Source organism: Microcoleus sp. Pol10D4 (genome assembly GCF_036701555.1).
GTDB lineage: Bacteria > Cyanobacteriota > Cyanobacteriia > Cyanobacteriales > Microcoleaceae > Microcoleus.
Genome location: NZ_JAUBRA010000053.1, coordinates 1 through 48,546, shown reverse-complemented (window position 1 = coordinate 48,546; position 48,546 = coordinate 1). Strand labels below are relative to the sequence as shown.

General features: G+C 45.0%; 43 protein-coding genes. 31 read left to right on the top strand and 12 right to left on the bottom strand.

What is annotated here, in order from left to right; genetic code table 11:
• Both QUA36_RS22800 and QUA36_RS22795 read right to left on the bottom strand, forming a co-directional pair.
• On the bottom strand, window positions 1-491 hold a 491-nt coding region (locus tag QUA36_RS22800; RefSeq protein WP_333459196.1), incomplete at its 3' end, for an IS66 family transposase.
• Between the two features lie 49 nt (window positions 492-540).
• Window positions 541-966, bottom strand: coding sequence for a DUF6444 domain-containing protein (locus tag QUA36_RS22795; protein ID WP_333459195.1), 426 nt, complete (start codon window positions 964-966; stop codon window positions 541-543).
• An 879-nt stretch (window positions 967-1,845) separates the two neighbouring features.
• Between QUA36_RS22795 and QUA36_RS22785 the strand changes: the two genes are divergently transcribed.
• The 6 genes from QUA36_RS22785 to QUA36_RS22760 all read left to right on the top strand — a co-directional run bounded on the left by QUA36_RS22785 (window position 1,846) and on the right by QUA36_RS22760 (window position 5,844).
• Window positions 1,846-1,938 carry an HNH endonuclease gene (locus QUA36_RS22785; protein ID WP_333168740.1) on the top strand — a complete coding sequence of 31 codons (93 nt, stop codon included), beginning with the start codon at window positions 1,846-1,848 and terminating at the stop codon, window positions 1,936-1,938.
• 782 nt (window positions 1,939-2,720) lie between these two features.
• Complete coding sequence (locus QUA36_RS22780) at window positions 2,721-2,927, top strand: hypothetical protein (protein WP_333163180.1); 207 nt, start codon at window positions 2,721-2,723, stop codon at window positions 2,925-2,927.
• A 377-nt stretch (window positions 2,928-3,304) separates the two neighbouring features.
• On the top strand, window positions 3,305-3,487 hold the full coding sequence (locus QUA36_RS22775) for a CsbD family protein (RefSeq protein ID WP_333163178.1): 183 nt from the start codon (window positions 3,305-3,307) through the stop codon (window positions 3,485-3,487).
• Window positions 3,488-3,564: 77 nt separating this feature from the next.
• Window positions 3,565-4,008 (top strand): hypothetical protein, encoded by a 444-nt coding sequence (locus tag QUA36_RS22770; RefSeq protein ID WP_333085501.1) that lies wholly within the window; start codon window positions 3,565-3,567, stop codon window positions 4,006-4,008.
• A 116-nt stretch (window positions 4,009-4,124) separates the two neighbouring features.
• Window positions 4,125-4,637 carry a hypothetical protein gene (locus tag QUA36_RS22765; RefSeq protein WP_333163176.1) on the top strand — a complete coding sequence of 171 codons (513 nt, stop codon included), beginning with the start codon at window positions 4,125-4,127 and terminating at the stop codon, window positions 4,635-4,637.
• A 424-nt stretch (window positions 4,638-5,061) separates the two neighbouring features.
• Window positions 5,062-5,844 carry a DsbA family protein gene (locus QUA36_RS22760; RefSeq protein ID WP_333459194.1) on the top strand — a complete coding sequence of 261 codons (783 nt, stop codon included), beginning with the start codon at window positions 5,062-5,064 and terminating at the stop codon, window positions 5,842-5,844.
• 96 nt (window positions 5,845-5,940) lie between these two features.
• Here QUA36_RS22760 and rpe read toward each other — a convergent pair whose 3' ends face one another.
• Complete coding sequence (rpe, locus tag QUA36_RS22755) at window positions 5,941-6,642, bottom strand: ribulose-phosphate 3-epimerase (RefSeq protein ID WP_333163172.1); 702 nt, start codon at window positions 6,640-6,642, stop codon at window positions 5,941-5,943.
• Between rpe and QUA36_RS22750 the strand changes: the two genes are divergently transcribed.
• From QUA36_RS22750 to QUA36_RS22735, 4 genes are all read left to right on the top strand, one after another.
• On the top strand, window positions 6,641-6,814 hold the full coding sequence (locus QUA36_RS22750; protein ID WP_333459193.1) for a hypothetical protein: 174 nt from the start codon (window positions 6,641-6,643) through the stop codon (window positions 6,812-6,814). The two genes, rpe and QUA36_RS22750, sit on opposite strands and share 2 nt — an antisense overlap.
• Before the next feature lie 76 nt (window positions 6,815-6,890).
• Window positions 6,891-7,265, top strand: coding sequence for a hypothetical protein (locus QUA36_RS22745; RefSeq protein ID WP_333063371.1), 375 nt, complete (start codon window positions 6,891-6,893; stop codon window positions 7,263-7,265).
• 104 nt (window positions 7,266-7,369) lie between these two features.
• Window positions 7,370-8,785: an LCP family protein gene (locus tag QUA36_RS22740; RefSeq protein ID WP_333459192.1), complete on the top strand. Its 1,416-nt coding sequence runs from the start codon at window positions 7,370-7,372 to the stop codon at window positions 8,783-8,785.
• Window positions 8,786-9,005: 220 nt separating this feature from the next.
• Window positions 9,006-9,434, top strand: coding sequence for a YidH family protein (locus QUA36_RS22735; protein ID WP_242723039.1), 429 nt, complete (start codon window positions 9,006-9,008; stop codon window positions 9,432-9,434).
• A gap of 42 nt (window positions 9,435-9,476) precedes the next feature.
• Here the strand turns inward: QUA36_RS22735 and QUA36_RS22730 are convergent, their stop codons facing one another.
• Window positions 9,477-10,400: an alpha/beta fold hydrolase gene (locus tag QUA36_RS22730; protein ID WP_333459191.1), complete on the bottom strand. Its 924-nt coding sequence runs from the start codon at window positions 10,398-10,400 to the stop codon at window positions 9,477-9,479.
• A 162-nt stretch (window positions 10,401-10,562) separates the two neighbouring features.
• Here QUA36_RS22730 and speB point away from each other — a divergent pair, with 162 nt between their 5' ends.
• The 7 genes from speB to frr all read left to right on the top strand — a co-directional run bounded on the left by speB (window position 10,563) and on the right by frr (window position 16,941).
• Window positions 10,563-11,492, top strand: coding sequence for an agmatinase (gene speB, locus QUA36_RS22725; RefSeq protein WP_333370788.1), 930 nt, complete (start codon window positions 10,563-10,565; stop codon window positions 11,490-11,492).
• A gap of 133 nt (window positions 11,493-11,625) precedes the next feature.
• Complete coding sequence (locus QUA36_RS22720; RefSeq protein WP_333459190.1) at window positions 11,626-12,183, top strand: thioredoxin family protein; 558 nt, start codon at window positions 11,626-11,628, stop codon at window positions 12,181-12,183.
• A gap of 179 nt (window positions 12,184-12,362) precedes the next feature.
• Complete coding sequence (modA, locus tag QUA36_RS22715) at window positions 12,363-13,169, top strand: molybdate ABC transporter substrate-binding protein (RefSeq protein ID WP_333459189.1); 807 nt, start codon at window positions 12,363-12,365, stop codon at window positions 13,167-13,169.
• A 70-nt stretch (window positions 13,170-13,239) separates the two neighbouring features.
• Entirely contained in the window at window positions 13,240-15,057 is a 1,818-nt protein-coding gene (gene modB, locus QUA36_RS22710; RefSeq protein ID WP_333459188.1) for a molybdate ABC transporter permease subunit, read from the top strand.
• Window positions 15,058-15,147: 90 nt separating this feature from the next.
• Window positions 15,148-15,546 carry a peptide-methionine (R)-S-oxide reductase MsrB gene (gene msrB / locus QUA36_RS22705; RefSeq protein ID WP_333459187.1) on the top strand — a complete coding sequence of 133 codons (399 nt, stop codon included), beginning with the start codon at window positions 15,148-15,150 and terminating at the stop codon, window positions 15,544-15,546.
• Between the two features lie 131 nt (window positions 15,547-15,677).
• The gene (gene pyrH / locus QUA36_RS22700; protein ID WP_333076369.1) at window positions 15,678-16,406 is read left to right on the top strand and encodes a UMP kinase; all 729 of its coding nucleotides are present in this window, start codon (window positions 15,678-15,680) and stop codon (window positions 16,404-16,406) included.
• The gene (frr, locus tag QUA36_RS22695) at window positions 16,393-16,941 is read left to right on the top strand and encodes a ribosome recycling factor (protein ID WP_333056539.1); all 549 of its coding nucleotides are present in this window, start codon (window positions 16,393-16,395) and stop codon (window positions 16,939-16,941) included. Before pyrH ends, frr begins: the two co-directional genes overlap by 14 nt.
• Before the next feature lie 164 nt (window positions 16,942-17,105).
• Here frr and QUA36_RS22690 read toward each other — a convergent pair whose 3' ends face one another.
• Window positions 17,106-17,396, bottom strand: coding sequence for a hypothetical protein (locus QUA36_RS22690; protein ID WP_333370795.1), 291 nt, complete (start codon window positions 17,394-17,396; stop codon window positions 17,106-17,108).
• A gap of 490 nt (window positions 17,397-17,886) precedes the next feature.
• Between QUA36_RS22690 and QUA36_RS22685 the strand changes: the two genes are divergently transcribed.
• Both QUA36_RS22685 and QUA36_RS22680 read left to right on the top strand, forming a co-directional pair.
• Complete coding sequence (locus QUA36_RS22685) at window positions 17,887-18,339, top strand: NADAR domain-containing protein (protein ID WP_333459186.1); 453 nt, start codon at window positions 17,887-17,889, stop codon at window positions 18,337-18,339.
• Between the two features lie 367 nt (window positions 18,340-18,706).
• Window positions 18,707-21,712 carry a GAF domain-containing protein gene (locus QUA36_RS22680; protein ID WP_333459185.1) on the top strand — a complete coding sequence of 1,002 codons (3,006 nt, stop codon included), beginning with the start codon at window positions 18,707-18,709 and terminating at the stop codon, window positions 21,710-21,712.
• Between the two features lie 7 nt (window positions 21,713-21,719).
• Here QUA36_RS22680 and QUA36_RS22675 read toward each other — a convergent pair whose 3' ends face one another.
• From QUA36_RS22675 to QUA36_RS22665, 3 genes are all read right to left on the bottom strand, one after another.
• On the bottom strand, window positions 21,720-22,496 hold the full coding sequence (locus tag QUA36_RS22675) for a pentapeptide repeat-containing protein (RefSeq protein WP_333459184.1): 777 nt from the start codon (window positions 22,494-22,496) through the stop codon (window positions 21,720-21,722).
• Between the two features lie 259 nt (window positions 22,497-22,755).
• Window positions 22,756-23,400: a pentapeptide repeat-containing protein gene (locus QUA36_RS22670; protein ID WP_333163144.1), complete on the bottom strand. Its 645-nt coding sequence runs from the start codon at window positions 23,398-23,400 to the stop codon at window positions 22,756-22,758.
• A 528-nt stretch (window positions 23,401-23,928) separates the two neighbouring features.
• The gene (locus QUA36_RS22665) at window positions 23,929-24,051 is read right to left on the bottom strand and encodes a hypothetical protein (RefSeq protein WP_333163142.1); all 123 of its coding nucleotides are present in this window, start codon (window positions 24,049-24,051) and stop codon (window positions 23,929-23,931) included.
• A gap of 434 nt (window positions 24,052-24,485) precedes the next feature.
• On the opposite strand from QUA36_RS22665, the gene QUA36_RS22660 reads away from it, so the two are divergent.
• Complete coding sequence (locus QUA36_RS22660; protein ID WP_333163140.1) at window positions 24,486-24,923, top strand: helix-turn-helix domain-containing protein; 438 nt, start codon at window positions 24,486-24,488, stop codon at window positions 24,921-24,923.
• A 296-nt stretch (window positions 24,924-25,219) separates the two neighbouring features.
• Here the strand turns inward: QUA36_RS22660 and QUA36_RS22655 are convergent, their stop codons facing one another.
• Window positions 25,220-25,573: a metal-sensitive transcriptional regulator gene (locus QUA36_RS22655; RefSeq protein ID WP_333163138.1), complete on the bottom strand. Its 354-nt coding sequence runs from the start codon at window positions 25,571-25,573 to the stop codon at window positions 25,220-25,222.
• A 177-nt stretch (window positions 25,574-25,750) separates the two neighbouring features.
• Between QUA36_RS22655 and QUA36_RS22650 the strand changes: the two genes are divergently transcribed.
• From QUA36_RS22650 to QUA36_RS22635, 4 genes are all read left to right on the top strand, one after another.
• Window positions 25,751-26,995, top strand: coding sequence for an HhoA/HhoB/HtrA family serine endopeptidase (locus QUA36_RS22650; protein ID WP_333459183.1), 1,245 nt, complete (start codon window positions 25,751-25,753; stop codon window positions 26,993-26,995).
• Between the two features lie 150 nt (window positions 26,996-27,145).
• Window positions 27,146-28,825: an AIPR family protein gene (locus QUA36_RS22645; protein ID WP_333459182.1), complete on the top strand. Its 1,680-nt coding sequence runs from the start codon at window positions 27,146-27,148 to the stop codon at window positions 28,823-28,825.
• A 45-nt stretch (window positions 28,826-28,870) separates the two neighbouring features.
• Window positions 28,871-30,556, top strand: coding sequence for a site-specific DNA-methyltransferase (locus tag QUA36_RS22640; protein WP_333163132.1), 1,686 nt, complete (start codon window positions 28,871-28,873; stop codon window positions 30,554-30,556).
• On the top strand, window positions 30,534-33,245 hold the full coding sequence (locus QUA36_RS22635) for a DEAD/DEAH box helicase family protein (RefSeq protein ID WP_333459181.1): 2,712 nt from the start codon (window positions 30,534-30,536) through the stop codon (window positions 33,243-33,245). Before QUA36_RS22640 ends, QUA36_RS22635 begins: the two co-directional genes overlap by 23 nt.
• A 125-nt stretch (window positions 33,246-33,370) precedes the next feature.
• Here the strand turns inward: QUA36_RS22635 and QUA36_RS22630 are convergent, their stop codons facing one another.
• The 3 genes from QUA36_RS22630 to QUA36_RS22620 all read right to left on the bottom strand — a co-directional run bounded on the left by QUA36_RS22630 (window position 33,371) and on the right by QUA36_RS22620 (window position 39,400).
• Window positions 33,371-34,564, bottom strand: coding sequence for a glutathione S-transferase family protein (locus QUA36_RS22630; RefSeq protein ID WP_333459180.1), 1,194 nt, complete (start codon window positions 34,562-34,564; stop codon window positions 33,371-33,373).
• A 235-nt stretch (window positions 34,565-34,799) separates the two neighbouring features.
• Complete coding sequence (locus tag QUA36_RS22625) at window positions 34,800-35,681, bottom strand: tetratricopeptide repeat protein (RefSeq protein WP_445301450.1); 882 nt, start codon at window positions 35,679-35,681, stop codon at window positions 34,800-34,802.
• A gap of 455 nt (window positions 35,682-36,136) precedes the next feature.
• Window positions 36,137-39,400, bottom strand: a complete 3,264-nt coding sequence (locus tag QUA36_RS22620) for an ATP-binding protein (RefSeq protein WP_333459178.1) — start codon at window positions 39,398-39,400, stop codon at window positions 36,137-36,139.
• 396 nt (window positions 39,401-39,796) lie between these two features.
• Between QUA36_RS22620 and QUA36_RS22615 the strand changes: the two genes are divergently transcribed.
• From QUA36_RS22615 to QUA36_RS22585, 7 genes are all read left to right on the top strand, one after another.
• Window positions 39,797-40,738 carry a circadian clock protein KaiA gene (locus tag QUA36_RS22615; protein ID WP_333452766.1) on the top strand — a complete coding sequence of 314 codons (942 nt, stop codon included), beginning with the start codon at window positions 39,797-39,799 and terminating at the stop codon, window positions 40,736-40,738.
• A gap of 188 nt (window positions 40,739-40,926) precedes the next feature.
• On the top strand, window positions 40,927-41,241 hold the full coding sequence (gene kaiB / locus QUA36_RS22610) for a circadian clock protein KaiB (protein ID WP_006632119.1): 315 nt from the start codon (window positions 40,927-40,929) through the stop codon (window positions 41,239-41,241).
• A gap of 346 nt (window positions 41,242-41,587) precedes the next feature.
• A complete protein-coding gene (gene kaiC, locus QUA36_RS22605) occupies window positions 41,588-43,150 on the top strand; it encodes a circadian clock protein KaiC (protein ID WP_333163120.1) in 1,563 nt (520 codons plus the stop codon).
• A 585-nt stretch (window positions 43,151-43,735) separates the two neighbouring features.
• Window positions 43,736-44,026 carry an EAL domain-containing protein gene (locus QUA36_RS22600; protein WP_333459197.1) on the top strand — a complete coding sequence of 97 codons (291 nt, stop codon included), beginning with the start codon at window positions 43,736-43,738 and terminating at the stop codon, window positions 44,024-44,026.
• Between the two features lie 182 nt (window positions 44,027-44,208).
• Complete coding sequence (locus QUA36_RS22595; protein ID WP_333459177.1) at window positions 44,209-45,024, top strand: alpha/beta hydrolase; 816 nt, start codon at window positions 44,209-44,211, stop codon at window positions 45,022-45,024.
• 5 nt (window positions 45,025-45,029) lie between these two features.
• Window positions 45,030-46,646, top strand: a complete 1,617-nt coding sequence (locus tag QUA36_RS22590; protein WP_333459176.1) for a diguanylate cyclase domain-containing protein — start codon at window positions 45,030-45,032, stop codon at window positions 46,644-46,646.
• 248 nt (window positions 46,647-46,894) lie between these two features.
• Window positions 46,895-48,328: a hypothetical protein gene (locus QUA36_RS22585; RefSeq protein ID WP_333459175.1), complete on the top strand. Its 1,434-nt coding sequence runs from the start codon at window positions 46,895-46,897 to the stop codon at window positions 48,326-48,328.
• Window positions 48,329-48,546: the final 218 nt, after the last annotated feature.

The window sequence follows — 48,546 nt, the reverse complement described above, 5'->3', positions numbered from 1 at the left end:
AGAACTTTCTTAAAATGTCGCCGTAGATGGGCTAAACATTTCTGCTGCGCTCCCACCTCAACACCGTTGTAGACACTGAAATCGTCAGAGCTCAACACCCCAGCAAATTCCGAACCCAGCATTGTCTCTAATTCAGCTCTGCTGCGAGTGTCTGCCGCATGGAACAGGCAAAAATTTTGACCCGTGGCTGTCCACAACCATTCTTTGATGCCCTTAACACACCACGGGGTTTCATCGACATGGACGTTGGCTTGTAACGGTGCCCATTTCCATAAGTCTTCAACGGCGGGCTTTACAGCATCAGCTACCCGCGCGTTGGTTGCTTGTAATGTTCCTATCCCTATTTCGATGCCACCTAGTTCCCGCAGGAACTCTTGTTGCTTGGAGTAAGATATGTGCCCATAATTACCTAGCCATACCAATAATGCTTGTAGGTCGATACTCAAATCTTGTCCTGGCACGATACCCGGTGAGACGGGTCCGAGCGCCATTGCTCCACATTCTAGGCATTGACATTTGACTCGTTGATATTCCACCACTTCAATTGGTAAGGCTGGCTTTACACGCTACTTGCTGCTTGCTATAACCAATCGCATCACTTAATTCTCTGCTGCCACAATGCTCGCAAGAGTCAGGAGTGCTGATTTCATATCTATCTACTCGCCCAAACCCTTTTCGGGTTTTGCCGATATGTCCAGGCTGTCCTCCTGGTTTAGGCTTGGGTTCTGTTTCTGATTCTTTTGAGCGATCGAGAGCGACTGTCTCTGATTTCTGTATGAGATCGCTTGATGGGGGTTTCGATGATGTTTTGCTATTGGTGGGCTGTTTGTCTTTAAGTTTTTCGAGTTCTTGTTGTAATTTTTCAATCAGCTTTTGTTGGGTCAGCACAATTTTGACCAGTTCCTCACGGCTCAACTGGTCAACTATTTCCATTTTTAGTGCTAATAACTCTGATTTTTCGCTCATCTGACTACATTATCATATTTCTCGGCGATCGCTCTCACTATTTTTTACCTGAATCCTTACCCCTTGTTTTTGATTGGGCGACCCCATTTAATTATTAATTTTCCTTGATTTAAGAGGTGATGCCATAAATATTCTAGCTCTGAAATTAATATAAAAAATCGATTTACAATAATATATATTTATCGAGTGCCATACTAATTTAATTAAGTTATAGTCGGGTTGTTTTCGGGAAAATTCTAAATGAAGATTAGGCATTTATGTCTCAATTCTTTTTAGGCACTATTTTTTAGATATCTCCCAAATATTCCCCTTATGTGGGAAAATAACATAACAGACATTTTTTTAAACATAAACATGAGCGAGATACTGAATTATATTGAAGAGAATCATCAAGAAACACAGCGATTACTTGGTCTACCCTATGAACAGTTACAACAATTACTCCCAAATGCCGAACGATTTTAACTTTAGCATACTTTGGACTCTCGTTAAAATGGGCTTACCCTAAATGAAAAACCCGGGTTCGATTTCTGAGGATTAAACATCAGACAATTCCCTGTTGGGCAAAACACATCAGGCAAAGTTAATGGCAAAATCCTGGAACTTCACACTATTATCACCCCCAGCAATGAAAGTCACAAAAGACACTACAGAAAAGTTGCACAAGTAATAAATAAGTCGCGTGGGTTGGGAGCATCTCATATTTGTAAAAACACTTATTCTGGCTCTTTCCTTATTCCTCTTTCCTCCTGGCTCCTGACTCCCCACTCCAATTTCTAGCTTGGCTGCTTTCATTGAGATGCTCCAGTTCAAGAATGGGAGTACGCCTCGAAATACCCGTAAAAGTGTCTAAACTACTCAAGGGACAAAAATGGAAATGTGATCACTGCGATAACTACTTCAAAGATAGAGGTTGATCACGTCATCCCCAAATCGCAAAGTGGAAGGGAATCGTATGATAATTGGCAATGACTCCATCGACATTGCCACGACACAAAAACTGCTAATGATGGCAATCTCGGTAACAAATCTAGCTGCAAAAGTGCTAAACCTAAGCCAACAGTGGAACCAAGGCTTTGGGCGTGGGAAAACGATATGTTGGTAACGACTTACTGATGACAACAGCCGTTTTATTGAGGAGCGGAATGATGGGAAACTATCACGTTCAGTTTTGGCAGTGGAGGAGGCGACTACTTCACTGACTTTAATTATCCTGAAAAAGGGAATGAAGATGCTAGGGATGGAGCGGCAAAACGATACCTCTGGGCCAGAGGTATCCGCCTCGAAAGAAGGAAAGTGTGGGGAGAAGACCCCCTCTACTATTGACGATGCACCCTGAGATAGCAAGTGGACTTCGATGAACCATGAATTAGAATCTCCGTCCGCGACGGTGTGGGAGTATGTCAAGGATGTCGAAACAGCCTCATCAAAGAACCGAGAAAAGGTACTTATGCCGATCGCGCCGCAAAAAAATTCTCCTCCCTCCTCCCCTTTCCCCAACTCATTCACTGCCCGCGCCTTGCCACTCACCAAGCAATCTCACGCACTATTCCCCTTCCCCTCTCTCCTTTCGGGATCATGGAAGTTTCCGTAATTTATCTTAACTATAAAACTCCAAACTCAAAACTATTCACCAGCCCCTATCTCCCTTCAGACAGAGGGAAGTTTTGGTGATGTCCCTTATGATAGATATAAGGTTAACTTTTAAGTACCCTTGTTAAAAATAAATTTTGCAAACAATAGGGTAAAAACTAATGAATACTGAGGAAAAAGCGACCCACGCTGGTAGCGAAAATCAAGTCACGCTACCAAAATCCCGGGAAATCTTGCTCGGCGAGGAAACAGAAAAAGCCCTCGGTCAGCAAAAAAAAGAAGATGCTCAAACTATGCACGCTGTCGAACAGTTGAAAGAAGAACTTCAGCAAAAAATAGATAAAGAGTGTCATCACAAGGTAGATTAAAACTAATAGGTTGTTTTTTGGGTGTGGGTAAGATCTGGTCTTGCCCACACCCGCCTTTTTAAGGCACAATTAAATAAAATTTAAAGATTATAAATTCTTTTGGGTTTAAAAAAATAGTCTTGGATCCACGGGCGACCCTCCAGCAGTTTTTTACAAAAATACTTGATTGCAGCCAGCAGAAACGGTAAAAAAAGCCGGTCAGTATGAAAGTGGCAGTTTGTCTAAAATTAAAAAATTATTTTTCCATCTTCCATGTTCCCTATTCATTTTTTCTTCATTCTTTCTTCCTAGAGGTAGAGTGCAACGCAGCTCCTAGTTACCTATGATGAGTTTATAAAGTAAAAAACGTCAAATTAGATACAGATAGGGAGAAACCCATGAGCACTCAAGATAGAGCAAAGGCAACTGGCGACAACATCGCAGGCAAAGCTCAAGAAGCCCTAGGTAATGTTACTGGCGACCCGAAGGATAAAGCAGAAGGCAAAGCCAAGCAGGCAAAAGCTGAAGCTGGTCACGCCATCGAAGATGTAAAAGATGAGCTCAAAAAGAAACTAGACTAAGCCTAATACTAATTGAGAGGGTCGAGCAACCTGACCCTTTCAATTATGCCAAATCTTTTCTGAACGGAGGAAAAAAGGTGAGTTTATTGCAGCAGAGTCGCAAAATAATTGCGGGCGTACTTTTGGTTTTAATGCTGGCAGTTACTACTGCGTGCGCGCCCAGCGTTTCAGCCCAAAAACCGACTGATGTACCTGTAGCAATTGGTGGCAGTCAAGGTTATTACGCGCAGCTAGAACGTGGCAATACCGCCGCAGGTCAAGATTTTGGTCAATGGGTAACAAAGACGGCTAAGGGCCTGGTTCAGGATGCTTACGTCCGTGACAATAACAAGTTGGGAGTTGTAATTACCCCACAAGTCCGCCCGACTGAAGTGAAAGATTTGGCGAAATCTTTAGCACAAGGTTTTCACCGCAATTTCCCAAATCAGGATGTAAGTGTTTTGGTTTACGCTCCTGACAAAAAACTGATTTTGACTGCTAAGTACGACCAGCAATCAAATCAGATTGAATACAAATCTTGACCGAGTTAGGAAACTTAAATGATAGCCGCGTGGCGGTTTAATATTCCGCAGTTTTTTGAAGGCGAAACCATCTTAATTTAAGACTGAAATGTTGTGTAGATTGGAAGAGAGTTACCATGAGTAGCAGCGATAATTACAAGCGTCAAATCATGAACGATTTAGCCCAGGGCGATCGAGAAATGATGCCGGAGACAACTGGTGAAGATTACGAAAACTTTGACGATTTTGCTCAGAGAACTTCGCCTGCTCAGCGCAAACAATTATTCGGGCGTTCCCTGAATCACGACTCGCTCCCGCCGGCTCAGTTGGAACCGGAATTGCAAAAGGCGATCGCCCAAATTAAGCCCAATGAACGCGACGATGTAGCGCGGGAATTCTTCAAGCATTTGGGCAAGAGAGGATTGAACGATCGCCAATTGGAAAAGCAGCTAGGACTTTCTACTCACCACGCGAGTCGCATGAATGCTGACGATGTTACCAAGCTGGCCTCGTTTACCTATCACAATCACCCGGATATTTTCCAAGAAGTGCTAGCAGAACAGCCGAGCTTGATGAAGTTTTTGGGAAATCCAGTTGTTGTGGGTATCTTGGGAATAGTTGCGGCTAAATGGCTCAACAACCGTAAATAATCTTGAATTCAGACACGCTTCAAAGCTGATAATACGTGCCACAAATAAAAGGACGATCGCCCGGGCGCTCGTCCTTTTATATTTTATATCTAGTCCTGTAAAATTAACCGTGAGCGCGTTTGTAGTTAAGACTTGAGTCTTCAGAATCTGCTCAGGAATAAAGTCCTCACTACAAAGCTTTTTTATTGGAGTCGTTGGAGGCGAAATTATATTATAATAAATTCCAATGATTTAAATCTTAATTATTAGGTTAGTCGGTGTTCTGGTGATTCACAACCCTTGCCAATTACCGACGAATTACCGATCGCCAGGAAATAAATATTGGTCATAGATAAAAATAACAGCACAGCAGTAAACTGCGGTATACCTGACACTTCGCAAAATTAAATGTAGGATTAAGTGTTGCCGTGAATCATAAAAAAAGATGAACGTATCCACTATTTGGCGAAAACTCCGCAGCCAGCAAGCCTTGTGCTTTGCTGCACTCCTGGTAGGTTGCCTGGTATTTATCGGTTGTTCCCCTGCACAGTCAGCGGCTGGCAATTCAGTCGATCCCAAGTTTAAAGAGCAAGTCTTGCAGGTTATCCGCGAAAACCCGCAAGCGATTTTAGAGTCGGTACAAGCGTACCAGCAACAGCAGCAGCAGTCTCTAAAAGCAGCGCAGCAGTCATTTTTGCAGGAGATGGAAACTAATCCCAAATCGGCGATCGGCGATTCTCCCAGCACGGGTTCAGCTTCGCAGCAGATTGTACTTTTAGAATTCTCTGACTTTCAATGTCCGTTTTGCGCGCGCGCTCACGATACTGTCAAGCAGTTTATGGCAAAACACCAGGACAAAGTTACTTTAGCTTACAAGCATTTACCCTTGACTTCTATTCACCCTCAAGCACTGCCAGCAGCTAAAGCAGCTTGGGCTGCTCAACAGCAGGGCAAATTCTGGGAATATTACAGCGCTTTGTTTGAAGGACAGAAAGAGTTAGGCGAGCCATTGTACACATCGATCGCCCAAAAGCTCAATCTAAAATTAGATAAATTTAACACCGATCGCAACAGCCCCGCTGCAGAAGCCGCCATTCAGAAAGACGTGCAACTCGCTCAACAACTGGGCATTCAAGGAACTCCCTTCTTTATTATGAACGGCACAACTTTCTCCGGGGCGATCGAGCTTTCTGAGATGGAAAGCATTCTCGCCTCTGTCTCGAAATAAGTAATTCATGACTCTTGGAAACCGAGTCTAAAAATGCGTTCCCAGCCTACTTGGGCTGGGAACGAGAAAAACCCGAAAAACTCGAAAAATCTTTGATTAAACGGCAGCCAACTCAGGAGTCGGGCGCTTGCTGTGGCGGATACCCTCGATCGCCGCTGCGTAATCATTCGCCTTAAACACAGCAGAACCAGCGACGATCGCATTTGCGCCCGCTTCCAGAACCTGCCAAGTATTGTTCCCCTTCAAACCGCCATCTACCTCAATCCAAGGATCGAGGCCCTTGTCGTCGCACATTTTACGCAACTGGCGAATTTTCGGCAAAACAGCCGGGATAAAACTTTGACCACCAAAGCCCGGATTGACGCTCATAATCAGCACCAAATCGCAAAGTTCCAGCACGTACTCGATCAACTCCAAGGGCGTCGAAGGATTCAGAACCACACCAGCCTGCTTGCCCAATTCCCGAATTTGGCCGAGGGTGCGGTGCAAGTGAGGCGAAGCATTATGTTCCGCGTGAACCGAAATAATGTCAGCACCGGCCTTAGCGAAGTCCTCGACGTACTTCTCCGGCTCCACAATCATCAAGTGGACATCGATCACCTTGGTAGTAACGGGGCGAATTGCCTCAACAATCAGCGGCCCGATAGTAATATTAGGAACAAAGCGACCGTCCATCACATCTACGTGAATCCAGTCAGCCCCAGCTCGATCGACAGCCTGAATCTCTTCTCCAAGACGGCTAAAATCGGCTGATAATATGGATGGAGCAATAACGATCGGTTTTTGGGATTGGGTCATGGCTAAGTCTGTTCTCCTGACTGCTGTGCTGTATCCAGTTTATCAAAATACGGGTCTCCGGGTCGAAAAGTTGCCAACGATCGGTCGCGAGATTGGGGGGCAGAAAAATTTGGTCTCTGACAGACAAGTTTGGCGATCGCGCACCAGCCCAGCTCTCGGAATTTTGGTTTAGGATATAAATTTTCCCTCTAACTAACAAATAACGTGTGTGCAAAATCTCACCTTCTGCAAATTTGGAGTAGCGAATTATGAAAAAAACAGATCCCTTAGAAAATCCTGAACTCGATCGTGCCAGTCTGTTTGTATTAATGATCCCAGTCATCGGCTTTTTCCCCGCCCTGTGGACTCTTTACCGCCGTCAGGGTAGTCCCGAACGCAAAGCCATCAGCCGCTTGGCAATTGCCCTTGCTTTTAGTTGGCTCTTAGGACATATTCTTTTAGAAGCTGGAGCGATTTCTGCGGAATCTCCGACACTTCCCATGTTATTAATGAGTAGCCTGCTAACAACCAGCTATTTCATCGTTGCTCTGGGACTGATGGTTCGCCTCTGGAAGCGTCAACCGCTATGGTTGCCTGGAATTAGTCGCGTAGCCGAGCAAGTAGTAGGCAAACATTTATCATAATTTAGGGTTCTTTTAAGCCCCTACCCTATTGATTGAGTGCGTCTTCAGCTTGATACTACATATTGCCATTATCTTTTTTATTTTTGTTGTGTGTGAGGAAGCCAGTGCCAGCTCAAAAAATTCCTAATCAAGACCCTATCCAACAATCAACTGCTCAACCTGCAACCAAAAAAGCTTCCCAGCCCCATCGAGGCCGTTGGCTGGGTTTTGGTTTTGGTTTGGCTGGAGTTGCCATGCTCTCAGCCACAGCCGGAGCGTTGCTAGCCGTCTCCCTTTCCACAACGCCGCTTCAGCAACAAAAGTTGAGCCCTGAAGAAGCAGCAGTATTTTCTCAAGGCGACATGGCAAAGCTCAACATGAAGATGCCGGAGCTGACTCGGCCAGTTAATATTTTAGTTTTAGGACTTAAAGTTCTGACCTCTGACATCGAAGGAAGTGTCAACAAAGATGTCGGATACGAGCTTTGGGAAAACTCCTTTAAGGGCTTAACCGATACCATGCTGTTGGTTAGGTTTGACCCTCAAAATAAAAAGTTAAGCCTGCTTTCCATTCCGCGAGACACCCGCACCTATGTTGAAGGCAGGGGCGAGGTGAAAATCAACGAAGCTAATTACTACGGGGGCCCAGCTTCGTCAGCGAAGGCAGTCAGCGGACTCTTGGGCGGCGTGGGAATTGACCGCTATGTCACAGTCAATATTCATGGCATAAAAAGTTTGGTCGATGCCCTGGGTGGCATTACTATTAATGTCCCTAAAGACATGAAGTATACCGATAACAGCCAGCATTTATATATAGATTTAAAGGCTGGTAAGCAGAAACTCAACGGCGAACAAATCGTGCAATATTTGCTTTATCGGCACGACGATTTGGGCGACATCGGGCGGGTGCAGCGCCAACAATTGTTGATGCGGGCTTTTGTGGAACAGGAAGTAAATGTAGGTTTGCTGTCTCGACTACCGAAGATTTTATCGGTGATTCAGTCTCACCTTGACACGAATTTGAGTATAGAAGAATTGGTGGCTTTGGCTGGTTTTGCTACTCAAACCGATCGCGCTGGCGTGCAGATGTTGATGGTTCCCGGTAAATTTAGCGATTCTAAGGACTACAAGTCAAGTTTTTGGTTGCCAGACCAATATGCCATCGAAACTATGGTGGCGGAACATTTTGACTTCGGCCAAAATACTTGGCAAATTGAGAATGCTGATTCGACTTTTCTGAAGGTGGCGATTCAAGATAGTACCGGAGATCCATCGGCTGTTGAAGATTTTGTCAATAATTTGACTCAAGCCGGTTATCGGAATGTTCAGGTTTATAAAGCTTGGCCCGAACCGCTGGAGGTAACTACTCTAGTAGCTCAACAGGGCGATCTTAAAGGTGCTCAAGCGATTCGCCAGTTTTTGGGTTTTGGAGATGTGTTGGTTGAGAGTACCGGTTCTTTGAATTCGGACGTGACAATCAGATTGGGTCAGGATTGGTTGGCGAAAAAGGCTCAGTCCGGTGGTGGGGCTAAGTCTTTTTAAACTGGATTTTAACTGCGGTATTTGTAGGGACACAGCATTGCTGTGTCCTCTTCTTTTCTGTTGATAGAGATGGAGGCGATCGCTTTTTTGTAGATTTACTGATAGTATATTTTTTGGTGATGATGAATCACGATCGCAATACCGATACTTCCCTCCGCAATCACAAGTAAAACAATAATCAACGAGGGAAAGCTTAAGATATTTTATCAAGGTAAGGTTGATGAACAAAGGTGATAAAATAGACCGACAGCGGGAACATCAGGCAAATGAACGCACCTTTCTGGCATGGTTACGAACTTCACTGGCTTTAGTTGGTTTTGGGTTTGCGATCAGTCGGTTCAGTTTATTTCTCCGTCAATTTCAAGCTACAGTGACTCAGCAAGAAGTTTCCTCCCCTCCCTTCTTCAACTCCGAAACTTTAGGGCTGAGTCTGGTCGTTTTTGGGATTGCGGTGATTGCCTTAGCAGCATGGCGTTATAATCGAGTATTTTGGCAAATTGAGCGAGGTGATTATCGCCCAAATCGTGTGCTAGTTTGGATTCTAACTGGAGTTGTAATGATTTTAGGAACGTTAAGCATTCCGTTGGTGCTATGGCGCGATCGCGGAAATATAGCTCCCACTTCAACTCCTAAAAACTCTCAATTTTAAGTTAACCCGATCGCTTAGCTAAAGTGCCTATTCCTTTGTTGATTAAAGGGGCGGATTTTCGGCAAATCTCGATCGCTCTTTAATCCAATCGAGTAAAATAGGATTGACCAATTCCGGCGCTTCATCTTGCGGGCAGTGTCCCACTCCCTCCAGAGGAATAAACTTTTCAACAGCCGGAAACTTTGCCAATTCTCGTCCCAATGCGATCGGCTCCCAAGGGTCGTCCGTACCCCACAAAATCAAAGCAGGACAGCTCAAACGCGGCAACAAATCCTCCGGTAGCGGCCCTTGAGAATAACTGATAAATGCCACAAATACTTCCACTGCGCCGCTGTCTTTAGCAGGTTCCAGCAGCATATTTACCAGTTCGTCGGTGACAGATTCAGGACGGTGATAAGCTTGCAAAAGCACTTTTTTTACTGTTTTTGGCGTTGCTAATTGTTTAAAAAATAGTTGACTTATCCACTTGACATTTAAAACTTTTTGTGCAATTGGCGCTCCAAAACTGCGATACCAAGGCAATTCGGCGCGTTTGCGATCGTGCAGCAAGCGTAGGGAACAATTGAGTAAAATTACGCCCTCAGCAATATCGGGAAAATCCACTGCAGCTTGCATAATTGCCACACAGCCGATCGAATTTCCCACCAAAAAAGCCGGCCCGCCCGCAACTTCCCGACAAAAATCAGCAATTAGCTGTCCCCAAGTTTCAAAAGTATAGTCAATCTCAAGCTTGGGCGCGGGTTTAGCAGAAGCGCCAAAACCGATGAGGTCGATCGCATAACAGCGGCAATCAGCAGCCAGCGCCGGCAAATTCTTGCGCCAGTGGCCCCAAGACGCACCAAAACCGTGGACAAACACCACCGCAGGCCCCTGGGAACCCGCAGCCTGGTAGCAAATGGGAAAGCCTTTCCACAGCCAAGTTTGAGGCGAAATAAGTGTTGACGAAGCGGGAGTAGAAGATGTCATGCGATTTTAGAGTTTAGATTTTAGATTGGGCATGGGGCATAGGGCATGGGGCATGGGGCATTGTTAGCTGCTGACTGCTGACTAATGACTACTTTGCAGTTAGAGCCGATAGTATGTCACGATTAAAGATGCTGACTTCTTTGCCTTATTGAAATTTCCCTTATGCCAACGATCGTTTCTACTGCCGTCGTACCGTTTCTGGGGTCGGAAATTGTACCAGACTACGACACCGCCAAAGTAGTTATCTTACCAATTCCCTACGAAGCTACCACTACTTACCGCCGGGGGTGCGAAAACGGGCCGGCAAAACTTCTAGAAGCTTCTCATCAACTCGAGTGCTACGACGAAGAATTGGATTCCGAAGTTTGCTACGATGTCGGAATTTATACAAAAGAGCCGATCGCCGATACCCGGAACAGGCAACCAGTTTCATCCTCAGAAATGCTGCAAGTCACCCAAGCAGCAGTCTACCAGCTAGTTACCGAAAATAAATTTGTCATCTCCCTCGGAGGCGAACACAGCATCACTGCCGGCGTTGTCGAAGGTTATCGCCAAGCATACCCGGATGAACCTTTCACAGTCGTGCAAATCGATGCCCACGGCGACTTGCGGCACGAGTACGAAGGCTCGATTCACAACCACGCCTGCGTGATGCGGCGTGTTGTCGATATGGGCTTACCGACACTGCAAATCGGGATTCGCGCTATCTGCAAGGAAGAAGCCGACTTGATTAAAGCAAAACAGCTAAACGTGATTCGAGCTCGCGAAATCGCTACTCAACCGGATTGGGCCGATCGGGCAATTGCCAGCATAACAACTAAGCGAGTATTTTTGACGATCGACTTAGACGGCATCGATCCGACTTTAATTCCAGGAGTGGGAACACCTGAACCGGGCGGGTTAAATTGGTATTCCCTCACCGGATTTTTGCGCCGCATCTTCGAGTCATACGAAGTAATCGGGTGTGACATTATGGAATTAGCACCTATTGTAGATTCTGTAGTCTCAGAATTTACCGCAGCCAAATTAGCCTACAAACTTATTGGATATCAAGCTCTGGCTCAAGGTTGGCTAAAGCCAGACGAGGAATAAATCGCGAAGTACGAATCACAATAGGCTGTTGGCAAGGCTAGAATTAAGGTAAAGCCAAACAACAGCCAATTTTATTCGTGCTGATTGTTTCATCTTTCATGCTGGCAAAAACTGCTCTTCACCTCCTGAAAACATGAGTTTACTAATGGATACAACGGGTACTCCCATTAACGGCTACGCTCCCGATTTTGAACTGCCGGGAGTTGACGACGAAGTTCACCATTTAGCTCGATATTTAGAAAAATTTCGGGCGATCGCGGTGATATTTATGTGCAATCATTGCCCTTACGTGCAGTTGTATCTCAATCGTATGAAAGAACTTCAAGCAGATTTTCAAGATCGAGATGTTACTTTAATCGGGATTAATGCTAATGATGCAAACCAGTATCCCGACGACAGTTTTGAAAACATGAAAATTTTTGCGGCCAACAATCAACTCAACTTCCCCTACATCCGAGATGTTGCTCAAGATGTAGCTGAAAGTTTTGGGGCTTCTAAAACGCCGGAGGTTTTTTTGTTAGACCAAGACGGCAAACTGCGCTATAAAGGTTTAATTGACGACAACGCTGACGATCCGGCGGCGGTGCAGGTTTCTTATCTGCGGAGTGCGATCGACCAATTGCTCAACAGTCAACCCGTTGAGCCTTCAACTACAGAGGCAATAGGCTGTTCCGTCAAATGGCGAGCATAGGCAGATTTAAAATTAACGTTCCGGCACTAATTATTAACTGGTTCCCTGGCTGTGCCTGGGAACCTATCTCCAGAGGCTCTGCCTCGTCAAAGACTGGATGAAAATTGGAGGTACAGCCTCCGAATCTGCTTTACTAGGCAGAGCCTGGTAAGGAGTAAAAAGATTCAAAACAATTGTCTGTGAACTTAAAAAGTAGACGTATTCCCAACTTAATTTTCGCAGTCGCCTTCCTGCTAGCACTGCTGATTAGTTGGAACTTATTTAAGAACTTTTCCTCAGTCGATACGTTGCAGCGCACCTCCTTAAATGTATCCGCTGCTATCAGTCTCTCGAAAGCTTTAGGGGAAATCAAAACTGTTTATCAAAGCAGTAATCCAAATTTTACTATTACTTATAATTTTGGTGCTTCCGGTGCTCTAGAACAGCAAATTCAGCAAGGCGCCCCGGTTGATGTATTTTTGAGTGCCGCCACCAAGCCAATGGATGCTTTGCAGCAATCTAACCTGCTAATTAACGACACGCGCCGCAATTTGCTGACAAATCGCCTGGTTTTGATTACTCCCAAAAACGGTGTTGCTTTGAGCGATTTCAAACAGTTGACAGATGCCCGAATCAAGAAAATTGCGATCGGCGAACCCAAGAGCGTACCTGTGGGCCAATACGCTCAGGAAATGCTAAATAAACTTGGATTGTGGCGGCAAATACAGCCAAAATTAGTGCTAGGAAATAACGTTCGCCAAGTGCTGACATTCGTCGAAAGCGGTAACGTTGATGCTGGTATAGTTTATGCGACTGACGCCACAGCCTCCGACAAAGTAACTGTGCGGCTAACGGCTGCTGAAAATTTGCATTCGCCCATTGTTTATCCGCTGGCAGTTATCAGAAACAGCCGCAATCCGGCTGCTGCGAAAACGTTTGTTGACTTTTTGGGGGGCGATCGGGCTAAAATAGTATTTCAGAAATATGGATTTGGCATAGTTCGATAACTAACTAATTAGGGATTTTTTACCGCTGATGGAAGCAGATAAGCGCTGATTAACGCGGATGTATTTATAGATGGAATTTGATATTTCTCCGCTCTGGATATCTCTAAAATCCTCGGCTATTGCAACATTTATCACCTTTTTCCTGGGAATAGCCGCCGCCCGGTGGATGCTTTCAACTCGCATCAGAGGTAAAGCTTTAATTGAAGGGATTTTCATTTCTCCCTTAGTTTTGCCGCCGACAGTAGTGGGATTTTTGCTGCTGCTGCTGTTTGGTAGAAATGGGGCGATCGGGCAATTTTTGCTACAATTCGACTTAACTATAATTTTCACTTGGCAAGCCGCCGCCATTACTGCCACAGTTGTATCATTTCCCCTCATGTACAAAACTGCTTTGGGAGCTTTTGAGCAAATTGATGCCAATCTTCTCAATGCAGCCCGCACTTTGGGAGCCTCAGAGTGGCAAGTTTTTTGGCGCATTATGTTGCCGCTAGCATGGCCGGGAATTTTAGCAGGAACTATTCTCGCATTTGCCCGCGCTTTGGGTGAATTCGGCGCGACGTTGATGTTAGCGGGGAATATTCCCGGACAAACTCAAACTATCCCGATGGCAATTTATTTTGCTGTGGAAGCTGGGGATATGAGGCAAGCTGCTATTTGGGTTTTGATTATTCTGAGTATTTCTTTGAGCGTGCTAACTCCTGTTAATTTTTGGACTGATTTACAAAGGAGATCGCCCAAACCAAATTCGAGGCAAAGACTGCAATCAAATCTTCCTAAAGTCGCGTCTACTTTTACCACAAAATCCCAACAACAACCGAAAAACGGACTTTGTTTAAGCATTTTTAAACCTCTCTCCAGCTTTGCCTTGGATGTCAGCTTCGATATCGGCCCGGAAGTGCTGGGAATTTTGGGCGCGTCGGGTTCCGGCAAAAGCATGACTCTGCGCTGCATCGCTGGTTTGGAAACTCCAATGAGCGGTAAAATTGCAGTCAATGGCAGGGTTTTATTTGACTCAGCACAGGGCATTAATGTACCTTCTAAAGACCGCCGCATCGGTTTTTTGTTTCAAAACTATGCTTTATTTCCTCACCTGAGTGTTGCTCAAAATATTGCGTTTGGCTTGCAGCATTTATCTGAAAGCGAGCAAAAACTTCGGGTAAAAGAACAACTAATTTCGGTGCAAATGTCTGGATTGGAAAACCGCTACCCGCACGAACTTTCGGGGGGCCAACAGCAGCGGGTGGCTTTGGCGAGGGCGATCGCCCCTTCTCCCGAATTGCTGCTGTTAGACGAACCGTTTTCTGCTTTGGATACTCACTTACGCAGTCAACTGGAACGCGAGTTAATGCAGACTCTGGCTAATTATCGGGGCATTACTTTGTTTGTCAGCCACAATTTAGAGGAAGTTTACCGGGTGTGCAAAAATCTGTTGGTGTTGGCCGAGGGAAGGGCGATCGCCTTTGATACCAAACAGAACATTTTCGATCGCCCTGGCAATTTCACCGTCGCCCAGTTGACTGGCTGTAAGAACTTCTCTGCCGCTAAACCGATCGCAGAAACTCTCGTGGAGGCGATCGACTGGGGCTGTACTCTGACTGTAGTCGAACCAATTCCCAAATCTCTAGTTTCTGTGGGAATTCGGGCTCATCAACTGAGTTTTGTTAGCGGGTGCGATCGTGAAAATACTTTTGCTTGTTGGATCGCCTCGACTGTGGAAACTCCGCACCGGGTGACATTATATCTCAAATTGCACTCGCCTCCCAATGATGCCCAAGATTATCACTTGCAAGCCGAAGTTTTCAAGGAAAAGTGGAGGGCTATTAAAGACAATCCTTTTCCCTGGTATGTTCATATCGAGCCAATTAGGTTAATATTAATGGAGGCATGAGTTAACTAGCAATATACCGTTAACCGTCAACACTCAACAGTTAACCGTCAATATTCAACAGCTAAATACATCTTAACCAAACATCAAATCATGAGTCAAAAAGTTCAAAAAACCGACGCAGAATGGCAACAACAACTCACGCCAGAACAGTTTAAAGTCACCCGTAAAAAAGGAACGGAAAGAGCTTTTAGTGGCGAATATCACGACAACAAAAAAACCGGAAGTTATAAGTGTATTTGCTGCGGCACTGAGCTATTTAAATCAGAAACAAAGTTCGATTCCGGTACTGGTTGGCCGAGTTTCTACGCTCCCGTTAGCGAAGAAAATGTCAAGTGTGAGTCCGATAACACCTTGTTCATGCGCCGAACAGAGGTACTGTGCGCTGTTTGCGACGCTCATCTCGGTCACGTATTTAACGACGGGCCGAAACCTACCGGTCAGCGTTACTGCATGAATTCTGCTGCTCTTAATTTCGTCCCCAAGGATTAAATTTAGTCAGCCGTTCTCAGTCAAGTGTTCTGGAACAGACTTTTGGGTCTGTTCCGGGCAATTGATGTTCAAAATGCACCCATACTGCTATCTTATGGTGGAGGCAAAAAGAGTAAAAAAATAGTGGCGGCATGGGGATGGTATATCAGCGAGTTTTGCTGAAGCTCAGCGGTGAAGCGCTGATGGGCAGCTTGGGCTACGGCATCGATCCGATAGTGGTTCAGTCGATCGCCCAGGAAGTGGCCAAAGTCGTGTCCCAAGGCATTCAAATCGCGATTGTTGTCGGTGGCGGCAACATTTTTCGCGGGGTGAAAGCTGCTTCGGCAGGGATGGATCGGGCAACGGCTGATTATGTGGGCATGATTGCTACGGTGATGAATGCTATCACTTTGCAGGATGCCCTGGAACAAGCAGGAGTGCCAACGCGGGTGCAATCGGCGATCGCCATGCAAGAAGTAGCTGAACCCTACATCCGGCGGCGGGCGATTCGCCACCTAGAAAAAAAACGAGTAGTGATTTTTGGTGCCGGTTCTGGCAACCCTTTTTTTACTACTGATACTACAGCCGCTTTGCGGGCGGCTGAAATTGATGCAGAGGTGATTTTTAAAGCTACTAAGGTAGATGGGGTGTACGATTCCGACCCCCACCTCAACCCCAACGCGCGCAGGTATCAAACCCTCACCTATGCCCACGTCTTGAATCAAGATTTGCGGGTGATGGACAGTACGGCGATCGCCCTTTGCAAAGAAAATAATATTCCTATTATGGTATTTGACCTCTCGGTGTCGGGCAACATCTACCGAGCTGTAATGGGAGAATCTATTGGAACTCTTGTCGGAGGTTTTTGTGAAGTTAGCTGAAGCAGAAGATCATATGCAAAAGGCAGTTGAGGCTACTCAACGGTCTTTTAATACTATTCGGACGGGACGGGCCAACGCCTCCCTCCTCGATCGAGTCATGGTAGACTACTACGGCTCTCCAACTCCGATCAAATCCCTTGCCAACATCGGCACCCCGGATGCGACTACGATCACCATTCAACCGTTCGATCGCACAGCGCTTACCTCGATCGAAAAAGCAATTTCCCTGTCCGATGTAGGACTCGTTCCCAACAACGACGGTTCAGTTATTCGCTTGAACATTCCGCCGCTGACGAGCGACAGACGCCAAGAATTTGTCAAAATGGCCAGTAAGTTTGCTGAAGAAGGTAAAGTTGCAATTCGCAATATCCGCCGCGATGCCGTTGACTCGATTCGCAAGCAGGAAAAAAGCAGCGATATCTCTAAAGATGAATCCCGCGACTTGCAAGATAAAATTCAAAAGCTGACGGACAAGTACGTTGCCAAAATAGAAGAAGTTTTGGCAGCGAAAGAGAAAGATATCACGACTGTTTAGGGAATGGGAAATTGGGCAGGGGGAATAGGAAGAGTTTTGAGATTGCCGAGATACGGCCGCCAACAACGAGCAGACGCTTAATCTTTTGTGAGTTGTGAGTTAAAAACTCAAGATTTAACACTCATTAACTTACCAATTCCTCCTGCCCCATGACCAATCACCCATTACCAGTTGTCCGCTGAAGGAATTCGTCCTGCCATTGTTAGCGGATTTAAGGCTGCTGAGGCGATCGATCTCTTGGATGTGCCGACGACGCTAAGGAGCAGTACACTCAATCGATCGCCCAAGAATGCAACGCTGATATGGTTTGGGCCCGTCGCTTGGCCAGAGCCTTCTATCAGTTTACAGGAGCTGCTTATAGAGCGGGCGTCAAATTCCCGATGCCTACTCAGTTGATGAGCAAAATTTTGTGTGGCTAACTGCTTTATGCCGATATCGCTAACCGCGCTTTTCATTCTTCTGATGCCGTTTTGGAATGAAGAAACAGGGAATGATAAATATTCTTACATTTCCATTGCTTATTCTTGATTTCCCATTCTTAATCCTTAACTTAAAAATAGGAATTACGCACTATTCCTCAGAAAGCCAGTTAATTCCTAGATTTTTCGTTCCTTAACCCGATTTTTTCCAAGAAACTCGGTTCAAAAGCGTAAATGCTATTTTAAATAAAGTCGATGCGAGGATTTTTTAATACAAGCCTCGCGCTGCTCATAGAATAAATCTCAAATACTCTTGGAGGCAAAAAGTGGTTGAAAACGTTACTAAGAGCGCGGTAAGGCGCTTCATGGACACCCTGAATAATTATATTCTACCTAAATCCTGTAAAATATAGCCATCCTAAATCATTTGTAAATTTCTTACTCCCTCCCCTTGATAAGGGGATGGTTGGGGTGGGGTCAAAAATTTACGACTCATTTAGGATTGCTATATATAATCTCAAATCTAATGATAATTTATTTTTATAAAGTAGAGGAGCCTTACGGCTGCTTTTCTAATTTTTCACTACATGACATTTCTCTGCACGGTCAATATTGGTTGACTGTGGAACATTACTATCAAGCCCAAAAATTTGTCAGCACTGATAAAAGATTAGTGGCGGCAATTCAAGCCGTAGCAACTCCTCAAGAAGCCGCTAAATTAGGTCGCGATCCCAACCACCGGATTCGTGCTGATTGGGAAGCCGTGAAAATTCCCATTATGCGCGAAGCAGTTTTAACTAAGTTTCTCACTCATACAGACATTCAAGCTATTCTTCTTGCCACAGGGGAGCGAGTGATTGTCGAGGATTCGCCAACGGATTACTACTGGGGGTGTGGCTGCGACAGAACCGGTCAAAATCATTTGGGTAAAATTCTGATGAGCGTGCGCCAAGAAATTAGTCAGCGCCTTGCACCCTGATAGAAACTCAAATTCTTTCGTTAATTATCATTATATGAAGTTATACAACAAATGTCAAGTTATCCTAACAATGAATAATTCTCATAGTGAGAGTTTAAGATTGCGAGAAATTTATAAGAGCATTAAAATAATAATTATTATGTGCTTAAGTCGCTCTGCCTGTTGAAGGCAAAGATTAAACTGGCGCGATCGCAAATTTTACTTACCCCAGCCCACCCGATGCGATACACCGTCGTCTCTCACAAGTGCGCGACGGATTAATTGTACAGATCGGTTGAGTCAAAAACTCAGGGTGAGGCATTTGAGTTTGAACGATCCAACAGCACATCAAAACTTCTTATTATTGTATAAGTACAAAAGGAGATTTATGCAACTCAGAGAAAATACGCAAGAATTACATTATAAACTAGACAGAGAAGTTTTGATGCGGCGGATAACAGAACGCATTCGCCAATCTCTAGAATTAGAAGATATTTTAACCAGTACAGTAGCAGAAGTGCGGTCTTTTTTGAAAACAGATCGCATTATGATTTACAGGTTTAGTGCCGACGGAAGTGGAGAAGTTGTTGCTGAGTCAATTAATAACAACTGTCTCCCTTCCTTGAAAGGACTGCACTTTCCAGCAGACGACATTCCCGCGAGCGCCAGGGAAATGTATGTCACTTTGCGCCAGCGGACAATAATAGATGTTAACTCAGGGACGATCGTCCTGAGTCCCCTCGATGCTGCAGACACCGGTCAACCTTTAGTAAATGAAGAGATCCACTACAGATCGCTCGATCCTTGCCACACAGCTTACCTGATGGCAATGGGAGTGCAATCTTCCTTAGTCGTGCCGATTTTGCACCGCAGGATTGCGTCGGAAAACAGCAAAACAGATATCTGCGAGGCGGCCACGTGTCTGACTCGATACGAGCCAGGAAATAATCAAAAAATTCACATCGAACTGTGGGGACTTTTAGTGTCTCACCACTCTGCGCCCCTCAATATTTCACCAGCAGATTTAGAAGTAGTTCAGCTCGTATCAGATCAATTGTCTAGCGCTATCGCCCATGCGCTCCTCCTCCAGCAAACCCGCTCTCAAGCTGCCCGCGAAGCTACCGTGAGCCGCATAGCAGCCCTGTTGTATGGTCACGTAAACATTCAACTGCAACAGGGTTTAGAAGCCACCGTCACCGCTTTGGGCGGTAGCGGCGGCAGACTCTATCTCAACCAGCCGAAAATCAACGGTGAAAAGTTATCCGCTCCCAAGATTGAAGGAGGATTGCCAATTGCCCCAGCCCACAGTGATGCTACCTTTGAACTGTTCACCACAGGAGAACAACCGACACTTCCAAACTGGGAAAAAGTTAAGGCGATCGAAGCTCATCCCCTCTGGCAGGAATGGCTAACCAAAGGATTCAAAAATACCGAAGAACTTCCCAAGTTTTCAATTTTTACTAATTCTCAATTTCCAGTTTGGATAATTACAGACTTATACAAAGAACCTCTATTTAGAGTTTTAGTTCCCGCTTTCCAATCTACCCTAATTCGGGGTTTGTTGGTAATCCCCCTCCACTACAAACAACAAGTAGTTGGCTGTTTGACCATTTTTCGCAATGCAATTGATACCGAAAAAATGTGGGCGGGGCGCTTTGACACCAGCGCTGAACAAACCCTTCCCAGACAATCCTTTGAAGTCTGGCGAGAAATAAAAAAAGGTCAGTCGCCCGAGTGGAAGTGCGAGGAAATTGAGCAAGCTTTAGCTATAGGCAGCCAATTTTGTTCGGCAATTGGGCAGTACGTTCTTTATAAAGAAGTGCAAACTCTGAATGCCAACTTGGAGCGCCAAGTTCAAGAACGCACCGCCCAATTGCAAAAATCCTTGGACTTTGCCAAAGTATTGACGCGAGTTAGAGACCAGATTCGCAGCACCTTAGATTTAAAAATCATACTGCAAACTATTGTGCGAGAAGTCAGAGTTTTGTTGGATACCGATCGCACGGTAATCTACAAATTTGCAGCAGACAAACAGGGCGAGGTAGTTGTCGAAGCTGTTTGTGGCGAGTGGCGGTCCATTTTAGGTATCACATCTCCACAAGGATGCTTTTCCGAAGGCTCAGACTGCTTTTATCGAGCCGGACGGGTGCGAGCAATTAATGATATTTATACTGATGATTTAACACCCTGTCACCGCGAATTTTTGGAAGATTTGCAGGTGAGAGCAAGTTTAATTGTACCCATGATCGGCAAAGATTCGCAATTGTGGGGGTTGCTGATTGCCCATGGGTGTTCGGGACCGAGAGTTTGGCAAACAGCAGAACAGGAATTGGTGCAACATTTAGCGGCTCAAGCTGCGATCGCCATTCACCAAGCAGAACTTTATCAAGAAAGTCTCAATGCAGCAACTGCCGATCGATTAAAAGCCGAACAGCTAGCTAAAACAGTCACAGAACTGCACAATACCCAAGCCCAACTGATTCAAACCGAAAAAATGTCCAGTCTTGGACAACTCCTGGCCGGAGTCGCCCACGAAATCAATAACCCCGTTAACTTTATCTACGGCAATCTGTCGCACGCCAGCGAATACACCAAAGATTTGCTCTGCTTGGTGGAACTCTACCGCCAGCACTACCCCAATCCCAACCCAGAAATTAGCGAGTGTTCCGAAGCAATCGACATCGAATTTCTTGCCGAAGATTTGCCCAAAATTTTGGGTTCCATGACAGTCGGAGTTGAGCGCATCCGCCAGTTAGTTGTCTCTTTGCGTAATTTTTCCAGAAGCGATCAAGCCGAGAAAAAAGCCGTTGACATTCACGAGGGCATAGACAGTACCCTGTTGATTTTGCAGCACCGGATCAAAGCCAATTCTGATCACAACACCGTAGAAATCATTAAAGAATACGCCCATTTGCCCTTAGTAGAATGCTATGCCAGCTCGCTCAATCAGGTATTTATGAATCTGATAGGTAATGCCCTTGACGCCCTAGAAATGGGAAAAAAAGAGCAAGTTATGAATCTTCCCTTTAAAGCGGCAAGTGCAGCGGCGACGCATTTAAGCTCCCAAATACTGCCTATCGAGTCAGGAGATATAAATGCCACCACCGAGTGTTTGATTCCTGATTTCCCATCTCCTTGCATTCGGATTCGCACCCAATTAATCGATGAAAAAACGGTAGGAATTTGCATTGCCGACAATGGTCACGGCATCCCCAAAGAGTTAATCTCTCACATATTTAATCCGTTTTTTACTACTAAACCCGTAGGTCGGGGCACTGGTTTAGGACTGTCTATCAGTTACCAAATTGTAGTTGAGAAACACCAAGGCGTACTTAAATGTGTTTCTGTATCCGGTCATGGTACAGAGTTCTGGATCGAGATTCCGCTGAATTAGGCAACCCTCAAGGCAAGATTAGCTTCACCAGCACAGAACCGATCGAACCGAGAAGACTCATAAAGTCGCCGCGGCTGGAAGTGCGGGGTTCCGTAGGCTTTTGGCGCGCAACAATGGCTTCGCCTAACTGCTTTGACAACTCCTGACCTTGGGGATTTCCTTGAGCTGCAAACAGTTGGTTTGCTATTGCAGCGTCTTGAGTCGCGCCGGCGAACTCTCCCAAGTCAGCGCGAGACATACTGCGCGCAAAATAAACGGCTGCTAAATCCGATTTCAGATTCAGGGCTTGATTGTAATAATCAATGGCGTTTCTGTAGTTTCCTGCTTGAGCTTCCAGCACTCCCAACCGGTAGAAGTCTTCAGCGGTGCCGATATTGGTTGGCATTCCTCTAACTCCGAGCAGTTGCGCGTTAGTTAAATTAGCGCCTTGCAAATTGGCGTCGCTGAGATAGGCACTTCTCAAGTCAGCACCGCTGAGGTTCGCACCGCTGAGGTTGGCCCCCGTCAGGTTGACGCCAAACAAGCTGGTGCCGCTGAGGTTGGCACCGCTGAGGTCAGCCCCGGTGAGGTTGGCTCGGCTGAGGTTAGCCAATCTCAAGTCAGCACCTTTGAGATTGGCTCCGGTTAAATTGGCTAAAACCAAGCCCGCACTGCTGAGGTCGCAGTTGGGGCACTGTCGGGTGGCTAGTAATTGTTGCGTGTGTTGGATGTTCTCGGCTGCAGCAGGAGCGATCGGGGCGATCGCGCTTAGCAGCGTTGCAGCAGCGAGGATTCTGAGTTTCATTTTAACCGTCCCAAATCCAAAATATTAAATCTAAAATAGCTTTTCTCGAAGCAATTGAAAATCACCATAACACAAGTTCACCCAACAAATCTTTGACTTGGCGTATGTAGGAGTTCTGTGCGCCATCAGCACCCTACATTGAAGTTCTCGGCCTTACCTTAGTGTCAAATAAAGATTTCGCTGCCAATAAATTAGGGTAATGAAAAGCTCATTACCCTTTAGCCGCTGTTCTCGGCAACCATAAAAATTAACAAATAAATTAGTCGTGAATCGTGCCGTCGGGCATCGTTGTACCCTTAAGATATACTCCGCTCAGGTTAACTTTTGTAAGGTTTGCTCCCAACAGGTTTGCTCCGCTTAAGTCTGACGCACTTAAAATCGCTTCAGTCAAGTCTGCCCTAATTAGACTCGCCCCCATTAAGTCGGCTCCGCTAAGGTCTACTTTACTCAAGTTTGCCCCAATTAAATCGCATTCTGTGAGCACCGCCCTACGCAAGTTTACTCCGTAAAGATTTACTCCATGCAAGTCTGCATGGCTGAGTGTTGCTCGAGATATGTTGGCACCAATTAAACTTGCTTGGATCAGAGAAGCTCCGCTCAAGTCTGCTTTGCTGAGATTTGCTCCCATCAACTCAGCTCGATGCAGGTTAGCTTCAACTAAAAGTGCTTCCGTGAGGTCGGCTCCACCTAAGTCTGCTTTGCTCAAATTAATCTTGCACAAATTGGCTTTGCCAAAGTTGGCTCTGTTAAGTTTGGCTTTGCTGAGATTGGCTCCAATCAGGTCGGCTTCATACAGATTGACTCCAATCAATTCTGCTTCGTAGAGGTAGACCTCGTGCAGGTAGACCCCACTAAAATTTCTTTCTCCTATTGCATATAGCTTGAGCAGTTCGTCAACGTTCATTGTGGCTTCTCTACACCTTTTAAATGAAGAATACTGTCAGCAAGCTGGTTGCACCGGATGTTCTGCAATTTTTGATTCTGAAATATTCACACCCAGCCTGAAACTTCCCTCAATCTGCAAGGTTTGAGTATAAATTAGATGGTTTGGTGAGGGTGAAGGAAAAAGCTGCATTCTTTTTCCCTCTGGTTAAAAATTAACATTAAAAAATTTTAACAACAAGTTCGATCGCACTTCCTAACTAAATCCCAAAGATTCTACGTGGAAACTCCGATCGAACCCATAACTTTTTGTGGGTAGTTGAGCTTACTGAGTGCTAGCGTGACGAAGATCACAAAAAAATGCTAGTAGAATCACATAGAAACTCCGCTTTCGATCACAGCAGGCGGGCAAAAATAGCCGATACTTATACTGTAATGCTAAAAAATTGACAATGCCACCCTCGTCGTGTTTTACTCAATTGGCGATAAAGCCAGTAGTTTCACGGATACTTGCCCGCGGCAAGAAAGTCGGTTGCAACGTCACTCGGCGCTACCGGCTCTGACCGATGAGAGTGCTGATATCTAAGGATTTTTCGCACAGCGAAAGCCAAAAATGCACTTCTGGAACTAGGGGAATGTCTGTATAAAAATGCGATCGCTGGTGTAGAGACATTCGCTTGTTTGCTAACACCTAATGACTAAAAATCGCCCATACGTTCGCAAAAAATACCAATAAATACCAGGAAAACCATGATAGATGTTTAACAATAAAAGAATAAATGGTATTCCTTAAGAGTCACCTATTGCCACTAATGTTAAAGTCGATCGGTTAACGGCTATCAGTATTAGCAATGACGCTTGTCCATCAAATACAAAACTGACCCAGAAACCTGGTTTTTTACAAAAAAAATCGTTGCAACCTTGCTCCAGGTTAAAATAACCCGGTTTCTGAGCGCCTGAGTGCCTCCAGGAAGGAAAAAGTTTAATGAGAAGGATCGCTTTTGTCTTGCTTCAGGGCAAACAAAAGGTCAGCATTTAGGAGAGGAGCAGCTTTTGCTCCATTGTCAAACAAAGGTATTGTAGAACGCGAATCGTGAGGTAATTGATATGGCTGGAGTATGTAAACTTAGCATCACAGAGACAATTGACGAACTAAAAAACCTGTTAACGGAACAAAAAACAGCAAGCGGCTTTCAAAAAATTCAAGCACTTTACCTGTTCAAAATTTCTCACGTTAAGACAGTTAAAGAATTGGCAATGACCATCGGGGTAAACCGAATTACAGTGCAGCGGTGGCTGAGAAAGTACCGATCTTACGGACTCGAAGGACTCCTCGAAACAAAGCACAGCGGCGGCCGTAAGCCGGCAATCCCTCCTGTGGCCCGCGCTAGTTTGGCAATGCGCCTCAGCGACCCCCAGGAAGGCTTTAAAAGCTATGGAGAAATTCAAGAGTGGTTGCAGCAGGAATACAGCATTGAAGCTTCCTATAAAGCGGTTTACGCAACAGTCAGATACCAGCTCAAAGCCAAGCTGACGAAAGTCTAGACAGTTCATACCCCGTCGGATTAATCACCGATTATCTAATGGTTTGCAGTCAGCTTTTGGAGCTTTTGAGGAGTTCCTTCGTCACGAAACACCTGACTAATTCTTTTTTAACAAAACTCGCTCCCATAAACTGCGAAGCATATAAATTATATGTTGTGGCAATGGGGTGAGGGGAAGAATAGGTGATGCTTTTCCCCTGTTTGTGAAAGATGCTTAAAAAATTGGTCATCAATCATAACTTGCAAGTTTTGTCTAATTTGCAGGTTTTGTTATATGGAGGTAAAAATTGGCAGTGGCTAAGGCAAAAACCGATCCAAAGCCGCTTTCAACTCTTCGATTTCCGTATCGATATTACCTTCTTTAGCGGCTCGGGCAATGCACTCAGTTAAGTGTTCGTCAAGAATGATTCTCGCTACGCGATCGAGCGCGCCTCGAACCGCAGCAACTTGCACGAGAACTTCGGGACAAGGACGGTTTTCTTGCACCATTGTTTTAATGCCGCGGACGTGTCCCTCAATCCGAGACAAGCGATTTACCAGTCGCCGCATCGATTCTTCATCGTGATGGTGAGGATGGACTGATTCAGCGTCGTGATGGTGGTGGGAATTTGAGGGCAAGGATTTGTCAGTAGAAGTATCAGATAGAATCATCGGGGTTACGAGGGAAATTTAAAAGTTAGAATTCAGAATATGTGGAGTTGGTGCGGGCTCGTGACTCATGTATTGTAACTGTCAAAATATATTTAGGATCTTCATAGTGGCCGATTATTGAGTCCGCACGATCGCACACCCTTACCAGACTAACCCAGACTAACAAAGATTGACGCTATGCGACTATTTAAGTTTTTTCGCCCCGCCCCTCGAACCGGTGATCGTTGGTTCGCCCTAATTTTAGGAATGACGATCGCCCTGAGTGCGTTAGCAATCAATGCTGCACCCGCTGCCGCCGCTGATGGCAGCAATCCGCCCAACTTACACTTCCAGAGTTCCCCGGCCACCCCCCCGAATCCGCAACTGTTAGCGCTGCGGAGTCCTGAACTCCCAGGGGATACCGGCAGTTTTGTGACAGCGGCAGTCGATCGAGTCGGGCCAGCAGTTGTTCGTATTGATACCGAGCGCACTGTCAGTCGCAACCTCGACCCCTTAATGGAAGACCCATTCTTCCGCAGATTTTTGGGAGAAGATTTACGCAGCATGACCCCCAGACAAGAACGCTTACGCGGCCAAGGTTCCGGCTTCATCATTGACAAAAGCGGGATTGTTTTAACCAACGCTCACGTAGTTGACAAAGCCGATCGAGTGACTGTCACCTTAAACGACGGCAGGACATTTCCAGGAGAAGTGCAAGGTACTGACGAAGTAACAGATTTGGCAGTTGTCAAAATTAATACTAAGCAATTAGACTTGCCGACTGCCACCTTGGGAGATTCCGACGCGGTGAAAGTGGGAGATTGGGCGATCGCCGTGGGCAACCCCCTCGGATTTGACAACACCGTCACCTTGGGAATTATCAGCACCCTCAAACGCTCCAGTGCAGCCGTCGGCATTCCCGACAAGCGGCTCGATTTCATTCAAACCGACGCCGCCATCAATCCCGGCAATTCCGGCGGCCCGCTGTTAAACAGCAGAGGAGAAGTGATTGGCATCAACACGGCGATTCGAGCCGATGCAATGGGTATTGGGTTTGCGATTCCGATCGACAAAGCCAAGGCCATCTACGCGCAGTTAGCCAAGGGAGAACAAGTCAGCCATCCGTTTTTGGGGATTCAGATGATTGCTTTGACTCCTGAAATGGCCAAAGAGAATAACGCTGACCCCAATGCTCCTTTGATTGTCCCGGAAGTTAACGGAGTGTTAGTGATGCGAGTTGTGCCCAACACCCCTGCTGAGAAAGCAGGGATTCGCAAAGGGGATGTGATAGTTCAAATTGATGGTGAGGGAGTGACTGAGGCCGAACAGTTGCAAAGTTTGGTGGACAACAGCAAAATCGGTCAAATTTTAAAACTGAAGGTGCGCCGCGGTGCCCAGATTAAAGAAGTCGCCGTTCAAACTGCTCAATTGCAAGATTTTTAGATATGAAGAGGAAGGGGGGAAACTGTTAAAAACCCTCCTCTTTGTTTCTTTTTTCTCTGAATTGATTCAGTAGTGCGATAGTTTTAATAGTCGCATTTTTTAATCACAAAAACTGATAGTATTTTTTAAAAGAGTATCAATCTCCCAACAATGAAAAAAAATCAAATTTTACATTACCAAAAAAGTCAAGTTCTTGAGGTACTAAAGCAGGATTATTTTCAAATGACCGCGCAGCTTCAGAGGAACTGGACACCAGAGCAACATGAAAAAAATCGATTGAGTCGTTCTTTGGCTGCATTTGCGATCGCCAATCTTGCCGATCTTACCCCTGCTCAAGCGGCTAACTCAATTGTCAATGGGGAAAATGATAATGGGATTGATGCCATTTATTTCGATCGGATGAAAAAATTGCTTTTGTTGGTACAGGCTAAGGCGGGGAATGCTCCGAATATGGGTGATAATAAAAAATTTTGTGATGGGATTAGAGATTTAGTCCATCAACGTTTTCAGAAATTTAATGATGGCTTTGCGCGGTTGCAGCAAGATGTTGAAGATGCTTTAAATACTAACGGGGTAAAAATAGTTGGCTGTAATATATATCTTGATGAAAGCCTGAGTTCTCATGTGATTACGGATCTTAATCAGTTAAAAAGTGAACTGAATCAGTTCGATCAACGTTTTGAATGGCAAGATTTAAATATTACCATAACACATGGTTGGTTGACCGCAAAACAAGCGATCGCCCCTTTTGATGTAGTCTTGACATTGGAAAACTGGCATTGTTTAGATCGGCCGCGTAGGGCTTTTTATGGATTGGTTAAGGCTTCAGAACTTGCCTCTTTATATCAACAGCATAATAAGTCGCTTTTTGAGAAAAATATCCGTTATTATCTAGGTGCAGAGGATGTTAACTTAGCGATTGCGGAAACTGTCAAAAATCAACCATCTGAACTATTTTATCTCAACAATGGTTTGACTATTACTTGTTCGGTAATTAGTCTGCCATCGGGACATAACCAGGAATCAACTCAATTTACTTTAAAAGATTTTTCCGTCGTAAATGGAGCGCAAACGGTAGGAGCGATCGCTTCTGTTTATCAGGTTAGTGGCTCAATATCTGCTGATGCAAAGTTATTAGTTACAATTATTGAAGTGGGGACGGAGACTGATAATATTGGCGAAAAAATTACTGGGGCAAGAAATACGCAAAATGCTGTGCGCGATGTTTATTTTGCCGCGTTAGATTCCAATCAAGAACGTTTGCGACAGGAATGTATGGTATCGAATATTGTTTATGAATATCGACCATCGGGGGAGCGGCTTCAGGATGCAATTACGATTGAACAGGCGGCCGTTGCCCTTGCTTGTTTTAGCGGTGATACGGAAATAGTGGTTGCTGCAAAGAGAGAAATTAGTCAGCTTTATAAGCGTTATTATGATATATTGTTTAGTGATGGGCTTTCAGGAGTTACGCTTTGTCGTTATGTGCGAATCTTTCAATATCTGGATGAAATTTTTTCGGCTTCAGAACAGGCTGCAACAGGTCAACAAAAAAAGTTTTATAAGCACGGTAGATTTTTTATTCTGGATATTCTTGCAAGACGCTATAAACGTTTGCTGAATAAGCAGGAAGTTTATTTGTCTGATGACGATAAAATGCAACTTTCACGAATTGGGTTAGAGCTTGCTGAGGTTGTTTACACGGTTGCTGAATCGAACTTTGCTAGTGACAACAAGGGATATCTTGCTATTTTTAGGAATATCACAGATGTTATGCCTTTAACGAGTGAAGTGATGCAGGAGTTAGATCGCAGGGATGCTCAGGCTTAAAATCCGAATATACCTACAGTTTAACTGGTAAGATAGATATTAATTATGAATAAGAAGCAGAGACTAGAATTAACATGGATTGGTAAGGATATTCGCCCCAAGCTGGAGCCGCGAATTTTGCTGGAAGATCCAGAAATATCTTATCATGCTGCTCATCAGGTGAGTGAAAATGATATTTTTGATAATCGCTTAATTTTTGGGGATAATTTGTTGGCTCTCAAGGCTTTAGAGTCTGAGTTTGCAGGAAAAGTTAAGTGTATTTTTATTGATCCGCCATATAATACAGGCTCAGCTTTTGAACATTATGATGATGGAATTGAACATTCTCTCTGGCTTGGTTTAATGCGCGATCGTTTAGAGATTTTGCGTAATTTATTATCGAATGATGGTTCTTTATGGATCACGATTGATGACAATGAAGCACATTATTTAAAAGTTATGTGTGATGAGATATTTGGTCGTAATTGTTTCATTGCAGACATCTGCTGGAAAAAGCGTGATGGAGCACCTAATGATCGGAAAATTGGAGGAGTTCACGATCATATTTTAGTTTGGGGGAAGTCTCGGCATCTTAGTAGTAAAAAAACCTTAGCCGAGGAATCATTTCAACTAATGCCTAGAACAGAGAAAGCTGATTCGCAATATCGAGTTTTTGAAGAACCTAATGGTCCAGATCCACGAGGTTCATTCAGAAAAATTGACACAACTGCAAATGGTAAGGGAGGAAGATTTGTAGAAAGTTTATATTACCCAATAACCAATCCTTTTACAGGCGAACAAGTATGGCCTCGCCAAGGTACCTGTTGGCGACATAATAAAGAAGAAATGTCGCGCCTTCAAGCAGACAATCGGCTCTTTTGGGGAAAAAATGGTACTTCAAAAACTCCAATGCGTAAACTTTTTGCCTTTGAAGCTAAACAAGGAATGACAGCACCTACGATTTGGGATGACGTTGGCTTTAATCAACATGCAGCTAGAGAACTTGAACTATTATTTGGTGAAAAAGCTTCTTTTGAAACACCTAAGCCAGAGAACTTAATGTTTCGGATTATTAGTATTGCTACTAATCCAGGTGATCTTATTCTTGACTCTTTTGCAGGTTCAGGAACAACAGGCGCAGTCGCGCAGAAAATGGGAAGACGATGGATTATGATTGAACTTGGCGAACATTGTCATACCCATATTATTCCCCGACTTAAAAAAGTAATTGATGGCGAAGATCAAGGTGGAATTAGCAAAGCAGTTAACTGGAAAGGTGGCGGTGGATTCCGTTACTATCGTCTTGCACCATCGCTACTAGAAAAAGACAAATGGGATAACTGGGTTATCAACAAAACCTATAACGCCGCGATGCTTGCCGAAGCACTCTGCAAAATCGAAGGTTTCACTTACGCACCATCAGATACCTTCTATTGGCAACATGGCTACTCCACCGAAAGTGACTTTATCTATGTCACCACCCAAAATCTTAGTCACGAACAACTATCCAAACTTGCAGACGAAGTAGGACAAGAGCGCACCCTACTTGTTTTATGTACCGCTTTTCGAGGTCAAACCGACATATTCCCAAACCTCACCGTTAAAAAAATTCCTAAACAAATCCTTTCACGGTGTGAATGGGGACATGACGATTACAGCCTCAAAATTGAAAACTTGCCAAAAGCACCCCCAAAGGTCGGACAACTAACACTATTTGACGTAGATACCTATGAGAAATCCACAACTTGTTAATAATATTTCTAATCGTCTCAGTCTGCGCCATCCCCAGCGCGAATCCTTAGAAATTCTCGATGGCATTTGTGAACTTTTATTTCTCCCAGACATCACAGATACAGAAACACTTTTAATCGCCTTCAAAAAAGAATTTGCAACGTTTACTGACTTCGAGCGCGACTTTCCATCCCTATGTTTTGCCCTAGCCACAGGTGTTGGCAAAACTCGACTCATGGGCGCATTTATCAGTTACTTATACCTAGAATATAACATTAAAAACTTCTTGATCCTTGCCCCAAACCTAACCATTTATAATAAACTAATTACCGACTTTACGCCCAATACCTCAAAGTATGTATTTACGGGTATCTCTGAATTTGTGACCAGTGTGCCAGAAATCATTACGGGAGATAATTACGACACGTCATCCATTATCCCTGATTTTTCCCGTTGCAGAATCAACATCTTCAATATCTCAAAAATCAACTCGGAAGTACGCGGCGGTAAAAGCCCTAAAATTAAACGACTATCCGAATATATTGGCGAAAGCTATTTTGATTACCTGTCTCTATTAAAAGACCTCGTAATTCTAATGGATGAATCGCACCGATATCGCGCATCAGCAGGAGTTCGCGCTATTAACGAATTAAAACCATTAATGGGGCTAGAACTTACCGCCACACCCTTTATCGAAACCAATAAAGGTTCAGTAGCCTTCAAAAATGTCATCTATGACTATCCCCTCGGACTTGCCATAACCGATGGATTTGTTAAAGATCCTGCCGTCGTCACCCGCAAAGATTTTAACCCTAGGGCCATGTCACCAGACGCGATCGAGCGTCTTAAACTAGAAGACGGCATCTATCTCCATGAAAATATTAAAGCTGAATTAGAAACCTATGCTATTCAAACTGGAAAACAAATTGTTAAACCCTTTCTGTTAGTGATTGCCCGTGACACTACCCACGCCTCAAAACTCATGGAACTCATTCAATCTGATGAGTTTTCTGAAGGAAATTATAAACATAAAGTTATTCAAGTTGATTCTAGTAAAACGGGCGCTCAAGAAGATGAAATGGTAGAGAGATTGCTCAAAGTAGAACATACCGATGAACCTACTGAAATAGTTATCCATGTAAATATGCTCAAAGAAGGTTGGGATGTCACCAACCTCTATACAATTGTCCCTCTGAGAGCCGCAAATTCTAAAATCCTGATTGAGCAATCTATCGGACGGGGCTTGCGTTTGCCCTATGGAATGCGTACAGGTGTAGAAATTGTCGATCGCCTAAATATCGTCGCCCATGACAAATTTCAAGAAATTGTCGATGAAGCAAAGCGCCCAGAATCCCAAATCCGCCTGAAACAAATTATCCTCACAGATGAAGACTTACAGCAAAAGACACAAACAGTAATTTCGCGATCGCAACTAGCCCAAAATCTAGGACTTCACCCCGAACAACCCATTAATTTACCTGATAATTTACCTGCAACAGAACCCCAAAATATTCAACAATCCCTATTTCAATCACCTATAGAACAAAAGATTGCACAGCTTACATACCAAGAAATCCTAAAGCTTGAAAGCCGCCCCGAAGAAGTCCCAACCACCGCCCATCTTGCATCCCCAAAAGTTCAGGGAAGGGTGCGCGAAGCCGTAGCTAGAGAATATCAACCCGCACAAATGGAACTTGAAGGTATAATAGCACCTCCAGATATTGAAGCGATCGTTGCGAAAACAACGAATTTAGTTATCCAGCAAACCATCAATATTCCTAAGATTATTGTTATTCCTAAAGGGCAAGTGCGATCGGGTTTCAGGTCTTTTGCCCTAGATATCACAGGCTTAAATTATCCCGTTCCCTCCCAAGAAGAATTACACATTCAATCGCTAACAACGAATAAAGTTGAATTTATGGGAATTATCAAAGAAAACTTTGAAGAATCACGGCTAGAAAACTATATTGTCAAAAATTTAGTCAACTTCGATGATATTGCCTATGACGAACACGCTGATTTACTCTATGACCTTGCGGGTCAAGTTCTTAGCCATCTTATGACCTACTTATCCGAAGAAGATACACACAAAGTTTTACGCTTTTACCAAAGGGAAATTGCCAATTTTGTCCATAGTGAAATGCAGCCCAATTTCTGGGAAGAAACAACAGGTTATGAAGTCGAAATCAGTAAAGGTTTTACAGCCCTAAAAGAGAGCGCCTACACTACAAATGCTAAGAATTGCCTTGATTATCAATCTTCGCCACGAGACAAAAGCAATATGTCCAAATATCTGTTTACAGGCTTCTCCAAATGCCTCTATCGAGAACAGAAATTTGAATCGGAAGCAGAAAGAATACTAGCAATGATTTTAGAACGGGATGCAATCAAATGGTTTAAACCCGCAAAAGGACAATTTCAGCTTTATTACAAATGGCAGGGAAAATATTCAGAATATCAACCAGATTTTGTGGCTGAAACAGAAGAAGTTATCTATATGCTTGAACCTAAAGCTCGAAATGAAATTGACAATCCTCAAGTGCTTGCTAAGAAAGATGTCGCAGTTCAATGGTGTCAATATGCTTCGGACTATATGCTAAAGCACGGTGGCAAACCTTGGAAATATGTCTTAATTCCCCATGATGAGATCAAAGAAAATATGAGACTCCAAAAACTAAGCGATCGCTATACCGCCACTACTAAGGGTTAATTTCAGGGGCGATCGCCTCGATTTTGACATGGGAGAGAGTGGAGCGCGATCGTCGGTTATCTTCTCCAAAGCAAGGACAGATAAACAATTCAACTATTCCGTCTGATTCCGATATGCCCAGAATCCTACACAAAATTAGCCGGATCTTGATCTCGCCGATGCTTCAGCAGAATCGGAGAACCTTGGCCATCACCCACCAAAGCCGCCGTTTCCTCCAACGCTTCCCTCAATCGCTTGGCTGCGTAGATGGACATATCGCGGGGCACATTCACCCGATCGCGCAAATACCGCAAAGCCGCATCAGAACCACTCGGCGGCGTACAAACTTCGCCAGTCATCATCAAAGTTAAAGCACAACGCAAAGCCTCATCGAATAACTTGTCATCAGCAGGATTGACTCGAACGATGTTGCGCTGGTGCTTAATGACGCGATGAAGTGCTTCAGCGCGAGAGGTTTCCGGTTCTGGATACATCACATCCGGCAATCCAGCCCAAGGCCCATTATCCACGCGGGCTTTATTGAGTAGCATCTGAGGTTCGCCGTTTTCATAACACCCGCCCATCTGAGGTGGTAAATCGTGGACGTGGGTGTGAAAATCGCTCTGAGTGCCGCGATAGGTAGGGCGGGTTTCCATCGCCGCAAACCAGTCAGCAAAGCGCGGGTTTTCTTCGCGCATCGAGTAGCCTTTGTAGTAGTAAAGACTGGCATTCATGCGTTCGACGTAGGGCGTAAATATCACATCCGCCGTGCCAAATTCATCGAGGAAATAAGGCCCCGGAGTGCTAGCCAGGGCTTTTTCTACTTGGGCGACGACGCTGATAAATTGGTTGCGGTTGTGTAGTTCTACTTTGGCTGAACTTGCTGGATAGCACAGCCAAGAGCACCAGGCTCTAAATAGCAGTCGCTCTAACCGCCGCATGGGTATTACTGCGGGGTTTTCCATGCCCAAACCCAAGGGGCCATAGACTCGTTCCAGCGCGATTAAGATATCATCGCTTTCGGTGATGATGCGGCCGTCTAGTTCGATCGCCGGTAGCATTCCCGATGGCACTTTGCGCTTGTACCAACTTTCTTTTTCCCCATAGCAGAACATAGTAACTTTCTCAATGCGGTAGGGGATTTCTTTTTCTTCCAGCCACAACCAGATTTTTTGGCAGTAGGGACACCAAGCATGGTTATCGCGGTACAGGATAACTCGCACATCGGATTCGGTTTTACCAAACAGGCGCAACCGGGCTTGGGCGTTCGTTGGGCCGTTGGTGCGATCGACTTCAAAGTCTGTGAGGGCTTCTAATTCTGTCCAGCTTAGAGGGGTCATGCGATTTTAGATTTTAGATTTTAGATTTTAGATTGGAGAATTGAAGACAGCGACTGCTTCGTGGCAATAATAGAACTTACGCACCAACTCAATCGGTAGGGTGCGCTGTGCGCGCACCTTACCCCTACCGATAGCGCATTCAACTATTTTTTGGTCTTAGTCGTGAATAAGATAGTTGGTTCTCAGTTAAAAAAGGCTTTGAGGACTGAAGTCCTCACTACAAACTTAACTACAATTAAGGCGACATTTGGGGAGGGGGTGGGGCGTCTTGAATTTTAGCCAGTGCTGCTTTCATTTCGGGAGTGGCTAGCAACTTTTGGGTATCTGCTATCAAACGATCGCCCCAGAGGTTTTCTTTGAGATATTCTACCGTAGCATAGCGTTTGTCCAGTTTTAGAGCTGCTTCTCCCATCGCTAAGCCTTTTTCTTTATCACCTTTGGTGTAGAATGCTACTGCTAGAGCTAGCATTGCTTCGGCTGCTTTGTCGTCGATCACGATCGCTTCTTGCCAGCGTTTGATGGCGCTATCAACATCTCCCATTTCGTATTTTACTAATCCGATATTGTTAATAGCCGGCCACAGGTTTTTTTCTAAAGCAAAGGCTTTTTCGTATTGGGCGATCGCCTGATCAAACCGCTTCAGCTTATAAAAAGCATTGCCTAAATCAAATAATGCACCTGGAGTGTCGGGTTTTAGTTTCAACCCTGCTTGCAAATATTCGGCTGCTTTCTCGTAGTTCGCTTTCCGAAAGTGAGCTTCTCCCAAGACAAATTTAATTGATGGATTTTCTGGCGACAGAGATTGAGCTTGCCCCAAAGCTTCAATGCCTTTGTCAAACTGCTCGACTTGAAGGTACAAGCTACCTAACAAAGTCCAAGTTTGAGCATTTTTGGGGGCTAACTGTGTGGCGAGTTCGGCTCTAGGTACGGCGAGTTGGTACTGCTGGAGTCTGGCTAGCTGGACGGCTTCTTCTGCAAGGCTCAAGGCCGTTTGTTCGAGTTGGGCCGAGTCGATTTGCAGGGTGTAAGGCAGGAGTGCCTGTGCGACAGCAGGCTCGGGCATTGCCCCCAAACCGAGTGCGAGTAGCAGAGATATTAAAGGAATGCGATTAGGCACTGTACAGCCCCAGAAAAAAATATAAGGGTTTCTCGATCGCCTATAATAACTCATATTTTTGAGTTTTGATATTGCTTCTTGACTCGCAACACTTCTGGGTTTTCATTTAAATACTTCTCAAATTATGTTTACATTCAGGATGGCCATTTTTCTTCACTGTTTTACAGACGATTAAGAACCTCACTACAAATAGGCAAAATCATGAGTTATTAGCAAGGTCACTGAGTTAATATAGCAGAAGGAAGAAGGAAGAAGGAAGAAGGAAGAAGGAAGAAGCAATAAAATCAATCATTTCAGCCATTAACAACTTCCTAACCGTCTTGTCGGTTGCTATAAATAACGCTTCGCGGTTTTCCGTTAAAGAATTCCAAAACTCTGTTTGCACTCAGAAATAAGAGTTTGTATTTACTGGTTTAGAGAGGACTGAAGTCCTCACTAAAAACCTGGTAAATCCTTCATTTTCTAGAACTTGAGTGAGTTAATAAAGCCTGTTGAATTTTGTCTAACAATTGTGCTGCTGATAAGGAAGAAGGCAAAATTTTGGCAGATACTTCTTGCAGTAGAAAGTCGATCGCCTCGGATTCCGAATTTACAGCAGACCGATAATCCCAGACTAAAATTGGCAGTTTTACTGCCATTTGCCGCAGGTTTGATAGGGCCTGCAGCATAGCGGTTGATTCTGAGGGGGCATCTCGCAAGCACAGCAAAACTAAGTCAACGCTTTGATATTGCAACTGCTGCAAAACTTCTGTCCAGCACGGGGCGATCGACCCTCGAAATCCTGCGGTTTGGATGTACTGAATCAAAGCTTGAAAGTTGGGAGTAGAAAAGCGGGAATTGGGGAGGGGAATGTCGGCATTTGTCGATCGAGCGCAATGTTCCAATTCTTCCGTCGGGTTCCCCCCAGAAGAGGAGTGCAAATCGGGTAAAGTCGAAATGTCAGCAAATAAAATGCTGGGCTTCCAACTCATGCCCGCAGCAACTTGAATCACTTGCCACAAAGCACTTGGCATTAACCCGGTAGGTGAAGTTTCACTGTCGTCGGGACTGCTAGTGGCTAAACAGGGAAATACCGACAATCCTTTGACTTTATTTGCCAGTTGTGTAGTTCGGGAGTCTAAAGTCACCAAGGGGAGAGAACCCAAATTTCGAGACCGACTTAACTGTTCGATAAAAGCTAAGGGGTTTTGCAGTTGACTTGTACCATCCAAGACGATCGCGTCGGGCCGCCAAATTCTGGCCACGAGTTCTGCTTGGCCGAGGTCGTCTGCTTCTAAAACCCGGCAGTAGTTGGGGTTGAGCAGTAAAGCGGAACCTTGAGACGAACTGTTTTGCGGGCTGAGCCACAACACGGTTAAAGGACTCCTTACTTTGGGGCTACTAGCATTACTGTGACCGATTAAGTCTGCCAGCAGCCGCCGCAAAGCGGGTTCTTCCACCGGCAAGCTCAAAAAGCCTTCGGCCCTGTTGACACTGGCCCGTTCTTTTTCGCCTCTGGTGGCCGTGACGATCGCCGGAATCGATCGGGTATCCGGGTCACTCTTGAGCAGCGTTAGCACGTCCCAACCCGACAGCAGTGGCAGCAGCGGGTTGAGGAAAATCGCTTCGGGACTGAACCTGCGAGCTTTTTCCAGCGCTTCGGTGCCGGAACGGGCGACTATTACTTGGTAGCCCAAACCTGAGATGACGTTGGTTAAATCTTCGATATATTTGGGGACGGCTTCGACTATTAATACTAAACGAGAACGAGAATTGGCGGTCAGAGTCGGATATTGGGGTTTTAATAATTCTTCCTCAGCGGCTCCCGGTGCGGAGACTTCTTCGCTGCTGTTTCCCGGAGGATTTGGTGGCAGCAGCAGGGTAAATTGAGAGCCTTGGTTTTCTGAGGAAATAAACGAAACGTCTCCGCCGTGGAGCCGAGCTAGGCGTTGAGTCAGTACCAGTCCCAGTCCGGTTCCTTGAAAGCGCCTGGTGAGGGGGCTTTCTAGCTGTTGGAATTTCTGAAATATCAGGTGCTGTTTGTCGGCGGGGATGCCGATGCCAGTGTCCCAAACTGTGAATGCGAGCCAGCCTTCCCAAACATTTACTTTCAATCCGATTTTGCCGCCGAGTTCGGTGAATTTTAGGGCATTGGAAAGGAGGTTAACCAGCATTTGCCGCAACCGCAGTTCGTCGGCAATTAAGTGGCTCAGTCCCGGTTCTATTTCGAGTGTAAATTCTATTTGGGCGGAGGGTTCTGCGTTTGCTGTACCGTCCGTTTTGCTCGCGCCTGGAGGATTTTTTTCTTCTTGCTGTTGCAGTTGTTTTGCTTGTTCAAAGGCTCTTTGGCAGGTTGATGCTATTTCGACTGGTTCGGGAATTAGTTCTAGCTGACCGGTTTCCATCCTGGTCAAGTCTAAAATATCGTTAACTATTGTCATCAAATGCCGCCCGCTTTTATGGATTAGTTTGGCGTAGCGTGTTTGGCGATCGTTGAGTTCTCCGATCAATTTATCTTTGAGGAGGCTGGACAAACCGAGGACGGCGGTGAGCGGGGTTTTTAGTTCGTGGCTGATGCAGGATAAAAATTCGTCTTTTAGTCGGTTGAGGTGGATTAAATCTGCGTTTTTCGCTGCTAATTCTTTGGCGACTAAATGTTCTTCGGTGACATCTTGTCCCATTACTAAAATTAGCTTGTCTGAGAGCGGCTGTTTGACAAATTGCCAGATCCGTTCTTGATCTTTTTGTACGGGGCAGTCGCAAATATAGGTATCTGGTTTGCCGGCGGTGGGGCACCAAGCTGGAGCGGTTAAGGTTGAGGGGGAGGCGGCGGCGTACAAGGGCAGCGGGCAACTGGTGGCTGCGGTTGAATCACGCGCGGCGAAGCTATCCCGCAGGGAATCGCCCGATCTACTTGCTCCTACTAGGCTCCTGCATTCTTTGGTGATGGTCTCTAACTGCACGCTCTTGTATTCGCTTGTTAAATGGCTTGGTTTGCGGGGCGAGTTTTTACCCAAATTTGCTGCTGGTTCTGGAACGGGTTCTGGGCCTGCTCCCAGCAAAATCCGCCACGCTGCGTTTTGGCTGACTATTTGTGCGGTAGGGGTTTGCAATCTCAGAGGCAGGGGGAGTTTTTCTAGGAGTTGGACTAGGGATTTCAGGTTTTCCGAAGGTTTCAATCCTGCTTCTAGAAAGCGCACTTGAGCGTCTATGGCCGTGGCGATGGCTTCGGAAACTGGTCTTAATTCGATTTCTTTGACGGCTGTTGCCTGCTCTGTGAGGCTACAGAGCGAGCTGCTGTTAAGTGCGGCGAATTGCAGCAGGCTCAGGCTGTCTAGCATTCCTAAAAATTGACCACTGGCATCTGTGAGGGCGATCGGGCTGTTTGATGAAATGCCTGCGGTTTGGCGGTTTGACCGGGCTGGGGTTTTCTGTTCCTCTGTTTGCAGGTACTGCCAGAATTCGCTGACGCTCATAGCGGCGGGTAATGCCCTGACTGGTTCGATCGCGATCGAGCTTTCTGACAAAGGTTGCTGCCCGTCGTTTGTGCGATCGGCTCCCCAAGCCCAAAGGCTGCGGAGGTATACTAATCCCAGCGGCTGTAGCTGTTCGTTGACTACTGCGACTCGATCGCAGTTGCAGGAGCTGAAAATTGACTGCAGCGATGCTAGCGCACCCGTTTGGAGGCACAGGGGCACTGGCTCGATAAAATTTTTGAGACTGGGGGTGGTGAGTGGCATAACAAACCTGAGAGTCTGCTCGCGAGAGCAGTAATATTTTTGATGCTCAATGTAGCTGCGAATTTCTGTATCTTATTTGTTTTATATCAGTTCGCTATCAGGCTCGGTATCCGCACCGAGACCGGGGAGTTCGATGCCTACGCCTGATTTGAGGCGACTAGCAATTATTTTAAGGCTTAAGCTTAATTGCAGAAATCACGCTCAGGGTGCTTGACACAAAAACCACGGAGTACACTTTGATTATTCCTCTGGTAGAAGCGCATCACTTATTTTGCGGTTAAGATTGGTTAAAATAAATATTGAGATGATTGTTAAAATGTTAAGTTTTTTGTAAAGGAGATATCAACTCTGAGCGATCCAGCACTTTCAGGCAACTTAGGTGGTGCACCTACAGCTTTGCTTCCTCAACTGTCTATCGGTATTTTTGTCCACTCTAAGGAAATCGCAGCCTCTGCGATCGAGCTTTTGAGAGGCGAACGCTATACTTTAACGCACCTTAAGTCGGCAGTGGAGCTTTTCGGGTTCATTAAGCACAATTATCACCTTGATTGTTTGGTTTTGGAGGTGGATGGGGATCTGCGATCGCTTCTGGGCAAGCTCCAAGAACGATCGCTATTTTTGCCGGCTGTGATTTTTTCGCCTCACGCGCAGGTAGATGGCAAGCCCGAAGCACCATATTCAGATGGTTTTGAGGCTGCTGCCAGTACCGCCGCCAACAAGAGTCAAGACGAAAGCTGTGCTTTTTTTTATCACCCTGCTGAGGTGCAACTGGCAATCGCTCGATCGAACGAAATAGCTGCAGGTATCGATCAGGCGATCGCACAATTTCTCAAACTTTCAACTCCGGTTCCTGTCAATTACCAATCATCCGTAACGGTCGATGCGACAGCCCAATTGACTGCTCAAAGTTTGCTCAGCCGACAGCAGCGGCGGCTGGCGGAAAAATTACGGGAGCGATTAGGATACTTAGGTGTGTATTATAAAAGAAATTCCCAGATTTTTTTGAGAAATCTGTCGGGACCTGAGAAGCAAAAGTTTTTGGAGCAACTCAAGTTAAGTTATCGCGACATCGTTTTGAATTATTTTTCTCAAGATGCTGCGGTCAACAATCAAATAGATGAATTTGTGAATTTGGCTTTTTTTGCTGACGTTCCCGTGACTCAAATTGTAGAAATTCACATGGAATTGATGGACGAGTTTGCTAAACAGCTAAAATTAGAAGGGCGCAGCGAGGAAATATTGCTTGATTACCGTTTGACCCTGATTGACGCGATCGCTCATATGTGCGAGATGTATCGGCGATCGATTCCGAAAGAGACATATCAAAGTAGAATGTAGAACGGATTCGGCCTAATTTAAGAAAGAAAAGGTAGAAGGTAGAATCTAACAAAAAAGAAAGGAGCCGAGAAACGACCGCGCGAGCGCGAGGCGGAAAATATTATAAAATAACAAAGAACAGCGGATTTAAGACAAATAACAACTACAACTAACATCTGACAACTAATACTCAACATTTAAAAAAGTTCATGAGTCCTCTGAAGAAAACCTACGTTCTGAAGCTGTACGTTGCGGGGAATACTCCCAACTCAGTGCGAGCTTTGAAAACCCTAAAGGACATCCTAGAACAAGAATTTCAAGGAGTCTACGCGCTGAAAGTCATAGATGTTCTCAAAAATCCTCAGCTAGCAGAAGAGGACAAAATATTGGCAACCCCGACGCTGGCCAAAATCCTGCCGCCGCCGGTGCGAAAAATTATTGGCGATTTGTCCGATCGTGAGAAAGTTCTGATAGGATTAGATTTGCTCTATGAAGAACTTCGCGAAGAAGACCTGAATTCATAAGATAATCAGGTGAGAGTCAGTCAATTTTTGATTTGAGACTTCGGTTTGGCGTGAAACGTTCGGCGAGCGCGAGCGTCGAAGCGTCGAGTCGCGCTCAGTCGAACGATTTTAGATTTTAGATTTACTCAACAGATGAATCTGGGAGGTTGAAAAAAAGTCTAAAATTTTTATCTTTCCACGACAAGAGTACGTGGCACGGTATCGGTTTTTGGGCGGGGTCATTAGTCAGCAGTTAGCAGTCATTAGTTATTGAGCATGAGCCAAAACTAAAAGCTGGGTACAAAGACTCATGATAGGCGGTTAATGAGTGACAACTAAAGAATACTGAGAGTTGACAAAAATCGACATGAATGAAATTAGTCAAACGGTTCAACGAAAAGGATTGGTAACGCCAGGAGTTGAAAAAATTCGCACGATGATTGAGGGTTTCGATGACATCAGTCACGGCGGAATGCCACTCGGCAGAACCACCCTAGTCAGCGGCACGTCAGGAACGGGAAAAACTTTATTTGCCGTACAGTTTCTTTATAACGGAATTACCCATTTTGACGAAGCTGGAGTGTTCGTAACTTTTGAAGAATCTCCCACAGATATTATTAAAAATGCTTGCAGTTTCGGTTGGGATCTGGCACAGTTAATCGAGGAAGGCAAGCTATTTATTTTGGACGCTTCTCCCGATCCGGAAGGTCAAGATATCGTAGGAAATTTTGATTTATCAGCCTTAATCGAGCGAATTCAGTACGCCATTCGTAAGTACAAAGCCAAGCGGGTTTCAATAGATTCGGTGACAGCCGTATTTCAGCAGTACGATGCTGCATCGGTGGTACGCCGAGAAATTTTTCGCTTAGTTGCGCGCCTCAAACAAGTAGGAGCAACTACAGTTATGACTACGGAACGGGTGGAAGAATACGGCCCGGTGGCGCGGTTTGGGGTGGAAGAGTTTGTGTCTGATAATGTAGTGATTGTTCGCAACGTTTTGGAAGGGGAACGCCGCCGCCGCACCATGGAAATTTTGAAGTTGCGCGGTACAACTCACATGAAGGGCGAATATCCTTTTACTATGACTAATGACGGAATTAATATTTTCCCATTGGGGGCGATGCGATTAACTCAAAAATCTTCAAACGTGCGGGTTTCTTCCGGCGATAAAACTCTCGACGAGATGTGCGGTGGCGGTTTTTTCAAAGACTCGATTATTTTGGCTACAGGTGCAACGGGAACAGGCAAAACGCTATTGGTGAGCAAGTTCTTGCAGAATGCTTGTATGAACGGCAATCGGGCGCTGCTTTTTGCCTATGAAGAGTCGCGGGCCCAGTTGTTCCGCAATGCTTATTCTTGGGGCATTGATTTTGAGGAAATGGAAGAGAAAGGACTGCTGAAGCTGCTGTGCACTTACCCGGAATCGGCGGGTTTGGAAGACCACTTGCAGAGTATTAAATCAGAAATTGCTGAGTTCAAACCTTCTCGAATTGCTATAGACTCGCTGTCAGCGTTAGCTAGGGGTGTCAGCAATAATGCTTTCAGGCAATTTGTGATTGGAGTGACAGGTTTTGCGAAGCAGGAAGAAATAACCGGGTTTTTCACGAATACAAGCGACCAGTTTATGGGTTCTCATTCGATTACGGACTCTCATATTTCTACGATTACTGACACGATTATCATGCTGCAGTATGTAGAGATTCGAGGAGAAATGTCGCGGGCAATTAATGTATTTAAGATGCGCGGTTCGTGGCACGACAAAGGAATTCGAGAATACACGATTACTGAAAGAGGGCCACAAATTAAAGATTCGTTTAGTGGTTACGAACGGATTATCAGCGGTTCTCCTAGTCGGATTACGATTAATGAGAAGAGTGAGCTATCACGGATTCTCCAAGGTGTGCAAGGTCAAGACGATGAGGATATTTGAGAGTTAGCAGTGATTGGTCGTTAAAAGTAGGTTGGGTTGATCTAGGAAACCCAACTTTTTTAATTTGAGGAGTTTGTGAAAATTTATAGCAACCGCGAAATGTTTGGGAGGTTCTTAATTGCTGAAATATGAGCTTTTATGGCCTTCTTCATCAGCGCCTTTTGCTATAGCAATCCCACTCAATAGGTTGTGGTAAAAATGTAGGGTAAGCTGTTGTTCCTCTAAATTGTATATTTCAATGACATCTCAAAAAGCATAAAATCCTCTCTCTACTCGATTTGTAAACAGGTAGCCTTGCTGGTGTTAAAGTTATAGTAGGAGGTCATTCTCCTGAACTAGGTGGGGTTACTCCCGATCATCGATGTATTCCCATCGCCGAAAAAACTGGATTGATTTTGCCCGAAGAGCACATGGGTTTTAGAGTAAGCTTGCTGGCAATATCAGCAGTGGCTAGCAGCAGGACTAATTCTGCCTAATATCGGGTTGAATCTCTCGGCACGTCAACTCAGCCAACCGACTTTAATCGCTAAGAGCGATCGCATTATTGAGTGTAATGATATGAAGCCAAAATATCTATAGCTAGAGATTACGGGAACGGAAATGATTCTTAATTTTGACATTGCCTACAATCTTTTGAGCCAATTATCGAAGCGTGGCACTGGGATTTTTGTCTATGATTTGGGGACTGGCTATGCTGCTTTTAACAACCTGAAAAATTTTCCGGTTAATTCGCTCAAAATTGATCGCTCATTTGTCCGCGATTTAGCCAGCGATCCGAGCGATAGCTCAATTGCCAAAGCCATAGTTGCAATCCCAGATGGCTTAAATCTGAGCATAATTGCCGAAGGAATGGAAACCCCAGCGAAATGGGAATAGTTACAAGCGATCGCCGAGGAAATCGGGCAGCGTTATATGTTGAGGAATCCGGTCATTGCTGAGTTTGCTATTCATTTAATCCGACATCCTGAATTGTTGTCTACCACTATGTGGGATCAGCAATCCTCCCTCATGAAAGGGCGCAAAAGTCTTATAATTAATTTAATTCTCGTGTCGCTCAAATGACTAAAAAAATTTTCTTACGGAATAATATCAAAGTGTTTGGACAAGGCACCCAGACAATGATGTTTGCTCATGGATTTGGGTGCGATCAAAATATGTGGCGTTTCGTAACGCGGGCCTTCGAGAAGGACTACAAAATCATCCTATTTGATTACGTAGGTTCTGGAAAGTCTGATATTAGTGCCTACAGTTATGAACGTTACAGCGACCTCAATGGCTATGTTCAGGATGTCCTTGATATCTGTGAAGAATTGGCATTAACTGATGTGATTTTTGTTGGTCATTCTGTAAGCAGTATGATCGGCCTTCTGTCCTCAATTCAAGCTCCTAATTACTTTGATCGCCTGATTTTCGTAGGGCCTTCACCCTGCTACATCAATGATTTACCAAATTATTACGGAGGGTTTGAGCGCAAAGATATTGAGGATCTCCTCGATATCATGGAGAAAAATTACATTGGTTGGGCAAGCTTTCTGGCGCCAATGGTGATGCAGAATCAGGAGCGTCCTGAGTTAAGTGAGGAACTTGAGACAAGTTTTTGCTCCACAGATCCGGTGATTGCAAGTCGCTTTGCCGAGGTAACTTTTTACTCTGACAATCGCAGTGATTTAGCCAAGGTATCAGTACCTTCACTGATATTGCAATGCGCTGATGACGTGATTGCTCCCACCGAGGTAGGGGATTACCTTCAGCACCACCTACCTAAAAGTACGCTACGGCTGATGAAAGCTACGGGACATTGCCCGCACCTAAGTCATCCACAAGAGACGATCGAGATGATTAAGGAGTATTTGAGTGTACCTCATACTACCTGATTTGTATGGCAAACATGACCTACCAGATAGACGAGCTACTCAACACGTCACCCTGTGGATTCCTCTCGTTTGCTGACGATGGTACGATCGTAATGGTCAACGCCACATTACTGCAATTACTCGGATACGAAACCGATGAACTGCGGGAACGGAAAATGGACTCCATTCTGCCAATGGCCAGCCGGATTTTTTTTCAAACCCATTTCTTCCCCCTGTTGAAGCTCGACGGTAAAGTAGAGGAAATTTACTTCTCATTAAGGTCAAAGCAGGGCAGTGATGTACCCATGCTGATCAACGCTGTGCGTCGGAATCAGGGAGGAAACTTCGTCAACAACTGTATCTTGCTCTGTATCCGCCAGCGTATCCTATACGAAGGTGAAATTATTAAAGCAAAAAAAGCAGCAGAGGCAGCTATTCTCGCCCAAAAACAAGCAGAAATCGCTCTGCGGAAACAGTACAACAAGGCGATATTACTTCAAGAAATTACTCAACACATCCGTCAATCTCTTGATTTGTCTACAATTTTTGAGATTGCTTCGCAGGAGATTCGCCTGTTTCTTGATGCCGAGCGCGTCGGCATATTTAAGTTCGATCCTGACAGTAATTTTGGATATGGTGAGTTTGTTTCAGAATCCGTAGGCGAAGGATGTAAATTGGTAAGCAGAAATCTCTTGAACGACCAGTGTGGTGGTGAACAAGATCCTGATTCATATAAAGAATGGAGAATGCAGGTAGTTGAAGATATCCATAATATTGACCTTCAACACTGTTACCGCGCTCTTTGGAAACAATTTCCGGTTCGGGCTAATTTAGTTGCGCCACTGCTCAATGCAAAAGATTTGTGGGGCTTGTTATGTATTCATCAATGTTCTGCTCCTCGGCAATGGGAAGAATTTGAAGTAGACCTTGTTAAACAGATTGCTAATCATTTAGCGATTGCCATTCAACAAGCGGATATTTTTCAGAAGTTGCAGAAGGAATTGGCAGAAAGGCAGCAGGCCCAAGCGCGCATGAGAGAAATTAATCAACAACTGGCACTCTCTAACGAAGAACTAGCCCGCGCGACTCACCTCTTAGAACAAGTGGTAAATATTGATGGGTTGACTCAAATTGCTAATCGCCGCTGTTTTAATGACCGGTTAGAGCATGAATGGCAGCGGCTACACCGGGAACAAAAACCTATTTCTCTTTTGTTATTTGATGTGGATTATTTCAAACGTTATAATGATTGCTACGGTCATCAAATGGGGGATGATTGCCTGTTCAAACTTGCTCAGACTGTGCAAGAAGTGGTCTACCGTCCGGCGGATTTAGTGGCGCGTTACGGCGGGGAAGAATTTGCCATCATTTTGCCGAATACTGATATTGAAGGAGCGAGTTCTGTTGCCCAACGGATTCACGCTGCTATTCAAGCTTTACATATTCCTCACAAAACCTCTGATGTGAGCGATGTAGTTACTATTAGTATGGGGATCGCCAACTTGATTCCGATTTCGGAACTATCATCGGCTGACTTGATTGCGATCGCCGATCGTTCACTGTACCGTGCCAAGCACCAGGGGCGCAATCAGTCGGCGACCTGCGACTACAGCGGCGATTCGATTTTTGACACTGACGCTTAAATCACAATAATTGACACCGAGGACAAAAATTTGTCCCCAGTGTCTCAAAGTAAGTCATTGAATAAATTTAAGTGAGCACGGAGGGATTTGAATCAAAGCCTCGCTCTTGAATTACGAATTTCCGTCGTTCTAGCCATTTTTTGCACCCGCTCTGAAAGTCCTGTTTTTGATTTGAGCGAACACTGAGCGACTTGCTGTAGGCTGAGTGCATCAGTCAAACTCAGCGCTATCAGAGTAGGGAGCGAAAGATGAGCGAAAAGTCTAATCCTGTCACTGCAAGTACCACCGCAGACTACCTTGTTGGTTACGAGCGGATTCTAGACTACTTCCAGCAAGCACAGAAAGAATGCCCCAAGGGCGTAGGGCTGAAAAGAGACAGGAAAGCCAGCGGTGGTTACATAACGCTGCAATTCAAGTTGGGTGACAAGCGTGTCAACAAAACTTGTGGGTGCTACCTGACGATGCAAGGTATCACTGATGCTCTGAGGAAAGCTCATTTAGTTGCTACCGCTTTACAATCCTTCTCTAGCGAGAGTCGATTTTTAGCCTGGTATGATGACGTTATCTTGGATAAAAACGTTATCAAAAATGATTTGATGACGTTTGGTGAGGCGATAGCAAAAGTAGAGCAAGAATACTGGGAGGGACGTACTAAACGCCGTCAGCAACGTGACAGGAATAATGCTAGCCATCAAAGCTCCTGGGGATGTGTTTACGGACAATATTTTAAACTGCTACCAAGAGAAGCGATTATCAACTCAGCGGATATTTTGGCTGTCATTCACATCAAGAAGCAAGGAACTAAATGCTTTAAGAACTGCTTGTGTGCCATGAAAAAACTAGCTGAGACTATTGGCGATACTGAGTTGTTGTGTAGACTTAAAGAAATTGACGGTACACAAACGGAATTTCGGGAAGACCTTCAAACTTTATCGGTAGATGATTTTCTCAAGCTTCGCATTCAGGTTCTCAGTGTCTCAGATGACAAGCGATACCATCTGGAATCACGTAAACGGTGGCTGTGGGTATTCTCAATGCAGATGGTGTATGGCTTTCGGGTTCACGAAGTGTTTGCTATTCAGAACATTGACAAACCTTTTAAAACAAAGGACGGCGTTATTATCCCGGCACTTATCGAGCCAAGCAACATAAAGATGATTGCTGTAGTTGGTGACAGGACATTACTCGATACGACGACTAAAACTGGCTACCGACTGTGTGTGCCGATGCTCCCTCCTACTCATCTCGACTTGATAGAATGCTTAGAAATTAAGTCAGGTAAATTGCCTGAGATTGGTACGCTATCAAGTAATCCAAAAACCATTGCTGGACTATATAGTGACCGCGCCCAAAATATTTTAAGAAGATGGAATAAAGGTTTTACCCAAACCCACGCTTTACGCCATCTCGCTAATCTCAGTGGTCAAATGGCTGGGATGTCTCAGGAGACAAGAGCTAAAAGTTTGGGGCATTCACCACAGATGAATGAAACTGTTTACAAGCGTCGCGCTAACACTGAGACAACAATTGATTTATTAACTCAGTCTACGAAGGAAGCTATTCCTTTAGGGAGTGCGATCGGGGTGCTTAAGCAGTTGGGAAGTGACGAGAAAAGTATCAAGCTGCTAGCTGCTATTTATGGCATTACACCCCACGAAGTGATGGAGTTACTCGCCGAATAATTTGAAACAAAACTTTACACTCCCTGTGTTGACAAGGAAGTGTAAGTCTGCAATCGTGAGTAACTAAGGAAGATTGATGCGCGGTTGACGAGCACTGGAAATGCTAGCCAAACCACGACTTCCCCAAACCGTAGAGTTAGTACGTTTGGAGCCTATAAATTATGCCACTTTCAGCCGATTGTCCTAACGGACGATCGCAACTCTTAATGATTGAGTTG

Excerpts from the sequence above, each read along its gene's own strand:
- QUA36_RS22795 (WP_333459195.1), bottom strand. The coding sequence starts at position 966 with ATGAGCGAAAAATCAGAGTTATTAGCACTAAAAATGGAAATAGTTGAC.
- QUA36_RS22780 (WP_333163180.1), top strand. The coding sequence starts at position 2,721 with ATGAATACTGAGGAAAAAGCGACCCACGCTGGTAGCGAAAATCAAGTC.
- QUA36_RS22775 (WP_333163178.1), top strand. The coding sequence starts at position 3,305 with ATGAGCACTCAAGATAGAGCAAAGGCAACTGGCGACAACATCGCAGGC.
- QUA36_RS22765 (WP_333163176.1), top strand. The coding sequence starts at position 4,125 with ATGAGTAGCAGCGATAATTACAAGCGTCAAATCATGAACGATTTAGCC.
- QUA36_RS22760 (WP_333459194.1), top strand. The coding sequence starts at position 5,062 with ATGAACGTATCCACTATTTGGCGAAAACTCCGCAGCCAGCAAGCCTTG.
- QUA36_RS22750 (WP_333459193.1), top strand. The coding sequence starts at position 6,641 with ATGGCTAAGTCTGTTCTCCTGACTGCTGTGCTGTATCCAGTTTATCAA.
- rpe (WP_333163172.1), bottom strand. The coding sequence starts at position 6,642 with ATGACCCAATCCCAAAAACCGATCGTTATTGCTCCATCCATATTATCA.
- QUA36_RS22745 (WP_333063371.1), top strand. The coding sequence starts at position 6,891 with ATGAAAAAAACAGATCCCTTAGAAAATCCTGAACTCGATCGTGCCAGT.
- QUA36_RS22735 (WP_242723039.1), top strand. The coding sequence starts at position 9,006 with ATGAACAAAGGTGATAAAATAGACCGACAGCGGGAACATCAGGCAAAT.
- QUA36_RS22730 (WP_333459191.1), bottom strand. The coding sequence starts at position 10,400 with ATGACATCTTCTACTCCCGCTTCGTCAACACTTATTTCGCCTCAAACT.
- speB (WP_333370788.1), top strand. The coding sequence starts at position 10,563 with ATGCCAACGATCGTTTCTACTGCCGTCGTACCGTTTCTGGGGTCGGAA.
- QUA36_RS22720 (WP_333459190.1), top strand. The coding sequence starts at position 11,626 with ATGAGTTTACTAATGGATACAACGGGTACTCCCATTAACGGCTACGCT.
- modB (WP_333459188.1), top strand. The coding sequence starts at position 13,240 with ATGGAATTTGATATTTCTCCGCTCTGGATATCTCTAAAATCCTCGGCT.
- msrB (WP_333459187.1), top strand. The coding sequence starts at position 15,148 with ATGAGTCAAAAAGTTCAAAAAACCGACGCAGAATGGCAACAACAACTC.
- pyrH (WP_333076369.1), top strand. The coding sequence starts at position 15,678 with ATGGGGATGGTATATCAGCGAGTTTTGCTGAAGCTCAGCGGTGAAGCG.
- QUA36_RS22690 (WP_333370795.1), bottom strand. The coding sequence starts at position 17,396 with ATGAAAAGCGCGGTTAGCGATATCGGCATAAAGCAGTTAGCCACACAA.
- QUA36_RS22685 (WP_333459186.1), top strand. The coding sequence starts at position 17,887 with ATGATAATTTATTTTTATAAAGTAGAGGAGCCTTACGGCTGCTTTTCT.
- QUA36_RS22680 (WP_333459185.1), top strand. The coding sequence starts at position 18,707 with ATGCAACTCAGAGAAAATACGCAAGAATTACATTATAAACTAGACAGA.
- QUA36_RS22675 (WP_333459184.1), bottom strand. The coding sequence starts at position 22,496 with ATGAAACTCAGAATCCTCGCTGCTGCAACGCTGCTAAGCGCGATCGCC.
- QUA36_RS22670 (WP_333163144.1), bottom strand. The coding sequence starts at position 23,400 with ATGAACGTTGACGAACTGCTCAAGCTATATGCAATAGGAGAAAGAAAT.
- QUA36_RS22665 (WP_333163142.1), bottom strand. The coding sequence starts at position 24,051 with ATGTCTCTACACCAGCGATCGCATTTTTATACAGACATTCCCCTAGTT.
- QUA36_RS22660 (WP_333163140.1), top strand. The coding sequence starts at position 24,486 with ATGGCTGGAGTATGTAAACTTAGCATCACAGAGACAATTGACGAACTA.
- QUA36_RS22655 (WP_333163138.1), bottom strand. The coding sequence starts at position 25,573 with ATGATTCTATCTGATACTTCTACTGACAAATCCTTGCCCTCAAATTCC.
- QUA36_RS22650 (WP_333459183.1), top strand. The coding sequence starts at position 25,751 with ATGCGACTATTTAAGTTTTTTCGCCCCGCCCCTCGAACCGGTGATCGT.
- QUA36_RS22645 (WP_333459182.1), top strand. The coding sequence starts at position 27,146 with ATGAAAAAAAATCAAATTTTACATTACCAAAAAAGTCAAGTTCTTGAG.
- QUA36_RS22640 (WP_333163132.1), top strand. The coding sequence starts at position 28,871 with ATGAATAAGAAGCAGAGACTAGAATTAACATGGATTGGTAAGGATATT.
- QUA36_RS22635 (WP_333459181.1), top strand. The coding sequence starts at position 30,534 with ATGAGAAATCCACAACTTGTTAATAATATTTCTAATCGTCTCAGTCTG.
- QUA36_RS22630 (WP_333459180.1), bottom strand. The coding sequence starts at position 34,564 with ATGACCCCTCTAAGCTGGACAGAATTAGAAGCCCTCACAGACTTTGAA.
- QUA36_RS22620 (WP_333459178.1), bottom strand. The coding sequence starts at position 39,400 with ATGCCACTCACCACCCCCAGTCTCAAAAATTTTATCGAGCCAGTGCCC.
- kaiB (WP_006632119.1), top strand. The coding sequence starts at position 40,927 with ATGAGTCCTCTGAAGAAAACCTACGTTCTGAAGCTGTACGTTGCGGGG.
- kaiC (WP_333163120.1), top strand. The coding sequence starts at position 41,588 with ATGAATGAAATTAGTCAAACGGTTCAACGAAAAGGATTGGTAACGCCA.
- QUA36_RS22595 (WP_333459177.1), top strand. The coding sequence starts at position 44,209 with ATGACTAAAAAAATTTTCTTACGGAATAATATCAAAGTGTTTGGACAA.
- QUA36_RS22590 (WP_333459176.1), top strand. The coding sequence starts at position 45,030 with ATGGCAAACATGACCTACCAGATAGACGAGCTACTCAACACGTCACCC.
- QUA36_RS22585 (WP_333459175.1), top strand. The coding sequence starts at position 46,895 with ATGAGCGAAAAGTCTAATCCTGTCACTGCAAGTACCACCGCAGACTAC.